This window comes from Gordonia sp. NPDC127522 (assembly GCF_042672305.1).
Classification (GTDB): Bacteria; Actinomycetota; Actinomycetes; order Mycobacteriales; family Mycobacteriaceae; genus Gordonia; species Gordonia hongkongensis.
Window position 1 is genome coordinate 1 of record NZ_JBHXVK010000003.1, and the last position, 57671, is coordinate 57671.

General features: G+C 69.1%; 46 protein-coding genes, 1 tRNA gene and 1 rRNA gene (1 of these 48 running past the window's edge). 27 read left to right on the forward strand and 21 right to left on the reverse strand.

The features are described from left to right. Window positions 1-192: 192 nt before the first annotated feature. Window positions 193-309, forward strand: a 5S ribosomal RNA gene (rrf, locus tag ACFVHY_RS07560). A 67-nt stretch (window positions 310-376) separates the two neighbouring features. Here the strand turns inward: rrf and ACFVHY_RS07565 are convergent. Next, window positions 377-1255, reverse strand: a complete 879-nt coding sequence (locus ACFVHY_RS07565; protein WP_390270408.1) for a universal stress protein — start codon at window positions 1253-1255, stop codon at window positions 377-379. A gap of 90 nt (window positions 1256-1345) precedes the next feature. Here ACFVHY_RS07565 and glsA point away from each other — a divergent pair, with 90 nt between their 5' ends. After that, window positions 1346-2779, forward strand: coding sequence for a glutaminase A (gene glsA / locus ACFVHY_RS07570; protein ID WP_390270411.1), 1434 nt, complete (start codon window positions 1346-1348; stop codon window positions 2777-2779). Window positions 2780-2825: 46 nt separating this feature from the next. Next, on the forward strand, window positions 2826-3509 hold the full coding sequence (gene nucS / locus ACFVHY_RS07575) for an endonuclease NucS (RefSeq protein ID WP_390270414.1): 684 nt from the start codon (window positions 2826-2828) through the stop codon (window positions 3507-3509). Between the two features lie 216 nt (window positions 3510-3725). Here the strand turns inward: nucS and ACFVHY_RS07580 are convergent, their stop codons facing one another. Both ACFVHY_RS07580 and mce read right to left on the reverse strand, forming a co-directional pair. Beyond that, window positions 3726-4694, reverse strand: coding sequence for a hypothetical protein (locus tag ACFVHY_RS07580; RefSeq protein ID WP_390270416.1), 969 nt, complete (start codon window positions 4692-4694; stop codon window positions 3726-3728). A gap of 152 nt (window positions 4695-4846) precedes the next feature. Next, window positions 4847-5317, reverse strand: coding sequence for a methylmalonyl-CoA epimerase (mce, locus tag ACFVHY_RS07585; RefSeq protein WP_390270419.1), 471 nt, complete (start codon window positions 5315-5317; stop codon window positions 4847-4849). 84 nt (window positions 5318-5401) lie between these two features. On the opposite strand from mce, the gene ACFVHY_RS07590 reads away from it, so the two are divergent. The 4 genes from ACFVHY_RS07590 to ACFVHY_RS07605 all read left to right on the forward strand — a co-directional run bounded on the left by ACFVHY_RS07590 (window position 5402) and on the right by ACFVHY_RS07605 (window position 9358). Further along, window positions 5402-6604: an acetyl-CoA C-acetyltransferase gene (locus ACFVHY_RS07590; protein ID WP_390270422.1), complete on the forward strand. Its 1203-nt coding sequence runs from the start codon at window positions 5402-5404 to the stop codon at window positions 6602-6604. A gap of 62 nt (window positions 6605-6666) precedes the next feature. Beyond that, the gene (locus ACFVHY_RS07595; RefSeq protein ID WP_311278288.1) at window positions 6667-7062 is read left to right on the forward strand and encodes a DUF3817 domain-containing protein; all 396 of its coding nucleotides are present in this window, start codon (window positions 6667-6669) and stop codon (window positions 7060-7062) included. Between the two features lie 92 nt (window positions 7063-7154). After that, window positions 7155-8306 (forward strand): MFS transporter, encoded by a 1152-nt coding sequence (locus ACFVHY_RS07600; protein ID WP_390270426.1) that lies wholly within the window; start codon window positions 7155-7157, stop codon window positions 8304-8306. 95 nt (window positions 8307-8401) lie between these two features. Continuing rightward, window positions 8402-9358, forward strand: a complete 957-nt coding sequence (locus ACFVHY_RS07605) for a tetratricopeptide repeat protein (RefSeq protein WP_390271472.1) — start codon at window positions 8402-8404, stop codon at window positions 9356-9358. Here the strand turns inward: ACFVHY_RS07605 and glgB are convergent. The 5 genes from glgB to ACFVHY_RS07630 all read right to left on the reverse strand — a co-directional run bounded on the left by glgB (window position 9352) and on the right by ACFVHY_RS07630 (window position 17971). Beyond that, window positions 9352-11613, reverse strand: a complete 2262-nt coding sequence (glgB, locus tag ACFVHY_RS07610; RefSeq protein WP_390270429.1) for a 1,4-alpha-glucan branching protein GlgB — start codon at window positions 11611-11613, stop codon at window positions 9352-9354. The genes ACFVHY_RS07605 and glgB overlap by 7 nt on opposite strands. A gap of 7 nt (window positions 11614-11620) precedes the next feature. After that, entirely contained in the window at window positions 11621-13621 is a 2001-nt protein-coding gene (locus ACFVHY_RS07615; protein WP_390270432.1) for a maltotransferase domain-containing protein, read from the reverse strand. A 163-nt stretch (window positions 13622-13784) separates the two neighbouring features. Then, window positions 13785-15881 carry an ATP-dependent DNA helicase gene (locus ACFVHY_RS07620; protein WP_390270435.1) on the reverse strand — a complete coding sequence of 699 codons (2097 nt, stop codon included), beginning with the start codon at window positions 15879-15881 and terminating at the stop codon, window positions 13785-13787. Window positions 15882-16005: 124 nt separating this feature from the next. After that, the gene (locus tag ACFVHY_RS07625; protein ID WP_078113560.1) at window positions 16006-16617 is read right to left on the reverse strand and encodes an isochorismatase family protein; all 612 of its coding nucleotides are present in this window, start codon (window positions 16615-16617) and stop codon (window positions 16006-16008) included. 49 nt (window positions 16618-16666) lie between these two features. After that, entirely contained in the window at window positions 16667-17971 is a 1305-nt protein-coding gene (locus tag ACFVHY_RS07630) for a nicotinate phosphoribosyltransferase (RefSeq protein ID WP_065629058.1), read from the reverse strand. Between the two features lie 19 nt (window positions 17972-17990). Here ACFVHY_RS07630 and clpS point away from each other — a divergent pair, with 19 nt between their 5' ends. The 11 genes from clpS to rdgB all read left to right on the forward strand — a co-directional run bounded on the left by clpS (window position 17991) and on the right by rdgB (window position 25599). Further along, entirely contained in the window at window positions 17991-18314 is a 324-nt protein-coding gene (gene clpS / locus ACFVHY_RS07635; protein ID WP_058249987.1) for an ATP-dependent Clp protease adapter ClpS, read from the forward strand. Between the two features lie 70 nt (window positions 18315-18384). Next, window positions 18385-18960 carry a DUF2017 domain-containing protein gene (locus tag ACFVHY_RS07640; RefSeq protein ID WP_390270439.1) on the forward strand — a complete coding sequence of 192 codons (576 nt, stop codon included), beginning with the start codon at window positions 18385-18387 and terminating at the stop codon, window positions 18958-18960. 48 nt (window positions 18961-19008) lie between these two features. After that, complete coding sequence (locus ACFVHY_RS07645) at window positions 19009-20109, forward strand: P1 family peptidase (RefSeq protein WP_390270442.1); 1101 nt, start codon at window positions 19009-19011, stop codon at window positions 20107-20109. 112 nt (window positions 20110-20221) lie between these two features. Then, entirely contained in the window at window positions 20222-20629 is a 408-nt protein-coding gene (locus ACFVHY_RS07650) for a Mov34/MPN/PAD-1 family protein (RefSeq protein ID WP_065629055.1), read from the forward strand. Window positions 20630-20631: 2 nt separating this feature from the next. Beyond that, window positions 20632-20919, forward strand: a complete 288-nt coding sequence (locus tag ACFVHY_RS07655; RefSeq protein WP_065629054.1) for a MoaD/ThiS family protein — start codon at window positions 20632-20634, stop codon at window positions 20917-20919. A gap of 2 nt (window positions 20920-20921) precedes the next feature. Continuing rightward, on the forward strand, window positions 20922-21893 hold the full coding sequence (locus tag ACFVHY_RS07660; RefSeq protein ID WP_390270447.1) for a PLP-dependent cysteine synthase family protein: 972 nt from the start codon (window positions 20922-20924) through the stop codon (window positions 21891-21893). A 25-nt stretch (window positions 21894-21918) separates the two neighbouring features. Beyond that, a complete protein-coding gene (locus ACFVHY_RS07665; protein WP_390270449.1) occupies window positions 21919-22548 on the forward strand; it encodes a rhomboid family intramembrane serine protease in 630 nt (209 codons plus the stop codon). Next, window positions 22545-23351, forward strand: a complete 807-nt coding sequence (gene murI, locus ACFVHY_RS07670; RefSeq protein WP_390271474.1) for a glutamate racemase — start codon at window positions 22545-22547, stop codon at window positions 23349-23351. The genes ACFVHY_RS07665 and murI overlap by 4 nt, the downstream gene beginning before the upstream one ends. Window positions 23352-23429: 78 nt before the next feature. Continuing rightward, a complete protein-coding gene (locus ACFVHY_RS07675) occupies window positions 23430-24194 on the forward strand; it encodes a cyclic nucleotide-degrading phosphodiesterase (protein WP_390270452.1) in 765 nt (254 codons plus the stop codon). A gap of 35 nt (window positions 24195-24229) precedes the next feature. Then, entirely contained in the window at window positions 24230-24985 is a 756-nt protein-coding gene (rph, locus tag ACFVHY_RS07680) for a ribonuclease PH (RefSeq protein ID WP_058249994.1), read from the forward strand. Beyond that, entirely contained in the window at window positions 24985-25599 is a 615-nt protein-coding gene (gene rdgB / locus ACFVHY_RS07685; RefSeq protein WP_390270455.1) for an RdgB/HAM1 family non-canonical purine NTP pyrophosphatase, read from the forward strand. Before rph ends, rdgB begins: the two co-directional genes overlap by 1 nt. 36 nt (window positions 25600-25635) lie before the next feature. On the opposite strand, the gene ACFVHY_RS07690 is transcribed toward rdgB, so the two are convergent. The 5 genes from ACFVHY_RS07690 to ACFVHY_RS07710 all read right to left on the reverse strand — a co-directional run bounded on the left by ACFVHY_RS07690 (window position 25636) and on the right by ACFVHY_RS07710 (window position 28941). Next, complete coding sequence (locus tag ACFVHY_RS07690; RefSeq protein ID WP_390270458.1) at window positions 25636-26274, reverse strand: GNAT family N-acetyltransferase; 639 nt, start codon at window positions 26272-26274, stop codon at window positions 25636-25638. Next, window positions 26271-26843: a TetR/AcrR family transcriptional regulator gene (locus ACFVHY_RS07695; protein ID WP_390270461.1), complete on the reverse strand. Its 573-nt coding sequence runs from the start codon at window positions 26841-26843 to the stop codon at window positions 26271-26273. Before ACFVHY_RS07695 ends, ACFVHY_RS07690 begins: the two co-directional genes overlap by 4 nt. 157 nt (window positions 26844-27000) lie before the next feature. Then, window positions 27001-28107, reverse strand: a complete 1107-nt coding sequence (locus tag ACFVHY_RS07700) for a glycosyltransferase (RefSeq protein WP_390270464.1) — start codon at window positions 28105-28107, stop codon at window positions 27001-27003. 49 nt (window positions 28108-28156) lie between these two features. Next, entirely contained in the window at window positions 28157-28507 is a 351-nt protein-coding gene (locus tag ACFVHY_RS07705) for a DUF3817 domain-containing protein (RefSeq protein ID WP_058249999.1), read from the reverse strand. Then, entirely contained in the window at window positions 28504-28941 is a 438-nt protein-coding gene (locus tag ACFVHY_RS07710; protein ID WP_058250000.1) for a hypothetical protein, read from the reverse strand. Before ACFVHY_RS07710 ends, ACFVHY_RS07705 begins: the two co-directional genes overlap by 4 nt. Before the next feature lie 96 nt (window positions 28942-29037). Between ACFVHY_RS07710 and ACFVHY_RS07715 the strand changes: the two genes are divergently transcribed. The 3 genes from ACFVHY_RS07715 (at window position 29038) to ACFVHY_RS07725 (ending at window position 31922) form a co-directional block, all read left to right on the forward strand. Further along, window positions 29038-29119: transfer RNA gene (locus tag ACFVHY_RS07715), tRNA-Leu, on the forward strand. Between the two features lie 64 nt (window positions 29120-29183). Beyond that, window positions 29184-30530: a hypothetical protein gene (locus tag ACFVHY_RS07720; RefSeq protein WP_390270468.1), complete on the forward strand. Its 1347-nt coding sequence runs from the start codon at window positions 29184-29186 to the stop codon at window positions 30528-30530. Between the two features lie 3 nt (window positions 30531-30533). Continuing rightward, the gene (locus ACFVHY_RS07725; RefSeq protein ID WP_390270471.1) at window positions 30534-31922 is read left to right on the forward strand and encodes a PQQ-binding-like beta-propeller repeat protein; all 1389 of its coding nucleotides are present in this window, start codon (window positions 30534-30536) and stop codon (window positions 31920-31922) included. A gap of 1 nt (window position 31923) precedes the next feature. On the opposite strand, the gene ACFVHY_RS07730 is transcribed toward ACFVHY_RS07725, so the two are convergent. From ACFVHY_RS07730 to ACFVHY_RS07740, 3 genes are all read right to left on the reverse strand, one after another. Continuing rightward, complete coding sequence (locus tag ACFVHY_RS07730) at window positions 31924-32208, reverse strand: hypothetical protein (RefSeq protein WP_390270474.1); 285 nt, start codon at window positions 32206-32208, stop codon at window positions 31924-31926. A 313-nt stretch (window positions 32209-32521) separates the two neighbouring features. Beyond that, window positions 32522-32881, reverse strand: a complete 360-nt coding sequence (locus ACFVHY_RS07735; protein ID WP_390270476.1) for an Lsr2 family protein — start codon at window positions 32879-32881, stop codon at window positions 32522-32524. A 112-nt stretch (window positions 32882-32993) separates the two neighbouring features. After that, window positions 32994-34679 carry a hypothetical protein gene (locus ACFVHY_RS07740; protein WP_390270479.1) on the reverse strand — a complete coding sequence of 562 codons (1686 nt, stop codon included), beginning with the start codon at window positions 34677-34679 and terminating at the stop codon, window positions 32994-32996. A 191-nt stretch (window positions 34680-34870) separates the two neighbouring features. Between ACFVHY_RS07740 and ACFVHY_RS07745 the strand changes: the two genes are divergently transcribed. Beyond that, window positions 34871-35629, forward strand: coding sequence for an HNH endonuclease family protein (locus ACFVHY_RS07745; RefSeq protein WP_390270481.1), 759 nt, complete (start codon window positions 34871-34873; stop codon window positions 35627-35629). A gap of 46 nt (window positions 35630-35675) precedes the next feature. Further along, window positions 35676-37229, forward strand: coding sequence for a methyltransferase (locus ACFVHY_RS07750; protein WP_390270484.1), 1554 nt, complete (start codon window positions 35676-35678; stop codon window positions 37227-37229). Between the two features lie 135 nt (window positions 37230-37364). Here the strand turns inward: ACFVHY_RS07750 and ACFVHY_RS07755 are convergent, their stop codons facing one another. The 3 genes from ACFVHY_RS07755 to ACFVHY_RS07765 all read right to left on the reverse strand — a co-directional run bounded on the left by ACFVHY_RS07755 (window position 37365) and on the right by ACFVHY_RS07765 (window position 41701). After that, entirely contained in the window at window positions 37365-38534 is a 1170-nt protein-coding gene (locus ACFVHY_RS07755) for a trans-sulfuration enzyme family protein (protein WP_390270487.1), read from the reverse strand. An 8-nt stretch (window positions 38535-38542) separates the two neighbouring features. Continuing rightward, window positions 38543-39844 (reverse strand): OpgC domain-containing protein, encoded by a 1302-nt coding sequence (gene opgC, locus ACFVHY_RS07760; protein WP_390270490.1) that lies wholly within the window; start codon window positions 39842-39844, stop codon window positions 38543-38545. A 69-nt stretch (window positions 39845-39913) separates the two neighbouring features. Continuing rightward, the gene (locus ACFVHY_RS07765; protein ID WP_390270493.1) at window positions 39914-41701 is read right to left on the reverse strand and encodes an AMP-dependent synthetase/ligase; all 1788 of its coding nucleotides are present in this window, start codon (window positions 41699-41701) and stop codon (window positions 39914-39916) included. Between the two features lie 236 nt (window positions 41702-41937). On the opposite strand from ACFVHY_RS07765, the gene ACFVHY_RS07770 reads away from it, so the two are divergent. From ACFVHY_RS07770 to ACFVHY_RS07780, 3 genes are all read left to right on the forward strand, one after another. Beyond that, complete coding sequence (locus ACFVHY_RS07770; protein ID WP_065629041.1) at window positions 41938-43710, forward strand: DEAD/DEAH box helicase; 1773 nt, start codon at window positions 41938-41940, stop codon at window positions 43708-43710. Window positions 43711-43911: 201 nt separating this feature from the next. Further along, window positions 43912-44244 (forward strand): rhodanese-like domain-containing protein, encoded by a 333-nt coding sequence (locus ACFVHY_RS07775; RefSeq protein WP_058250009.1) that lies wholly within the window; start codon window positions 43912-43914, stop codon window positions 44242-44244. 105 nt (window positions 44245-44349) lie between these two features. Next, a complete protein-coding gene (locus ACFVHY_RS07780; protein ID WP_390270496.1) occupies window positions 44350-48531 on the forward strand; it encodes an AAA domain-containing protein in 4182 nt (1393 codons plus the stop codon). Between the two features lie 12 nt (window positions 48532-48543). On the opposite strand, the gene ACFVHY_RS07785 is transcribed toward ACFVHY_RS07780, so the two are convergent. Both ACFVHY_RS07785 and ACFVHY_RS07790 read right to left on the reverse strand, forming a co-directional pair. Further along, the gene (locus ACFVHY_RS07785; RefSeq protein ID WP_390270499.1) at window positions 48544-49353 is read right to left on the reverse strand and encodes an NAD-dependent deacetylase; all 810 of its coding nucleotides are present in this window, start codon (window positions 49351-49353) and stop codon (window positions 48544-48546) included. Further along, entirely contained in the window at window positions 49350-49775 is a 426-nt protein-coding gene (locus ACFVHY_RS07790; protein WP_065629038.1) for an HIT family protein, read from the reverse strand. Before ACFVHY_RS07790 ends, ACFVHY_RS07785 begins: the two co-directional genes overlap by 4 nt. Before the next feature lie 585 nt (window positions 49776-50360). Between ACFVHY_RS07790 and ACFVHY_RS07795 the strand changes: the two genes are divergently transcribed. Further along, window positions 50361-57671, forward strand: the 5' portion of a protein-coding gene (locus ACFVHY_RS07795; RefSeq protein WP_390270503.1) for a fatty acid synthase subunit beta domain-containing protein. 1953 nt of this gene lie beyond the right edge of the window; the window shows 7311 of its 9264 coding nt (coding positions 1-7311); its start codon is at window positions 50361-50363; its stop codon lies beyond the right edge, outside the window.

The window sequence follows — 57671 nt, forward strand, 5'->3', positions numbered from 1 at the left end:
GGGGTTGATAGGCCAGAACTGTACGCACAGCAATGTGTTCAGGTGACTGGTACTAATCGGCCGAGGACTTACCAACAACACCCACAACATCACCACACACGGTTGTGGTTGGTGTTCGCATCCACTATGTACTTCTGAAACAACACACAACAAACAAATAAACACTGTTGTGTGACAGTTGTTTCACAAAGTTACGGCGGCTATAGCGGAGGGGAAACGCCCGGCCCCATTCCGAACCCGGAAGCTAAGCCCTCCAGCGCCAATGGTACTGCACCCTAATCAGTGTGGGAGAGTAGGACACCGCCGAACACAACATTCCATTGTGGCCCCTCGCGATTCGCGAGGGGCCACAATGCTTTTCCCGGTTGAGACCCGATCAGTCGGTGCCCTTCGGAACAACGATCATCGGAACCGACACCGCGCGAAGTATTTTCGCCGCGGTTGTGCCGAGGAACAGCGTGTTGGGCGCCGCCAGCCGGCTGGAGCCGACCATGACCACATCGCCGTCCTGCCAGTCCAGGGAGCCGACTGCCTCCTCGATGGTCGACCCCTGAGCGATCGCCGAGCTGACCGGAAAGTCCGGTGGCAGTTGTTCTCTGGCCGCCTCGAGACTGCGTCGCGCGTGTTCGCGAGCATGGTCGAGGGCCCGTTCTTCCGGCTCGGTGCGCCAGGGTTGGACGTCGTCGACGGCCACCAGCGAGATCAGCCGGATGGGCCGATGTGCACGCACACCGCTGCGCAACGCCGTCTGGAACAACAGCTGGGTGCCGGGCCGGCTGCCGATCGCGACCGAGATCTCTCGCACCTCGTCGGCGCCGAGGTGTGCGAACCCCGGTGGCGCCACCGCCACGGGGACCGGTGCGGAATGCAAGATGTCGTTGACGACGGTCCCGAGCGTATGCCGGCCACGAATGCCGCCGCCCGCGCCACCGATGACGAGCATGTCCGCCGACGTCCGCCGCGCCTGCACGATCAGGCCCTCCCCTGGGTTGGCGTGTTCGGCGATCGTCGTGGTGGTCTCGATGTCGTCGGGCAGTTTGGCGGCAGCGGCGTCGAGCCAGCGGCGGGCCGCGTTGTCCAGGGCGTCGGAGAGGCGTTCCACCGAGACCTGTTCGGACGGGTCGGCGCTGTCCGGCTCGGGTGGGATGACGATGCAGAGCTCGAGTTCGGCGTCGAAGGTCCGCGCGAGACACGCGCCGAGAGCGACCGCGTCGTCGCCTCCCGAGGTGGCGATGTATGCGACGAGCAGCTTCATCGGTACTCCCAGCGTCGGTGTCTCGGTCCCCGGTCATCGCCAGCCTAGTCATCTCCGACGGGGTGCCGGGGGACACGCTTAGATGGGGTCATGGACTCCCTCGTCGACGGTTACCTCAGCCACATCATGGACGAATGCCATTCGGACCGATCCGGTCATGTCGCCGACTACATCCCGGAACTGGCTGCCGTCGACCCCGAGGGTTACGGCCTGTCGATGTGCGTGCACGATGGCCACACCTACTCACATGGTGACTCCGCGACGGCGTTCACCATCCAGTCGGTCTCCAAGCCCCTCACCTATGCGATGGTCCTGAAGAAGCACGGCACGGCGGCGGTCGACGCGAAGATCGGCGTCGAGCCGTCCGGAGAGGCATTCAACGAGATCAGCGTGGACGAGCGCCGGCGCCCGAAGAATCCGATGATCAATGCGGGGGCCATCTTCGCCGCATCCATGCTGTTGCCGCCGACCCGGGACGTGGACGAGGCGGTGGTCGACGCCGCTTTCCGGGAGGTGCTCGAGTTCTACTCCGGATGTGCCGGACGGCGACTCACGATGGACGAGGAGGTCTATGCCTCCGAGGCCGCGACGGGTTCGCGCAACCGCGCGATCGCCTACATGCTCGACAGCTTCGGGGCTCTCGAGACCAGCCCGGACGCCGCTCTCGACCTCTACTACCGACAGTGCTCGATTCGGGTGACAACCGACGACCTGGCCGGGATCGGCGCGACGATCGCGAACGGCGGGATGAATCCCCGCACGGGTCGGACGGTCTTCTCCAACGAGACCGCGCAGCGATTGCTGAGTGTCATGACGACGTGCGGGATGTACGACGGCGCGGGGGACTGGGTCACCTCCGTCGGCCTGCCGGCCAAGAGCGGCGTCGGTGGCGGGATCCTCGCGGTGCTGCCGGGGCAACTCGGCATCGGCGTGTACTCGCCACGGCTCGACGGTCACGGCAACAGCGTCCGCGGCGTCGACGTGTGTCGGCATCTGTCCACCGACCTGGGTCTGCACATGTTCAACGTGACACGGGAGAGTCGGGTGACGATCCGGTCGGTCTACGACCTCGCCGACACCCCCGTCAGCGCGGAATGGGGCGAGCAGGAGCGCAGCTATCTGCGGACCTGTCGCGACCGGATCCGCGTGTACGAACTCCAGGGAGATCTGACCTTCGCCGGCGCCGAGAGCGTTCAGCGGCGACTGGAGGCCGACATCGACGCGTACTCCGTCGTCATCGTCGAGATCTCCCGCATCGGGGTGATCGACGCCGTCGCACGCACGATGGTGCTGAGCATCAAACGGCTGCTGGACGACAGCGGCCGGCGGGCCGCGCTCGTCGACCCGGACGGGGTCGTCCGCGCCAGCGTCGATCGGCACCGTGACGACGCGGCGGTGCCCGATCTCGATGCGCCGCCGGAACTCCGGGGATTCGACCCGGCGCTTCCCCACGTGCACTCGACGATGGACGACGCGGTCGTCGACGCCGAGACGTTTCTGCTGAAGCACTACTACGACGAGTGAGCGGGCCGCGCCGCCTGGTCCCGGGACACACCACTAGGGTGGGCACGTGCGTCTCGTCATCGCGGAGTGTCAGGTCGACTACGTCGGGCGGCTGACCGCCCATCTGCCCATGGCCCGGCGGTTGCTGCTGATCAAATCGGACGGATCGGTGAGCGTGCACGCCGACGACCGGGCCTACAAGCCGTTGAACTGGATGAGTCCGCCGTGCTGGCTCACCGAGGCGCAGGTTCCCGACGGTACGCAGGCGGAGGCGTACTGGGTCGTCACCAACAAGGCGGGCGAGGAACTCCGGATCACCATCGCGTCGATCGAGCACGACTCCCAGCACGACCTCGGCATCGACCCCGGCCTCGTCAAGGACGGCGTCGAGGCGCACCTGCAGGAGCTGCTCGCCGAGCATGTCGAGACGTTGGGTCCGGGTCACACGCTCATCCGCCGCGAGTACATGACCGCGATCGGGCCGGTGGACCTGCTGTGCCGGGACGCATCGGGTGCCACGGTGGCGGTCGAGATCAAACGGCGCGGGGAGATCGACGGCGTCGAGCAGCTCACCCGGTACCTCGAGCTGCTCAACCGCGACACCACACTCGCCCCGGTGGCGGGCGTCTTCGCCGCCCAGCAGATCAAGCCGCAGGCCCGCACCCTGGCCGAGAACCGCGGAATCCGTTGCGTGGTCCTCGATTACGACGAGCTTCGCGGCGCGGAGAGCACGGAGTTCCGGCTCTTCTAGGCCCACCCTGCGGAGCAAGCGGCGTGGCCCACCCCTGCTCCCTGAGGTGCGAGCGCAGCGAGCCACGAAAGGCCCTCGCAACTCCCTGAAAGCCAGGGTGTTGCGGGGATCGCTGGAACCCGCCTCGTCTTGCCAGGCCCTTCGTGGCTCGTCGCTTGCGCTCCTCGCACCTCAGGGAGCAGGGGCTGGGACCTGCGGTTGTGTGGTTCTTTCGGATCAGGCGTTGGAGCGGATCTCCGGCGACCGCGCCTCGGGCGAGAGCTTGCGGTTGAGGAGGTCGAGATCGTCGGCGTCGGACAGCACGGAGTACTCGGAGTCGTCGGGCTGGGCGAGCAGTTCCGGCAACTCGGCCAGCTCCTCGCGTAGCCGCCCGAGGTTGGCGGCGATGTCCTGACGCGTGCGATCAGCCGCCTGCGCGAGTTCGCGTGATCGATCGAGTCGTTCGGTCGCGATGTCGAGCGCGGTCTGACGGATGTGTGCCGCCTCGTCGAGTGCGCGTTCGCGCTGATCGGCGAGTTCGGCATCATGGCGTTCCCGCTCGGCCCGGCGTTCGGCGGCGCTGACCGCCTCGAGTTCGGCGACCTCGGCTTTCGCCTTCTCCACCACTCGGCGGGCCTCGTCCTTGGCGGCTTGCATGGTCTTGGTGTGTTCGGCCTCCATCGCGGCGGTGCGCTCGGCGATGAGGCGGGCGGACTCCGACTCGTTGGCGGCCGCGGTCTCCTTGACCTGCCGTGCCCGGGCGGCGGCCTCGTCGACCAGCTTCTTCGCGGCCGTGCGTGCCTCGCCCCGGACGCGCTCGGCGTCGGTCGCGGCCGACGACCGCATGTCGGCGGCCTCCTGGCGCGCGATGGACAGCGTCTCGGCGGCTTCGGCGGCCGCTTCGGCGCGCATCTCCGACGCTTCGTCGGACGCCAGCTGCAACATCCGCGACAGTCGCTCGCTCATCCCTTGCGCGGTGGTCGGCGGGACCGAGAGCTTGTCGACCTCCCGGCGCAGTTCGGCTATCTCGTCGCGCGCGTCCTCGAGATGCGCGGCGAGTTCGTGTGCGTTGGCGGTGGCGGCGTCACGATCGGCGGCGAGGACGCGCAGGTCGGCGTCGAGGCGCTGGAGGTGATCGGCGACCTGCTCACGGTCATAACCGCGCATCACGATCGCGAAGGGCAATTGCCGTGCGGGACCTGGCATGGCGGCCAGTGTATCGGAGAGAGTGCGGGATCTCCTCGACGTCGGCGACGCCGTGCGTGGAGGTGCCGAGTCGGCCGGTCCACGGATGGGAGCGGCCGGCTCGGCATGTCGAGTCAGCTTGCGGCGCAACGGTTTTCGGCCGTTGCGGCGGATCAGTGTGCGGTGGCGGCGGGTTCCACGAGTTCGAGCAGCACGCCGCCCGCGTCCTTGGGGTGGACGAAGTTGATGCGGGAGTCCGCGGTGCCCCGCTTCGCGGCGGGGTAGAGGACCCGGACGCCCGCTTCGGTGAGTCGTGCCGTGACCGCGTCGACGTCGGTCACCCGCACGGCGAGCTGCTGGAGCCCAGGACCGCTGCGGTCGATGAACTTGGCGATCGTCGACGACTCGTCGAGCGGGGCGAGCAACTGGATGACCGCACCGGTGCCGCCGGCCGGGCCGACCATGGCCTCCTCGACGCCCTGCTCGGAGTTCGTCTCCTGATGCAGCGTCTCGAACCCGAGGTGGGCGGCGTACCACTCCTTGGCGGCGTCGAGATCGGGGACGGCGATGCCGACGTGATCGATGGCGACGATCAGGTCGGAGATGAGTGCGGTGGCGCTGGGGTCCGTTGCTGAGGAAGACATGAGACAACGGTAGCGTTGAGGTGTTGAGCGCACAGAGCGGGCGCTCGGTTGGCCCCCATCCAGACACTTCCCGGAGGTTCCCCCATGACTTCGACTGCCGACACGACCACGGTCATCGTCGCCGGCGCACGCACCCCCTTCGGCCGCCTGCTGGGCTCGCTGAAGGACTTCAGCGGGGTCGATCTCGGCGCGGTCGCCATCAAGGGCGCACTCGAGCGGGCCGGCGTTCCGGCATCCGAGGTCGAGTACGTGATCATGGGCCAGGTGCTCACCGCGGGGGCCGGTCAGATGCCCGCCCGCCAGGCCGCGATCAAGGCCGGTATCGGCTGGGACGTCCCGACCCTGACCATCAACAAGATGTGCCTGTCGGGCATCGACGCGATCGCGCTGGCCGATCAGCTCATCCGGGCCGGCGAGTTCGACGTCGTCGTCGCCGGCGGCCAGGAGTCGATGACCCAGGCGCCGCATCTCCTGCCCAACAGCCGCGGCGGCTTCAAGTACGGCAACACCGAACTCGTCGACCACATGGCGTTCGACGGGCTCTTCGACGCCTTCACCGATCAGCCGATGGGGGCGCTGACCGAGCAGGGCAACGACGCCGACGGGTTCACCCGTGAGCAGCAGGACGAGTTCGCGGCACGCAGCCACCGGCTCGCCGCAGCCGCGTGGAAGAACGGCGTCTTCGACGACGAGGTCGTGCCGGTGTCCATCCCGCAGCGCAAGGGTGACCCGATCGAATTCGCCGAGGACGAGGGGATCCGCGCCAACACCACCGTGGAGTCCCTGTCCGGGCTGCGGCCGGCCTTCCGCAAGGACGGCACGATCACCGCGGGCAACTCGTCGCAGATCTCCGACGGCGCGGCAGCCGTCGTGGTGATGAGCAAGGCCAAGGCCGAGGAACTGGGCGTCACGTGGCTGGCCGAGATCGGCGCCCACGGCGTCGTCGCCGGCCCGGACTCCAGCCTGCAGGCGCAGCCGGCCAAGGCGATCGTCAAGGCCTGTGACCGCGAGGGCATCGCACCCGCGGACCTGGACCTCATCGAGATCAACGAGGCCTTCGCGGCGGTCGGGCTGTCCTCGACCAAGCAGCTCGGCGTCGATCCCGAGATCGTCAATGTCAATGGTGGTGCGATCGCCGTCGGACATCCGATCGGGACCTCCGGGGCGCGCGTCGCGCTGCATGTCGCGCTCGAGCTGAAGCGACGGGGCGGTGGCGTCGGTGCAGCCGCGCTCTGTGGAGCCGGCGGCCAGGGTGACGCGCTGATCATCCGGGTTCCGAAGTCCTGAACGAACGAGATGTCTACGACATCTTGTAGTAGTTTGCTGTCCGATTCGGCACAATGAGGGCCATGCTGTCATTCTTCGACCTGACCACTCCCGCCAAGCGCTTCCGGTTCGTCGCCGTCGCCGAGGCGATCACCTGGGCGGTCCTGCTGGTCGCCATGGTCGTCAAGCGGGTCAACGACGACGACGAGGCCATCGCCAAGCCGGGCATGATCCACGGGATCGTCTTCGTGATCTTCGTGGTCGTCGCCCTGATCACGGCGATCCAGCTCAAGTGGAACGCGGTGAAGTGGGAGCTGCCGGTGGGTTCGCGGCGGATCGGAATCCCGATCGTCACCCTGCTGGCGCTGGTCTCGAGCCTCCCGCCGTTCGGCACGATCGTGTTCGAGTGGTGGGCGCGCCGTAACGGCCATCTCGCCGAACTGTCCACCGACCGCGCGCCCAGGCAGGCCACGGCCTGACCGCCCCGATCCCGCCTTCGATCGCCCCGACGCTCCGGCGCTCCCGCCGCAGCGTCGGGGCGATCTTCGCGCTCAACGGGTTTCTCGCCGCGATGTGGGTGGCCCACATCCCGGTCATCAGTGCCCACACCGGAGTCGATCACGACCAACTCGGCGGACTGTTGCTGTTGCTCGGCGCGTCGGCGTTCGTCGGAATGCAGGTCTGCGGCCGTCTGATCGACCGTCGGGGGTCCCGCCCGGTGACGATCGGTGCCGCGCTGCTGCTGTCGGCGGTCATCGTCGCCCCGGTGCTCGCCGCCGACGCCCTGACGCTCGCCGCCGCGCTCGTCGCCTTCGGATTCGCCAACGGTTGCCTGGATGTGTCGATGAACGCGCAGGCGGTCGTGGTCGAACGGGCCTACGGCCGACCGATCATGTCGTCGTTCCACGGGTTCTTCTCGGCGGGCAGTCTCGTGGGTTCGGGAGTGGTCGCGGCAACCCTGTGGGCCGACGTCGGTGTCGTCCTCACCGTGGCCTGCGCCGCGGTGGCCGGCATCGGCGTCGTGGCGTGGAACGCGCGCGGTCTGGCCGGTCGCGAGGTGGGGGCCGACGATGCGAGTGCACGCGGTGCAGACGCCGACGGCCCCGCGTCCGGGAAGTGGTGGCACACCGTGGACCGGCGCCGCCTGGTGCTGCTGGCGGTGGTCGCGTTCGCACTCATGCTCGCCGAGGGCACCGCCTACGACTGGAGTGCACTGCATGTGGTCGAGACCTTCGGTTCCGCCGAAGCCGTCGGCGCCATCGCGTTCGGCGCATTCAGCGCGACGATGACCGTCGCGCGATTCGTCATCGATCCGGTCGTCGGGTCGGTGGGGCCGGTGGCGGTAGTCCGCTACGGCGGCCTGCTCGGCACCGCCGGAATCCTGATCGCGGTGCTCTCGCCCGTACCCGCGCTCGCCATCGTGGGATGGGGCGTGTTCGGACTGGGTCTGGCGGGGCTGATCCCGCAGATCTTCACCGCGGCGGGCAATCTGTCGGGGGAGTCGAGCGGCCGGACGATCTCCGCCGTCGTCGGATGCGGCTATCTCGGCATGCTCGCCGGTCCCGCGGTCGTCGGCTTCATCAGCAGCCGGACCTCGCTGAACACCGGGTTGCTCGCGGCCGTGGCGGCACTCGTCCTCGCCGTCGTGCTCGCGCCGGTCGTTCGCCCGGACCGCACGCGCACCGCCGCACCGGACGGAACGCGTTCGCCCGACGTCATCTGATTCCGCGTGGGCGGTCGTGACACACTGGAGGGGTGACGCGACCAACCAATCGTCAGCAGGCCGCCGCCGCGGCCCGACAGCAGGCGGCAGCAGCCATGGCCATGTCCGGCGCGGTGGATCTCGGCGGACTCAAGGAGCGGGCCGAAGCCGAACGCGCACAAGCGCAACGGGCCCAGTCGCAGGCCGCAGCACGACCTGCCGCGCCCGGTGAGCCGCCCGCCCAGGGCGGGCAGTCGCCGGCCGCCGGTGCGGGAACCGCGGCGGCCGCGGTCCTCGACGTCACCGAGGAGACGTTCGAGGCCGAGGTGCTCAACCGGTCGATGCAGCAACTCGTGGTCATCGACCTGTGGGCGGAATGGTGCGGGCCGTGTAAGCAGTTGTCGCCGGTCCTCGAACGCCTCGCCGCGCAGTCGGGCGGGCGCTGGGTGCTGGCGAAGGTCGACGTCGACGCCAATCCCCGTATCGCACAGGCGTTCCGGGTGCAGTCGATCCCCATGGTCGTCGCGATCGTGCAGGGACAGCCGGTGACCGCCTTCAACGGGGTGCGCTCCGAAGCCGAGATCACCCAGTGGATCGACGACATCTTCGCCCAGATCGGCGACATCCTCCCGGGCGTTCCCGACGGGCCCGCACCCGAGCCGGAGCCCGAGGACCCGAGGCTGGTCGCCGCCGAGACGAAGCTGAACGACGGCGACTTCGACGGTGCACTCGCCGACTACCGGGCGATCGCCGAGGCCGAGCCCGAGAACCTCGAAGCGGTGTCCGCCGCGCGGAACCTCGAGTTCATCCTGCGGGCGCAGGCGCACGATCCCGCCATCGTGGAGACGGCGTCCCCCCGTGACGTCGACGCGCAGCTCGCGGCCGCGGACGTCCTGCTGCTCAACCAGCAGCCCGAAGCCGCGTTCGACCGCATCATCGACGTCGTGCGCGTGACCGCGGGGGAGGAGCGCACCCGGGCGCGCACCCGGTTGCTCGAGCTGTTCGAACTCTTCGATCCGGCCGAGCAGTTCGTCGTGAGCGCCCGGCGCAAGCTCGCCAGCGCCCTCTACTGACGGGCGGAGGCCACTGCCGCGGGAGTCTGAGTGGTGTCCCGCGGCACCAGCCAGATCGCCGAGTTGGCGGGCAGCATCACGCGCGCGGAGACAGGACGTCCGTGGTACGACGGCCCGTCCGCCGAGACCGACCCCATGTTGCCCCGCCCGGCACCGCTGTAGGCGTCGGCATCGGTGTTGAGGATCTCGTCCCAGACACCGGCCGAGGGCAACCCGACCTGATAGTCGGCGCGGTCGGAGCCGCTCAGGTTGAACAGGCACGCGACGACCGATCCGTCGGTGCCGTACCGGAGGAAACTGATCACGTTGTTGGCGGTGTCGTTGGCGTCGATCCACTCGTAACCCAGTGGATCGATGTCCTGGGTGTACAGCGCCGGTCGGGACCGATAGATCCGGTTCAGGTCCGTGACGAGCGCCGAGATGCCGGAGTGCAGTTCGCCCTCCCAGCCCTCCAGCTGATGCCAGTCCAGGCTCCGGTTGTCGGCCCATTCGCCGGTCTGCCCGAACTCCTGTCCCATGAACAGCAGCTGCTTGCCGGGGTGGGACCACATGTAGGCGAGGTAGACGCGTACTCCAGCGGCCTTGGCGAACGAATCGCCCGGCATCCGCGTCCACAGGGTGCCCTTGCCGTGCACGACCTCGTCGTGGGAGAGCGGCAGCACGAAGTTCTCGCTCCACGCGTACACCAGCGAGAAGGTGATCTCGTGGTGGTGGAAGCTGCGGTGGATCTGATCGCGCGACAGATAGTCGAGGGTGTCGTGCATCCAGCCCATGTTCCACTTGAAGCTGAACCCCAGCCCGCCGAGATCGGTCATGCGGGTCACGCCCGGCCACGCGGTCGACTCCTCGGCGACCGTGATCACACCCGGAAAATGTTTGTGCACAGTGGCATTGGTCTCCTGGAGGAACTGGACCGCCTCCAGGTTCTCGCGCCCGCCGTGCACATTGGGGCGCCATTGCCCGGCCGGTCGTGAGTAGTCCAGGTAGAGCATCGAGGCCACCGCGTCGACGCGGAGACCGTCGATGTGGAACTCACTGAACCAGAACAGGGCGTTCGCGACGAGGAAGTTGCGGACCTCGTGCCGGCCGAAGTCGAAGACGTAGGTGCCCCAGTCGAGTTGCTCGCCGCGCATCGGATCGGCGTGCTCGTACAGCGGGGTGCCGTCGAATCGGGCCAGCGCCCAGTCGTCCTTGGGGAAGTGGGCCGGCACCCAGTCGACGATCACGGCGATGTCCCGGGAGTGGAGGTGGTCGACGAGGTAGCGGAAGTCGTCGGGCGTTCCGAAGCGTGCCGTCGGCGCGTAGTACGACGTGACCTGGTAACCCCAGGAGCCGCCGAACGGGTGCTCGGCGACGGGCAGGAACTCTACGTGGGTGAAGCCCTTCTCGACGGCGTAATCGGCCAGCTCGTGCGCGAGTTCGCGGTAGCCGAGGCCTTGACGCCAGGAGGCGAGGTGGACCTCGTAGACGCTCATCGGCTCACGTTCGGGCGCGGACCGTTCCCGGCGCGCGATCCACGCGTCGTCGGTCCAGACGTGTTCGGACACGGTGACCCGGGACGCGGTTGCCGGGGGCGTGCTGGTGCGGAAGGCCATGGGGTCGGCCTTGTCGCGGATGATGCCGTCGGCGCCATGGACGCGGAACTTGTAGTGGGTCCCGTCGCCGACGTCGGGGATGAAGACCTCCCATACGCCGCTGACCCCGACCTTGCGCATCGGCGCAACGCGCCCGGTCCAGTCGTCGAAGTCGCCGATCACGGTGACACCGTGGGCATTCGGCGCCCACACGGAGAAGGCGGTGCCGTACACGTCGCCATCGGTGGTCGTGTACGACGTCACCCGCGCACCGAGGGCGTTCCACAGTTCCTCGTGGCGGCCCTCGCTGAACAGATGGATGTCGACGTCGCCGAGGCTCGGCAGGAACCGGTAACCGTCGGCCACGACGAATTCCGACGTGCCGCCGGTGGAATCGGGGTAGACGACGCGGTACCGGTAGTCCATCAGGTCGGCCATCGGCACGGTGACCACCCACAGGTCGTCGGTCTGGCGGGTCATCGGATGATCGACTCCGCCGATGACCGCCGACACCGAGATCGCGTTCGGGCGCAGGGTGCGCAGGATCGTCGCGCCGCCGGGCGCGTCGTGGGCGCCGAGGAAGGCGTGTGGATCGGGATGGGTCTGCGCCGCGAGCCGACGCAGGTCGTGGTCGGTCGCGTAGGGGTCGGGCAGGTCTGGCGGATCGGTGCGATCGGTCACTGATACCTCACTGGATCCGATAGGCGAGCTGTTGTGCGGCAACAGGTTCGAGGGGCGGCAAGGCGAGGATGTGCGCCACCGCCCGCCATGGCTCGAGCCGGACGTAGTTGTCCTGGCCCCACCAGTACTCCTCGCCGGAGACCTCGTCGCGGACGGGGAAGCGGTCGTACCACTCGAAGCCGAGCTTCGGCAGGTCGAGCCAGACCGTGGAGTCCTCGGCGCCGAACGGGTTCAGGTTGATCACCACGATGACGCGGTCACCCGACACCGGGTCGATCTTCGAGTAGGCGATCAGCGATGGGTTGTCGACATGGTGGAAATGGATGTTGCGCAGCTGCTGCAGTGCGGGGTGCCGGCGCCGGATCTCGTTCAGCGAGGTGATCCACGGCTCGAGCGACTCGCCGCGGCTCGCCGCCGCCTTGTAGTCACGGGGCCGCAGCTCGTACTTCTCCGAGTTGAGGTACTCCTCGCTGCCCTCGGTCACGGCGACGTGCTCGTACAGCTCGTACCCGCTGTAGACACCCCATGTCGGGGCCAGGGTCGCGGCGAGCGCGGCGCGCAGTGCGAACATGCCCGGACCGCCGTGTTGAAGACTCTCGTGCAGGATGTCGGGGGTGTTGACGAAGAGGTTGGGGCGGGCCTCGTCGGCGTGGTCGGCGATCTCCCGGCCGAACTGCTCGAGTTCCCACTTCAGCGTCTTCCAGGTGAAGTAGGTGTAGCTCTGGCTGAAGCCGAGCCGGGCGAGGCCGTAGAGCCGCGCCGGCCGGGTGAAGGACTCGGAGAGGAAGAGCACGTCGGGGTGCCGCTTCTTCACCTCACTGATCAGCCACTCCCAGAAATTCGGCGGCTTGGTGTGCGGATTGTCGACGCGGAAGATGTCGACTCCGAGCCCGACCCAGTGCAGGACGACCTTGAGGACCGCACGGTAGATGCCGTTGCGGTCGTTGTCGAAGTTCAGCGGGTAGATGTCCTGGTACTTCTTCGGCGGGTTCTCCGCGAAGGCGATGGTGCCGTCGGGCTGGGTGGTGAACCACTCCGGATGCTCGAGCGCCCACGGATGATCCGGTGCGCACTGCAAGGCCAGATCGAGCGCGACCTCGAGGCCGAGTTCGCGAGCCCGGCCGACGAAGTACTCGAAGTCCTCCTCGGTGCCGAGGAGGGGATGGATGGCGTCGTGCCCGCCGTCGGATGATCCGATGGCCCACGGCGAACCGACATCCTCGGGTCCCGCGACGAGGGTGTTGTTGGGGCCCTTGCGGTTGATCTCGCCGATCGGGTGGATCGGCGGCAGGTAGACGACGTCGAAGCCCATGTCCGCGACGCGCGGCAGATCCTGGGCGGCGGTGAGGAACGTGCCGTGGACGGGATTGCCCTCACCGTCCCAGCCGCCGGTCGAGCGCGGGAACAGTTCGTACCACGAGCCGAACAGTGCGCGCTTGCGATCGACCCACACCCGGTAGGTACGACTCTTGGTGACGAGCTCCCGGACGGGATGGGCGGTCAGCAGTTCGACGACCTCGTCGGAGATCGCGAGACCCACCCGGTTCTCGACACGGCGACGACGTGCGCGGAGCTGGCGCGCGGCGTCGAGCAGGAGTTCTCGGTCGTCACCGGCGACCAGGTCGGCTGCGGTGTCCAGTACCCGCGCGCCGGTCTCGATGTCGTTGGCGAGGTCGGCGGCGCCCTGCCCGGCGTCGAGCTTCTTCAGAACGGCCGAACGCCACGTGGCGTAGGGGTCGCTCCATGCCTCGATCCGGTACGACCAGAATCCGACGGCGTCGGGGACGAAGGCTGCGTTGAAGGTGTCCGGTTCCGGCGCGGGAACCATCCGGACGTCGAACGGCCCGCGTCGCGGAGCCTCGACGTGCAGTGTGACGCCGAGCGCGTCGTGTCCTTCGCGCCAGGCCGTGGTACTGACCGGGAAGTATTCTCCCACAACGGCTTTGGCAGGTTGCTGGCCCGCTGACACAAGGGGTGCGATGTCGTCGATACCCATGCGCCCGATCACGTGGAGCCTCCTGTCGTCAGCTCCCGTGAGTAGCCGGGGTGCGCTGTCGGTCTCGCCTTCGTTGGTATCACCGGTACCCAACCTAGTGCCCCGCGGACGGGATTGTCTTGTCATGGATCGCCCGCCGTGTCGGGCGGGCCGGGCGCGGCGGGGTCGGTCGAGGTCAGCCCACCGAACGGGCGGGATCGGTCAATCGCGTCAGTGCCGAACGGACGACCGCGGGGTCGGTGGTACGCCACATCGGGGGCAGCGACGCGAGCAGATAGCCGCCGTACCCCGCCGTGGCCAGTCGGGAGTCGAGGACCGCGACGACCCCGCGGTCGTCGACCGAACGCAGCAGGCGGCCGGCGCCCTGGGCGAGCAGCAGCGCGGCGTGGTTGGCCGCCACCGACAGGAATCCGTTGCCGCCGCGCGCATCGACCGCACGCTGCCGGGCGGTCAGCAGCGGATCGTCGGGACGAGGGAAGGGGATGCGGTCGATGAGCACGAGGCTCAACGACGGGCCGGGCACGTCGACCCCCTGCCACAGGGACAAGGTGCCGAACAGACAGGTCGCCGGGTCGTCGGCGAACCGCCGGACCAGGGTGGACGTCGTGTCGTCGCCCTGACACAGCACCGGGTGGTCGGTGCGGTCGCGGATCGCGTCGGCGGCTTCGCGCGCCGCGCGCATCGAGGAGAACAGACCGAGCGTGCGTCCGCCGGCGGAGTTCACGAGCTCGGCGATCTCGTCCATCGTCCGCGACGAGATGCCCGAGCGGTCGGGTCGGGGGAGGTGACGTGCGACGTAGAGGATCGCCGACCGCGGGTAGTCGAAGGGCGAGCCGGCATCGAGGCCGGTCCAGCGGGCCGAACCCGAATCGGACGGGACCGCCTTCCCGCTGGCGGTGACGTCGGCGGTGCTCGACCCCTCTGCTGGGCTCGTCTCGTCCGTCACCGGACGGTCGGTCCCGCGCCCCGACGCCGGGAGTCCCCAGGTCGCGGCGAGGGCGTCGAAGGAGCCGCCGATCGTGAGGGTCGCCGAGGTCAGGATGACCGTGGCGTCGGCGAACAGGGAGGCCCGCAGCAGGCCGCCGACCGACAGGGGTGCGATGTGCAGGATGGGCCGGGGCTCGGCCCCGCGGCGTGAGGTGTCCAGTGACGCCCACACGACGTCGCGCCGCTTCGCCTCGTCGGGTTCGTCGAACGCACCGAGTACGCGGACGACGGTGTCGTGCATGTCCTCGAGCGAGGTCAGGGCCGCCGAGCGGGCGGCCGCCGCGCCGTCGTCGGCGCCGGCCATCCGTACCGGTCCGATCGCGGTGCGCGCCTGCCACAGCCGGTCCCGCAGCATCACGAGGACAGCGGTGGCGTCGGACGGCAGGCCGGTCCACTGGCGCATCGGCGCGTTGTCGAGCAATTCGCCCAGCTGTTCACCGGCCCCCAGGAGGGCGTCGGCGGTCTCCTCGTCGACGAGCTTCCCGCACCGGCGTGCGACGAGCGCCACCGAGGCCGCCGACAGTTCGTCGGTGGCCACCGACGTCATCCGGTCGACGAGCTCGTGGGCCTCGTCGATGACGACGACGTCGTGCTCGGGCAAGACGTTGGCCGGGCTCGTGGCGTTGATGGCCAGCAGCGCGTGGTTGGTCACCACCACGTCGACCTTCCCGGATCGGCGGCGGGACTGCTCGGCGAAGCAGTCCTCGCCGTAGGAGCAGTTGGCCGCGCCCAGGCACTCGCGGGCGGTGACGCTGACCTGTCGCCACGACCGGTCGGAGACGCCGGGGACGAGGTCGTCCCGGTCGCCGGTCTCGGTCTCGCTGCTCCACTCCCGCAGGCGCGTGACCTCCCGGCCGGTGCGCGACAGCTCGAACGGGTCGAACAGCTCGGTGTCCGGCTCGTCGGCGGTACCGGAGTGGATCTTGTTCAGGCACAGATAGTTTCCGCGCCCTTTGAGAATCGCGAAGGTGGGCTCGCGGCCGATCGGCTTCTTCAGCGCCTTGGCCAGGCGGGGGAGATCGCGCTCGATGAGCTGGCGCTGCAACGCGATCGTCGCGGTGGACACCACGACGGTGCGGCCGCTCTCGACGGCGTGCCGGATGGCCGGCACGAGGTAGGCCAGCGACTTGCCGGTGCCGGTGCCGGCCTGGACCGCGAGATGCTCGCCGGTGTCGATGGCATGCGCCACCGCGGAGGCCATCGCGACCTGACCGTCGCGGCGGCGACCGCCGAGTGCGGTGACCGCCGCGTCGAGAAGGTCGGTCACCGGGGGTGTGTTGGGCATGAGGTGTGTTCCGGTTGTCCTTGCTGGGTTCGCCGTGCGCGGGAACGGTGTTCTTTCAGACGTATCGCGGGCCCGGTCGGTTCCCGCTGTCGAGATCGGGATCGTGGTCGGGACCGCGGCGCTGCTACCCGGTCCGACTCGACCCGTCGTAGAGCAGGTCGCCCACGAGTTCGACACCCGCCTGCCGCAGCGCCGAGAGAGCCTTCGACGTCGTCTCGGGCGCGACACCGGCGGTGAAGTTGAGGAGGACCCGGGTGGTGAAGCCGGCCTCCACCGCGTCGAGCGCGGTCGCCCGCACGCAGTGGTCGGTGGCGATGCCGACGATGTCGACCGACTTCACTTTCCGCTCCCGCAACCACACGGCGAGGGTGGAGCCGTCGGCGGCCGCGCCCTCGAAGCCGGAGTACGCGGCGCTGTACTCGCCCTTCGAGAAGACCTCGTGCGCCGCCGCGGCGTCGAATTCGCGGTGGAACGCGACACCGTCGGTGCCGACGCGGCAGTGCGGTGGCCAGGTGTCGACGTAATCGGGGTCGTCGGAGAAGTGCGCACCGGGGTCGATGTGGTAGTCGCGGGTCGCGACGACGGTCCGGTATTCGTCGAGGATCGACGTGACCGCCCGCGCGACCGCGGCGCCGCCGTTCACCCCGAGGGCGCCGCCCTCGCAGAAGTCGTTCTGCACGTCGACGACGATCAGCGCGTCGGCGGGACGGGTGCCGTCGCTGCGTTCGGCGCTCATCCATTTCTCCTGTCGTCGGGGGACATCGGTTCCGGGCGTCGGGGTGCGGTCAGCCGAGCTCGTAGCGGGTCGGCACCGCGGGATCTCCATGGGACAGTCCCAGACCCTCCCAGGGCAAGCTCACCAGGCCGGCCGCGAGGTGCGCGCGGGCATCGGTGAGAGTGGGCAGCGACGCCACGGGCGTCCCACCGCGGACGAGCGGGATCTGCAGGTCGCGGATGCCGAGCCCGTCCGGCGCGGGGCGGGTGCCGTCGGCGCGATACACGATCTCCTCGACGATCGTGCCGCTGGACCGGGCCGCCCGCACGGCCGACTTGGCGCCGCCGCGCGACTCCTTGTGACTCGCCCGTTTGGCGACCGGCAGGCCGTCGACCTCGACGAGTTTGTAGACCATCCCCGCCGTCGGCGCCCCGCTGCCGGTGACCAGGGACGTCCCGACCCCGTAGGTGTCGACCGGCTCGGCGCGCAGCGAGGCGATCGCGTACTCGTCGAGATCACCGGAGACGACGATCTTCGTCTCCGTCGCGCCCAGGTCGTCGAGTTGCGCGCGGACCTGGCGCGCCAGCACCCCGAGGTCGCCGGAGTCGATGCGCACGGCACCGAGTCCGGGGCCGGCCACCTCGATGGCGTTGCGCACGCCCTGGGTGATGTCGTAGGTGTCGACCAGCAGCGTGGTACCGATCCCGAGGGCCTCGATCTGCGCGGCGAACGCGGCCTTCTCGTCGGGCCCGTCCGGGCCGGTGAAACCGAGGGTGAAGGCGTGGGCGGCGGTGCCTGCGCTGGGTACGCCGAAGCTCCGGGCAGCCTCGAGGTTCGAGGTGGCGGCGACGCCGGCGATGTAGGCGGCGCGCGCACTGGCGACCGCGGCGCGCTCATGGGTGCGCCGCGAGCCCATCTCGATGATCGGGCGCGACCCGGCCGCGCTGACCATGCGGGCCGCGGCCGACGCGATCGCGCTGTCGTGGTTGAGAATCGAGAGGATCAGGGTCTCGAGGAGGACCCCCTCCGCGAAGGGCGCGCGGACGGTGAGGATCGGCGAACCGGGGAAGTAGAGTTCGCCCTCCCGGTAACCGTCGATGTCACCGGAGAACCGATAGTCCCGCAGCCAGGCCACCGTGTCCGCGTCGAGGAATCGCTCGACCACGGCGATCTCCTCGTCGCCGAACCGGAACGCCGCGAGCTCGTCCAGAACGCGGCCGGTTCCGGCCACCACGCCATAGCGCCGGCCGTCGGGGAGGCGGCGCGCGAAGACCTCGAATGCGCACTGGCGGTGCGCAACCGGGTGGCGAAGTGCCGCTGCGACCATCGTCAGTTCGTACTGATCGGTCAGCAGCGCGGTGTTGTCGTTGCTCACAATCGCCTACCCTGTCCTCATGGCGCCTGACGAAACTCGTGCGCACGAGGCTACCCCCGGCGGTACGGCGGTTGCCGAACCAGAGGTCGCCGACGGCGCGGCGGGACTCGACAAGCCCTGGATGACGATCGTGTGGGACGACCCGGTCAATCTGATGCGGTACGTCACCTTCGTCTTCCAGAAGATCTTCGGCTACTCCGAGTCCCGCGCCAACGAACTGATGATGCAGGTCCACACCGAGGGCCGGGCGGTGGTGTCCTCCGGGGACCGGGAAAAGGTCGAGGCCGACGTCGCGAAGCTGCACGCCGCGGGGCTGTGGGCGACGATGCAGCGGGATTCGTGACCCGGACCGGCCGCGGACGACTCCGAACCGGCCGGGCGGCCTTCGCGGCGCGGCAGGCACACTGAGACGCGTGCGCACCTGGAAACGCAAGGGGCGCGGCGAGACGATGCGCATCGCATCGCAACTCGACGCGCACGAAGCAGAGCTGCTCGCGTCGATGGTCACGTCGATGTGCGAATTGCTCACCGAACGAGCCGATTCCGCACCTCGCGACGACCTCGCGAAGCTGACCGGTATCGACGTCGGGCACTCGCAGGCACCCGACGATGTCACCCTGGGCCGTCTCCTCCCGGATTTCCACCGGCCCGACCAGGACGACGAACTCTCCGCCGAGGTCGTCAACGGCGAACTGAACTCGGCGCTGCGGAGCGTTCACGAACCACAGATCATCGACGTCAAGCTGGGCGCCGCCCGGGTGTTGCTCGACACCCTGCCGGCCGGCGGCGGGGACTTCGCCCTGACTCCCGACGAGGCCGCGGCGTGGCTCACCTCGCTCAACGACGTGCGACTGGCACTCGGCGCGATGCTCGGGATCTCCGAGGACACGCCCGAGCAGTTGCCACCCGACCACCCGCATGCGGCGCATCTCGACGTCTACCACTGGCTCACGGTGATGCAGGACCTCCTCGTCGAAGCCCTGATGTGATCTAGGGTTCCGTTCGGGAACTTCGTCCGCTTCGACGTCAGGGGTCTCGTGAGCACACTCGGCCGACCGGCCCCGGCCGGCAATCGCATCACCGACATCGCCGGCCTCGCCGTCGGGCACGCGCACCGCGTCGACCCCGACGCCCGGGTCGCCGGTGCACCGGAGGCCCCCGACGGTCACGGGTGGGCCACCGGGACCACCGTCGTACGGGTGTCGGCGCCGGGCGCCATCGCCGCCGTCGACGTCCGCGGTGGCGGTCCGGGTACCCGCGAAACCGATCTCCTCGACCCGTCGAACACGGTCCAGACCGCGCACGCCATCGTGCTCAGCGGAGGTAGTGCCTACGGACTGGCCACCGCCGACGGGGTCATGCGCGCGCTCGAGGCCGACGGGATCGGACTCCCGCTCGACGACCGCGGGCACGTGGTGCCGATCGTTCCCGCCGCGGTGATCTTCGACCTCCCCGTCGGCGCCTGGGACCACCGACCCGACGCGGACTTCGGAATGGACGCGGTCCGCGCGGCGGACACGGAATTCGCCGTCGGGTGTGTGGGTGCGGGTGTCGGCGCCCGGGCCGGCGCGCTCAAGGGCGGGGTCGGGACGGCGTCGATGACGTTCGACGCCGGTCCCGCGGCCGGCATCACCGTCGGCGCAGTGATGGTCGCCAACCCGGTCGGGGCGGTCATCGACCCGCAGACCGGGCTGCCGTGGGACCTCGGCGAGACCGAACTGGGCCGCCTGGGGTTGCGCCGGCCGTCGGCCGCCGACATCGACTCGCTCGCCGACCTCGCGGCGAAGCACACCGTGCTCAACACGACGATCGGTGTCGTGGCCACCGATGCCGCGCTCGACGCGCCGATGACCAAGCGGCTGGCGATGGCCGGACACGACGGTCTCGGGCGGGCGATCAGGCCCGCGCACTCGCCGCTCGACGGGGACACGATCTTCGGCGTCGCCACGCGCGCGGTCCGGCCGTCGACACCGACACCGGCGCCGGCGGGCATGCATGCCGACGTCGCCGTGGTCGCCGAGGTGTGCCGGGCCGCGGCCGACGTCGTCCAGCAGGCCATCGTGAACGCGGTCCTCGCGGCGGAACCGGTCGCATCGATCCCCACCTACGCACAGGCGGCGCCGTCGGCGTTCCGCTGACCGGGGTCGTTGCGAACGCCGAACGGAATAGGTGCCGCGGCGACGATGTTGCGCCTCGGAGAACCCGGGGTGCCCGGGTGCGTACACGTCTGGACAGGAGAATGCGACACCGATGCTGAAGATCGGGCAGGAGCTGGTCGACGCCATGGTCGCGCACGCGCGCGCCGACCATCCCGACGAGGCCTGCGGGGTGATCGCCGGGCCGGAGGGTTCCGACGATCCGCAGCGTTTCATCGCGATGATCAACGCCGAGCGGTCGCCGACCTTCTACCGTTTCGACTCGGCAGAGCAGCTCGCGGTGTGGCGGGAGATGGACCGCCGGGACGAGGAACCCGTGGTGATCTACCACTCGCACACCGCCACCGAGGCGTACCCGAGCCGCACCGACATCTCCTACGCCGGCGAGCCCGGCGCGCACTACGTGCTGGTGTCCACGCGCGACCCCGAGACCGCCGAGATCCGTAGCTATCGCATCGTCGACGGTGCGGTCACCGAAGAAGAGATCGAGATCAGGAGCTGAGAATGTCTGTCACCGTGTCCATCCCGACGATCCTGCGTACCCACACCGGCGGGGAGAAGCGCGTCGAGGGGTCGGGTTCGACGCTGGCCGCCCTGATCGACGACCTCGAGACGGGCAACGCCGGGCTGAAGGAACGACTCGTCGCGCCCGACGAGAACGGCACCGCCAAACTGCACCGGTTCGTCAACATCTACGTCAACGACGAGGACGTGAGGTTCTCCGGCGGCCTCGACACCCCGATCGACGACGGCGACGAGGTGACCATCCTGCCCGCGGTCGCCGGCGGCTGAGCGTGGCCCGCTACGACTCCCTGATCGACTCGGTCGGCAACACCCCGCTCATCGGTCTGCAACGGCTCTCGCCGCGCTGGCACGACTCCGACGAGGGCCCGCATGTCCGCCTGTGGGCCAAGCTCGAGGACCGGAACCCGACCGGATCCATCAAGGACCGCCCCGCGCTGCGGATGATCGAACAGGCCGAACGCGACGGGTTGCTGCGGCCGGGCTCGACGATCCTCGAACCCACGAGCGGCAACACCGGCATCTCGCTCGCGATGGCGGCGAAACTCAAGGGCTACCAACTGATCTGCGTGATGCCCGAGAACACCTCGGAAGAACGTAGGTCGCTGTTGCGCATGTTCGGCGCGCAGGTCATCTCCTCACCCGCGGCGGGCGGTTCCAACACCGCGGTCGCGGTGGCCAAGGGCCTCGCCGCGGACAATCCCGAGTGGGTGATGCTCTACCAGTACGGCAATGCGGCGAACGTCGCGGCACACTACGAGGGCACCGGCCCCGAGTTGTACGCCGACCTGCCCGAGATCACCCACTTCGTCGCCGGGCTCGGCACGACCGGAACGCTGATGGGCGTCGGGCGATTCCTGCGTGAGCGCAATCCCGAGATCGAAATAGTCGCCGCCGAACCGCGGTACGGCGACGAGGTCTACGGCCTGCGCAACATCGACGAGGGTTTCATCCCCGAGCTGTACGACGATTCGGTGCTGACCCGCCGCTTCTCGGTGACCGGCGTGGACGCGGTCGCGCGAGTGCGGGAGCTGATCGACCTCGAGGGCATCTTCGCGGGCATCTCCACCGGCGCGATCCTGCAGGCCGCGCGCGGTATCGGCCGACGGGCACTGAAGGCCGGGACGCGCGCCGACATCGGCTTCGTCGTGCCCGACGCGGGATGGAAGTATCTGTCGACCGGGGCGTACGAAGGTAGTCTCGACGACGCGGAGCAGGCACTCGAAGGCCAGCTCTGGGCCTGACCCCGCTACCGAGGACTTTCCCGCCATGAGCTCGTACACCCCGCCGGTCGGGCAGCAACCCGCGCGACGCGCGCGTCCGCTGTGGCTGCGTTCGGCGATCATCACCGCGTGCATCGTCGCGGTGCTGTTCGTCATCGAGGCCATCGATGTGGCGACCCACTACGACCTCGACCAGAACGGCATCGTGGCACGTCAGGTGGACGGGCTGGACGGCATCCTGTGGGCGCCGCTGCTGCACGGCGACTGGCAGCATCTGCTCGCGAATCTGATGCCCGGCGCGGTGCTGTGTTTCCTCGTGCTGATGACGCGGCAATTCCTCATCGTCACCGGCATCACCTGGGTGGTGTCGGGGGTCGGTGTCTGGCTGTTCGCAGCGCCGTACTCGCCGACCGTCGGGGCGTCGGGCATCGTGTTCGGCTGGCTCACCTTCCTCATCGTCCGCGGCCTGTTCAATCGTGATCTGTGGCAAATCCTCGGTGGCCTCGTGCTCTTCCTGGTCTACGGCTCGATTCTCTGGGGCGTCCTGCCTTCGGAGCCCCTCGTCTCCTGGCAGGCCCACCTGTTCGGCGCGATCGCCGGCGTGTTCGCGGCATGGGCACTCGCGGCACGGGATCGACGTAAGCCGGCGGTCACCGGACCGGGGGTGGCGCCATAATCGCGGGCGGTCAGGACGCACCCATCGGGATCTTCGACTCGGGTGTCGGGGGACTGACGGTCGCGCGCGCCATCATCGATCTGCTGCCGGACGAGGACATCGTCTACATCGGCGACACGGCCAACGGGCCGTACGGTCCGCTGACGATCCCGGAGATCCGACGCCATGCCCTCGCGATCGGCGACGACCTGGCCGAACGAGGGGTCAAGGCCATCGTCATCGCCTGCAACACCGCCTCGGCGGCCTGCCTCCGCGACGCGCGTGAGCGTTACGCCCCCATCCCGGTCATCGAAGTCGTGCTGCCGGCGGTGCGCCGCGCGGTGGTCGCCACCAAGACGGGCCGGATCGGCGTGCTGGGCACCGAGGCGACGATTTCCTCACGGGCATATCAGGATTCGTTCGCGGCCGCACGCGACGCGGTGATCACCGCAGTGCCCTGTCCGCGGTTCGTCGACTTCGTCGAACGCGGTATCACCAGCGGCCGGCAGATCCTCGGACTCGCGCAGGGCTACCTCGAACCGCTGCAGCAGGCCGGCGTGGACACCGTGGTCCTCGGCTGCACCCACTACCCGCTGCTGTCCGGGGTCATCCAGCTGGCGATGGGCGACGAGGTCACCCTGGTGTCGAGCGCGGAGGAAACCGCGAAGGACCTCTTCCGGGTCCTGACCGAAGCCGACCTGCTGCATCCACACACGGGTCGTGAGGCCACCCGCGTCTTCCAGGCGACCGGGGATCCCGACTTCTTCGCGCGACTCTCGAACCGATTCCTGGGACCGGTGATCGGCGCCGTGCAGCACGTCTGAGGTGCCCGGCGCGCTTCGCCGCGCAGTTGTGACCCGTATACCGACGCCCGGGCGCGGAATCGTGGCACAGTGGGTCGTATGCGTCTCACGGTCCTCGGGTGCTCGGGCAGTGTGGGCGGACCGGGGGCCGCGTGCTCCGGTTATCTGCTCTCCGTCCCCGGTAAACAACCGGTCCTGGTGGACTGCGGCCCGGGTGTCTTCGGCGAGCTGCAGCGCGTCACCGACCCCTGCGACGTCGCCGTCGTACTCAGCCACCTCCACGCCGACCACTGTCTCGATCTGCCCGCGATGCTCGTCTGGCGTCGTTACGCGCCCGAGCCCGCCAGGCGCCGGGCACCGCTGTACGGCCCGCACGGCACCGCGCTGCGGATCGGCTACGGCTCATCGGAATACCCCGGACAGCTCGACGACATCACGGACACCTTCGACGTCCACGAGTGGAGCGACGACCAGGAGATCACCCTGGGCGGGATGCGCATCCGGGCGATGAACGTCAATCATCCGCCCGACACCTTCGGTCTGCGGATCACCGGCCCCGACGGACAGGTCATCGCCTACAGCGGGGACACGGCACCGTGTGACGAGCTGATCGACCTCGCGGCCGATGCGGATCTGTTCCTGTGCGAGGCGTCGTGGACGCACGCCCCTTCCGAACGCCCGCCGGATCTGCACATGTCGGGCATCGAGGCGGGGGAGGCCGCGACCAAGGCCAATGTCCGTGCCCTGGCGATCACCCACGTCGCCCCGTGGTCGGATGCGGCGGAGATTCTCGCCGAGGCCCGCAGCACGTTCTCCGGTCCGACCGAGCTCGTCAGCCAGGGACAGGTCTTCGACCTCACCTAGCTGTCGTGTCCGCGCCGGTCGTTACAGTGAGACCCGTGACCACACGAGCTGACGGCAGAGCCGACGACGAACTCCGTCCCATCACGTTCACCCGCGGTTTCACCAGTCATCCGGCGGGTTCGGTCCTGGTGGAATTCGGCAAGACGCGGGTGATGTGCACCGCGAGTGTCACCGAGGGTGTCCCGCCGTGGCGTCGTGGTTCGGGGTTGGGCTGGCTGACCGCGGAGTACGCCATGTTGCCCGCCGCCACCCACGACCGGTCGTCGCGTGAATCGGTCAAGGGCCGGGTGGGTGGTCGCACCCACGAGATCAGTCGACTCATCGGCCGGTCGCTGCGTGCGTGCGTCGATCTCGGTGCGCTGGGCGAGAACACCATCGCCCTCGACTGCGACGTGCTGCAGGCCGACGGCGGTACCCGCACCGCAGCCATCACCGGTGCCTATGTCGCGCTGGCGGACGCGATCACCTACCTGCGTGCCGCGGGCAAACTGTCCGACCCGCAACCGCTTTCGTGCGCGATCGCCGCGGTCAGCGTGGGGGTCGTCGACGGCCGCGTCCGGCTCGACCTTCCCTACGAAGAGGATTCGCGCGCCGAGGTGGACATGAACGTCGTGGCCACCGACGCCGGCACGCTCGTCGAGGTGCAGGGCACCGGCGAGGGTGCGACGTTCCCGCGCTCGACGCTCGACGCGCTGCTCGACGTGGCCGCGATCGGTACCGAGAAGCTGTTCGAGGCGCAGCGAGCCGTGCTCGCGGAACCGTATCCCGGCGAATTGCCCGGGCGGGCCTGATGTCCTCGGTGCTGCTGGCCAGCCGTAATCGCAAGAAGCTCGCCGAATTGCAGCGCGTCGTCGACGCTGCGGGCATCACCGGGGTGGAGGTCATCGGTCTCGACGCCGTGGCCGAGTACCCGGAGGAACCCGAGACCGGGGCCACCTTCGAAGACAATGCGCTGATCAAGGCCCGCGCGGGTGCGAAGGCCATCGGAATCCCATGTCTCGCCGATGATTCCGGCATCGCTGTGGATGCCCTGAACGGCATGCCGGGCGTGCTGTCGGCGCGCTGGTCCGGCCGGCACGGGGACGACCCGGCCAACAACGCGCTGCTGCTCGCCCAGCTGTCGGACACCCCGGACGAACGACGCGGCGCCGCGTTCGTCTCGGCCTGCGCGCTCGTGCTGCCGGACGGGACGGAGACGGTGGTGCGCGGCGAGTGGCGTGGGCGGGTCCTGCGGGAGGAGCGCGGGCCGCACGGTTTCGGGTACGACCCGTTGTTCGCCCCGGACGACGAGATCGCCGACGGCCGGTCCGCGGCGGAGCTGTCGCCGGCGGAGAAGGACGGGCTCAGTCACCGCGGAAAAGCGTTGGCGCAATTGGTTCCGGCGCTGCGGGCGCTCGCGGGCTGACCCCCCTTTGCGTCGGCGTCGGCGTCGGGACGAGCGTCAGCTCGCGGTTCCGGTGTACATGTAGACCCCCAGCGTGTGCGGCTCGCCGTCGAGCAGGATGTCCATGTCGTCGGCGCCGGCACGCGACATCCCCTGTCGCTCGTAGAATCCGAAGGTGCACAACGAGTCCGTGTACAGATGGAAGTCCGAACGGCCGCGGTCGCGGAGATGGTCCAGGAACGCCTGATAGAGGGTCGCCCCGACGCCGTGTCCTCGTGTCGTGGAGGCGACGGCGAACAGGGTGAGTTCGTCGTCGAGCGGCCTGCCGGTCCGGGCGCCGAGCCGGTGGGCCACCGATTCGTACGCGAAGAAGCCGCGTAGCGCCTTCAGTTGGGGCAGTCCGAGAATCGCGGCTCGAGCGGTGTGCGCCCAGAGCAGCGCCCGATTCTTCGTCCGTTCGCGCAGATGCGGCTCGCCGTTGACCCGTCCGAGGATGATCCCCACCACGTGGCCGTCCTTCACCGCGACGCGGCTCCAGGTGCTCGCCACCAGTTGCTCGCGGAGGTAGACCTCGAGCGCGCTGTCGAGAACGCGGTGCCCGTGGACGTATCGGTGGATGTAGAACGCCTCGTCGATGATCTTCTTCACATCGTCGGCGTCGGTGGATTGGTATGGGCGATAGGTGATGTCGGTCATGATCCCTTCTTTGCGTGTGTGTGGGTGAGAGCGATGAGGTCTGCTTCGAGGGCGGCCCGGTCGGTGTCGTCGAGGACGGCTCCCCACAGGGGAGCGGTGTTCGAGCCGTCGGCGGCCGCGATGATCAGTCGCGTGACCGCCGGGTCGAGACCGTCGTCGGACAGCGCGGCGCGCCAGTGATCAGCGTCCTGCTGGGCGAGCGCGGCCGGGCCCGGCTCGTACATCAGGCTGGCGGCCAGCGCGATCTGGTCGCGCAGGCCGGCGGAGTCTCGCGCGTCGGCGAAACTCACCCGGATGTAGGCCCTGGTCAGCCGTCCCGGCGCGTCGTCCTCCTCGTCGGCGGTCCGTTCGACGTTCGACCGGAACTGGGCCATCAGGTCCGCCGCGAGTTCTTCGAGCAGGCCGTCCTTGGCGGGGAAGTGGTAGAGCAGTCCGCCCTTCGACACCCCGGCCGCGGCGGCGATCTCGGACACGGACACGGCGGCGCCGTGTCGCGCGACCAGACGGGCCGCGGCGTCGAGGATCAGCCGTCGGGTGTCGGCGGCACTCCGTCCGGTCGTGCGTGCCATCGGACCCTCCGTGCTCGATGTCCCGGGGATTTCCCGGATCACTAATTACTATACCGTCCAGACGGTACAGTTTCAATGGCCTGTTGACTGTGCGCGCGATCCCGTCGACCGGGCGTCGAAATGCATCGACTGTGCACGGGGCGAAGCAGAGGGGCGCTCAGCAGCCCGCGTGGACTCCCAACATCCGCGCGACCGACTCGGGCCAGGGGTACTGGGTCGCTCGGTGCCGCGCCGCCCGCTCGCGCTCCGCGCGAGGGAGGCTGAGGACCTGCCGGATCGCGCTCGCGAAGCCCGGGCCGGAGTCCTCGGCAGCCGCGCCACACGTGTCGTCGACCAGGGTTGCGACCGCCGACGACTGCGACCCGATGACCGGTGTGCCGGCGGCCAGTGATTCCAGCGCGGAGAGGCAGAAGGTCTCGTGCGGACCGGGGGAGAGGGAGATGTCGGCGCTGGCGAGGAGTGCGGCGACCTGACTGCGCTCGGAGAGATGGCCCAGGAAGGTCACGAGCAATCCGCGGGCCAGATGCTGCAGCGGGGCTCGCATCGGCCCGTCGCCCGCGATCACCAGGTGCGCCGGCGTTCCCGACCGATGGAGTCTGCCGAGCGCGGCGATGCTGCGGTCGGCGCGCTTCTCCACCGAGAGGCGTCCGCAGTGGGCGATGAGCGCTCCGGTGCCGCCGGACCACCGTGCGCCCAGGTTCGGGTCGAGGTGTCGTGGGTCGAAGACATCGAGGTCGACGCCGAGCGGGGCGCGGACGACGTTGGTCGCCCTCACGCGATCGAACTCCGCGGCGGCGAAGTCGGTGGTGCACACGACGGTGTCGTAATCACGGGCGGTGGCCGCGTTCGCGCGGTCGGCCAGTGCACGTGCGGAGCGGCCGGGCATGACCTGGCCGAGCAGACGGTCGAGGCGTTCATGGGACACCATCGTCGAATGAATGTCTCGCCTGCGAGCCCACCGGCCGAAGCCGCGCAGGGTGAGGCGGTCGGACACCTCGAGGGCGTCGGGACGGAGATGGGCGAGGACGTCGGCGACGCGGCGGGCCGACGCCAGGCGGTAGCCGCCCGAGGCGGGAATCCGCGGTGCGGCCACGGTGATCCGCGTGACCCCAGAGTTCAGCGTCTCCTCGCCGGGATCGGCGCCGGGAACGATCAGGACGACGTCGTGACCGGCCCCGACATAGCCGGCGCCCCAGCGGTCCACCGCGGTGCGCAGACCGCCGGAGCGGCCGCCGTAGAAGTTCGCGAGCTGGACGATCCGCACGGGGTCCAGTCAGCCGGACCCGGGTGAACGGCCGCCCAGCGCAAGGAGATCAGAGGTTGAACTGCGCCTTCACTTCCTTGGTGCGCTTGTGCTCGAACCAGAAGGACAGGAAGGGGATGGTGCCCGCGATCGCGGTGATGATGGTCTTGCCGACGCTCCAGCGGACCTTGATCGCCAGGTCGATGGCCATGATCAGGTAGACGAAGTAGACCCAGCCGTGCACGAACGGTACGAAGTCCAGAGCGTGATTGTCGTAGCCGTAGGTCAGGACGAGTTCGACGACGAGCAGCAGCAACCACACGCCGGTGATCCAGGCGAGGACGCGATACCGCAACAGCGCGCCGCGGACCTTCTCCACCGGGGCGGCGAGGGCGGGGGCGGTGGGGTCGGTCTCGGTCACTGCGGGCCTTTCGATGAGGGGGTGGGTCGGGCGTCGGTGGTGTGCGCGTCGGCGTCGCGGAGCTCGGCGAGATAGCGGTTGTACTCGACCAGCGCGACATCGTTGGCGGGGTCCGGCGATGCCAACGACGACGCGCTGGGCGTGGTGGGTCGCTCAGGCAGGATGCCCTCCGGGATCTCGGCAACGGAGTTCTTCGCCGCGACCTTGCGGGCTTCCTCGGGATCGCTCTCCAGGATGACGAAACGTCGATAGGCATAGATCACGGCCGCGGCGAACGCCGGCCACTGCAGGGCGTAGCCGAGATTGAGTCCGGAACCGGATGCGGACTCATAGCGTGACCACTGCCACCACGCGAGCACCAGGCACACCACCGCGGCGGATACGGCGAGCACCGTGAGCGCGGGCCGGTGGGTGCGGCGGCGGGTGGGGGACATGGCTACGACGGTACCTGGCCTGCGATGATCAGAACGCGGCCGGTAGGGTGGTCGCCGTTACACTGCGTGACTCACACTCCGGCGAGTCGCGCCCACGCGCGAGTGGCGGAATTGGCAGACGCGCTGGATTTAGGTTCCAGTGTCTCAGGACGTGGGGGTTCAAGTCCCCCCTCGCGCACTCTGTGCTTGTTCGGCGCCGGCCGGCCTGACGGCGTCTGTCGAGGAGAAGCGGAGCGGCATCGATGGTCGACGACACGGGCTCGTCGGCATCGAAGCGGGCGTGGACCTACGCACTGGCACTGGTATCTGTTGTCGCTCTCGCCGTCGTGGTGGTCGGGCTGGTGCTGCCGCCACCCGATCCCGAACTGACGACGACACCGCCGCCGGCGTCGTCCGACGCCGAGAGTTCCGACCCCACTGCCACCGAGACGCCGACTGTGGTCGACGAGCCGGTCGACCCGAATGCCCCGATCCCCGGATGTGATGTCGTCGAGGCTCCCGACCAGTCGGGCTACACCGCGTACACGGGGATGGGGCAACCGACATACGACAACCCTCAGTTCCCGTGGTTCAACGGGCCGAAGGCGACCGCGATGTCGACGGCGCTGGTGAACGCGCTGCCGGTCGAAGCCGAGATCGAATTCGCGAGTCCGGAGCAGTCACTTGTCTTCCAGCCGATCATCGCCTTCGGCGAGCCGGATCCGGAGCCTCGCGGATTCACTTCGGCCCGAGGCGTATTGATCAATGGTGAGGGCAGAGGTGCTGTTTCGGTCGATGTCCGGCGCGCGTCAGCGCCTGTTCCGTCATGTGTGGCCGGGCAACTCGACGAGCGTCGTACGCTGCCCGACGGCGTGGTGGTCGACGTCCACGACGCCTGGCAGGAAGTGGACGGTGTCCGCACGCTGAGCAGGACGGCACGTGCTTACGTACCCGACGGATCGTGGATCATCGCGCGCGCCGATGACGCGATCGGCGGCAGCAGGCAGGACCACAGTGGGTCGATCCCGCTGACTGTCGACGAGCTGGTGCGTATCGTCGTCGACCCGGGGCTCCGCGTCAGCACTCCGGTCGCCCCGGATACACCGGCGCCGATGGAGGCTTGCGCCAACCCGTTCGAGTCGTACAAGGGCCCGTCGGTGACGCGTGAGAAGGCTCGCGCTCTCGATTCCGTTCTCGCAGCGGTCGATCTGGGCGGCGCCCGGTTGCCGCCGACGGTGCCGGTCGGTTCGAACGCGGAGGGCATGCTGTGCACCGGTGTCGCGAACCTCGGAGATGGTGTGGCACTCGAGATCACGATCGTCGGCGGTCAGCCGAGGCCGTCTGGGGAACGCCCGGTTCCGGGTCGGGGTAGCCAAAGGACGCTGCGCACGCTTTCCGACGGAACCGTGGTCCAGACCGACGTCGTCTGGCAGTCGAGACCTTCGACGACCGACCGACGGGAACAGGTCAGGGAGACGACACATTGCGCGGTGGTGACCCGCCCGACGGGCACGCGCGTGTCGGTGAGTTCGACGGCGGCCTCGCCGACCGAGCCGCTGTCGATACAAGAGCTGGAAAAGATCGCCCTGACACCAGGATTGGAGCTCTGACCGATGCCGGCCCGAAGCACGTGGACACTGATTGTCGCCGCGGTGGCCGCGGTCGTGACGGTCTCCGCGGCAACCGTGGTGTGGGTGGACCGGGTTCCGACGACAGTGCAGAAGATCACCGGAACCACCGCGGCGGCACCGGGTTTGGCGTGGTCGCTCGACCCTGCCGACCGGCTGGGTCGACCCTTCGCGGCTTTCGGCGACCCGCGCGCGGGCACTGCGTACGGGGTCGGCGAACCCGGAATGATCCGGTCCGGCGACACGCTTCTCACCGTCGTCGGTACCCCGAACGAGGGAATGACCCTCGGTGACCCCGTGATGATCGGCATCGACGCGACAAACGGACAGGTTCGCTGGCAGGCTCCGGCACATGACCTCGTCAGCTGCAGTGACGTTCCCCTCCATGGCAAGATCTACTGCCACGCCCTGCGCAAGAACCACGAACTCATCACCTATGACATCGACTCGGGTGAGTCCGTAAGACGCAGAGTGTCCGAGAACATCTTCGCCATCACGACCACGTCGGACGCCCTGTACGTCGCCGAGGGCAACGTCGAGGAGGACGACGTGCGAGTCCACTCGGGCACCTTCGACGACGTGTCCGCCCACTGGACCCGCCGATTCGACATGGGCGCCTCCTATGAGGAGGTGTACCCCAGTGAGGCTCTCACCGTGATCGATGGTGTGGGCCTGGTGCGCACCGGCGGCGACGTCGCACAATTCGATGCCCGATCGGGCGTCGAATTGTGGAGCAACGGCTCCCAATGCGTCGGGACGTCGACACTGCTGCCGGGCGGGTTCCTCGTCCACGCTGACACCGGTTGCCAGACGGCCGGTCACGCGACCGAGCAACTTCTCCGGGATACGGACGGGAAGGTGATCGCGTCGAGCTCTGACCCCACCGTGCAACGACCGGGGTACGAGTCCACGACCGACGCCGACCCCGTCCTGCTCGGCGACTCGGCCTACGACCGCGCCACCGGCGACAGGCTGTGGACCAACAGCGACCTCATTTCGCGCGACACCAACGCGACAGGAACCGTCACAGCGGTCGTCGACAGAGTTGTGTACCTGCTCGACACCAACAGCGGGGTCCGCAGCGAGAGTGGCATCGACCTCCACACAGGAAAACGCCTGTGGCACCACACGTGGGACGCGGATGCGAACGCCACGGTGAGTCCAGATGCTTACCGTGATGGTCTGCTGGCCGGCAGTGATGGCATCGCCCTGACCGCTGTCGACGTCACCACCGGCGAGGTCGCGTGGACGGCGCCGTTCCTCGCGATCGATTCCGACCCGGAGGCGTTCGCAACCGGCAGGGCACTCGAGCCCTACGGCGACGGCTGGATCTTCTCGTCCGACCGTCGAATGATCGGGCTCGCGCCGCTCTGAGTCACAGCTCGGCCGAGATGACCTCGACCGCGTCGTCGTCGGCGAAGACGATCTGATGATCGTCGGTCGAGATCGCCCAGCGGCGCAGCCGGGCGGTGTGCTCGTCGTCGATGCGGGTCTCGACGGTGGTGTCGCCGGTCAGGTCCGCGAAGTCGTCGACGACCTCGCCCTCTCTGGTCGAACCGTCGTCGAGCGTGACCCTGACCCGAACCGCCACGGCGACCTCCCCTGAGGCCTCGCCGTCAGCGTGGTCGGCGTCGACCGACTCGTTCTCCGTTGTGCTCATCCGGTTGTCCTGTCCCCCTCGGGTGGCCTCCGACGGTGACTGCATTGCACGTCGGTGAAACACCATGCGTTGAACGTCAGGTTATCAAAGATGTCCGTTTACAGAGTGAATACGGGGAGTTGCTGATCGGTGAGGCAAAATCCGCACGGCATCTCGATTCTGCGCCGCCGCAGGGTTTTTCCGCCAAGCCGACGAAACTCTTTAGGGCAGAACGTAATCGGCGGGGGATCGACAATCAGCCCCGCGGAAGAACAATCGCCAGAGTCCGAAGAATCGGGCTCTGGCGATCAATGTGACAACACGGTGGGCTACATCAGTGTGCGGAGTTGTATGCCTCGACGATGTCGTTCGGAATGCGGCCGCGTGCGGATACCTCATATCCGTTCTCCGCTGCCCATTCTCGAATCGAGGCATTCACCGACGCGCCACTCCCAGCGGAATTGGTCTTCGTCCGTGCGGATGGCGACCGTCGTCGGCCACCGACCCGGGTCGATGCCTTGAGTAGTTTCGCGACTGTCACCTTGCCCTGCTCGATCTTGTCGAGATTGGCCGCGGACACGTCGAGCTCGTAGTCGACGCCGAGCCACGACCACGAAACGGTCTGTGCGTCTTGGGGATCGAGTTCGCGACCGTCCAGGTCGTCGACAAAGGTCACCGTCTGAATTTTCGACACGCCCCCAACGGTAGTCGATAGACGCGTGGGAAGCATGGACCTGCGCTTTCCCGGTGTCGGGATTCTCGGGCGAATTGTCCGACATCGTGATCACCGAATGCGCATCACCGAGTCAATTGAGCCCGGGAATGGCGAATCGGGGCGGTTCGGGATGGCGAATGGATTCTTCCGGACGTGACGGTTCCGATGTTCTCGACGCCGATGACCGGGAGGCCTCCGGCTTTCGCGTCGGCTTGATGCGGGGAGTCGAGTCGGTTGTCGTCCGCCGATTGGCCTCCGCGCCGAGTCCGCTGCCCGTGGTGTCGTCGACGCGTAGGCACATCGACCGGATCACGTGGTGCGCGGTCACCAGCCCGTAGGTCATCGGCAGGCCCAGGACCGTGACGAGCAGTCTGGTGGGTCGTAGCGGGCTGTCACCGAGGATCGACGGCTCGATGACGTTGCCGACTTCCCGGATCAAATGCAGCGCCAGCTTGTATGCATAATGCGCCGCGGTGATCGGCTTGCTGACGGTGAGCTCGTCGAGCGACACGGTCTCCCACGGATCCGCGCCGTGGCCGACGTTGTGTCCGATGCCGAGGAGGATGTCGAGCGGGGCGCCACCGAAGATCGGAATCAGCGAACCGAACAGCGACGCGCCCATCTCGCCGATGGAACGGTCCTCCGCCGGGTCGAGCGGAATGAGGTTGTGGTGAATGCGGATTCCGCGCATGGCGCCGAGAATCCTGGTGGTCTCGGCCCGGATGCGGGGTGCGTCGGCGGGAGTGTTCTCCTGCGCCTGCGCAGACACATACCGCACCAGCCGGCCGAGTGTGAGCGACCCGATCGGCGTACACGTCTCGACATCGGCCAGTGCGAGGTGGTCGGCGATCTCGGCCACCATCGGCGGGATGGGGATGTCGAAATGCACGGTGTCGCTCGCGCGTCCGGCGAGGGCGCGCTGTTCATCGGTGACGCGTGCGAGGCACTGCTCGAGGACCGTTCTCGCGGTGGCCCGCAACAGGGCCTTCACCGCGAACTCCGACGAGAAGACGAACGCCGTGATGAGCCAGTTGTAGGTGACGAACTGGGCGAGGCCGTCGGCCTCGGTCCCGGCGAACGGGCTGCCGAGGTCGGGTGCCGAGCCGATGAGGAGCCGTGCCGGGACCAGGACAGTGGTGAACATGTAGAGCCACACCGTCTCCACTGCCTGGATGACGGTGATGTTCCCGAGCGGAATAGCCTCGGTGTGGCGGCCGTCGCGGATCTTGAGAAGGTTCGAGACCAGCAGTTGGGAGATCGGGTCGCGGTAGTCGAGTGCGGGATCGTCGTCGTCCGCCCCGAGGGTCAGCGGATGTTCGGTGACGGCGAGGGTCGAGATGTGCAGGCGCCGCATGTCGCGGTGCGCCGCTATCCGACTCGCCCGGGCCGACACGTGCATAGATGGCGGCAGGATGTCGTACACCGCATCGAAGATCGAGTCGTACACCACTGCGAGGGTTGTGAAATCGCCGCTCGCGCATCGCGTCTCGACGCCCTCGAGCGACTTCGGCGTCGGCAGTAGCGGGCTCGTCAGGGTCTCGATGCGCTCGAGTCGCTCCGGGTAGGTCTCGGTCTCCGGGTCGACGGTCGGAGTCAGTTCGTGGACCGGCGTCGCACGCAGGGGTGACGTGGAGAAGGGTGCCGGGCTGCCGAGCACCGCGGCGGTGCCCGACCCGCCGGCAAGTGTGGGCAACGACATCGCCAGTGTGAACACGGCGATCATCCGCAGAACCCATGGCGGTACACCCCGCGCCGCATTGCCCCGACCTGAACTCATGCACCCACTACCCGAATAGTCGTCCGATGACCCGGCGACACCGCCGGCGATCGTGCGCCGCGGCGGCGTCGTGCGTGACCACAGCAGTCCGCGAAGGGAAAGTTAGTCGAACGAAGCTTAAGGTGCGCGGCGAGAACCCGCGCACCGGGTCGGCGAACGGGGATGTCGGTGCGCCGTGCAACGATTCCGGGGTGAGGCGTCGAGCGGCATGGTTGTCGGGAGTACTCGCCGCGGTGCCGGTCGCCGTGGCGCTCGTGTCGTGCGTCGACGTCGAACCCGCCCCGGGCCTCGAGCGCCCCTCATCCGAGCGCACCCAGTCCATGCCCTCGACGACGGGGCCATCGTCACCGCCGGCTGGTGTGTCACCTGATATGCCACCACCGGCGGCCGGCCGTGAACAGGCCGATCTCGCGTCGCTGCAGGTGAAGGGTCGCGCGCCCAAGACCGGATATGAACGGTCGCGATTCGGTAGGGCATGGGACGACGCGGTCGACGTGCAGTACGGCCGCAACGGTTGCCGGACCCGGGAGGACATCCTGCGGCGAGACCTCACCGGCATCATCTTCCATGCCGACGGGTGCCGCGTGCTCGCCGGCACACTGGCCGACCCGTACACCGGTACGGAGATGCCGTTCACCCGAGGCGAGGACACCTCGGCGCTGGTCCAGATCGACCACGTCGTCGCGTTGTCGGACGCCTGGCAGAAGGGCGCGGCCGGGTGGACCGCCGGCAAGCGCGTCGAGTTCGCGAACGACCCGCGAAACCTCCAGGCCGTGTCGGGAGCCGTGAACCAGCAGAAGGGAGACGGCGACGCGGCGACCTGGCTTCCCCCGAACAAGTCGTACCGGTGCACCTACGTGAGCCGGCAGATCGAGGTCAAGAAGTCCTACGGGCTGTGGGTGACGCGTGCCGAACGCGACGCGATGAGTCGGGTCCTCGCGTCGTGCTGAACCCGTCGAGCCGCGGGCGCGCCGGTCGTCGGTAGCCTTGGGGACCGTGACCGCGGACCAGGGACGACTCCAGCCACTCGCCGACCGCGCGGATCGTCATCCTCTGTCCGAGCCCGCCGCCGTGGCGGCCCTCGGTGCCGATCTGCGGTCGGCGGGATACACGAACGACGGTGTCACCGAACTGCTCGGCGAAGGCGCTCACGATGCCCTCGTCCGCGGTGTCTGGTGGCCGGCCCTCGCCGCGACGGGTGATGTCGCTGGAGACCACCGTCGGCTGGCGACCCTCATACGGCTGTTCCTGCTGGGCTCGGACGAACCCGAAGCCGCTGTCGCGGAGGCATTTCCGACGGCGGGCGTCGACGTACTGGTCACGCAGGGCGTGCTGGCCCGGGTCGATGAATCGCTTCTACGGGCCCGCCTCGACATCCGTCCGCACGCCGACGACACCCGCGACTACCTCGTGATCGCCGACCAGGATGCCGCGATGCGACCCGGACCCGTTGCCCGCGACCACGTCCTGGGGATCGGCGGCGCGTCGATCTCGCTGGCCCGGGCCGTCATCCGCGAACCCGTCCGCCGAGCTCTCGACATCGGAACCGGATGTGGCATCCAGGCGCTGCATCTCGATGCGCACTGCGAGCAGATCGTGGCCACCGACACGAACGACCGGGCGCTGGCGTTGGCCGCCGCGACGGCCCGCCTCAACGGGATGTCGTGGGATCTGCGGGCGGGGAGCATGTTCGAACCCGTCGCGGGGGAGCGGTTCGACCTCATCGTGTCCAACCCTCCGTTCGTCGTCGGCGCGGGTGGGCAGGACTACATCTACCGCGACTCGGGCGTCGTCGGGGACGGGTTGTGCGAGCAACTCGTCCGGGAGTTGCCCACCCATCTGAATCCTGGTGGCACCGCCCAGATCCTGGCCAACTGGGTCATCCGCGAGGGCGAGGACTGGCCAGAACGGGTCCGCTCCTGGCTCGCCGGCACCGGACTCGACGCCTGGGTCGTCCAGCGGGAGGTCGCCGACCCCATCAGCTATGTGTCGCTGTGGTTGTCCGATGCCGGTGAGGACGAGGCGGCCGCCGCGCGGCGAGGTGCGGAGTGGCTCGAATGGTTCGAGGCCAACGGCATCGTCGCCATCGGGATGGGCTCGATCACCGCCCGCGCCCCGCTCGACGGTGAGCACCGCGAGCCCGACGTCGTGATCGAGGAGATCACCGGCGCCGGCGAAGAGGTGACCGGTCCCGAGGCGCAGGCGTTCCTCGCCCGACGGCGCTACCTGCGGGAGACCTCCGACGAACAGCTGCTCGCGCGGCGGCTGTCGGTGGCCCCGGTCATGCTCGAGGAGCACTCGCTCCCCGGGGACGAGGGCTGGCAACAGGTGTCGGCCGCCGTCCGCCGGCCCGGGGGTCCCGGCGCCGTTCTCGGCGTCGACGAGGTCTCGCGCGCACTGCTCGCCGGCAGTCGGGGGCAGGTCCCGCTGGGCGTACTGCTCGAACTCCTCGCCGACTTCCACGGCGTCGACGCCGACGCACTCGCCGAGGCGGCGCTGCCCGTGGTGCGCGAGGCGATCGGCCGGGGGATTCTGTACGAGGCGACCTGAGGGTGGTTGCGGGGAGTGGTTTCGACACGGCTCCTCGCTCCGCTCGGTGCCGGCTCAACCAGCGGGGGTCGGCTCCTCGACCTCGACGCGCTCCTTCGTCGCTTGCTCGGCCCGGCGGCTTCGCTCGGTGCCGGCTCAACCAGCGGGGGTGGCCGGGAAGGTCGCGTCCAGCGCCGCGGCGAGGTCCGCGATGAGATCGTCGGCGTCTTCCAGCCCGACCGAGAACCGCAGATGTCCCCACTCGCGGAACGGTTCGGGGTAGGCGGCGACCCGTGGGCCGTCGGTGCCGACATGGACGATGAGTGACTCGTCGTGTCCCAGCGACACCGCCGAGGTGATCGTTGTCAGCGCCGAGACGAAACGGTTCTGGGTGGCCGGGTCGCCACGCACCGCGAACGCGATCATGGCCCCGAAGCCGCGGCCGCCGAACTGGCGGGCGGCGAGGTCGTGTTCGGGATGCGACGCCAGACCCGGGTACCGCACGTAGGCGATGCGCGGGTCGTCGTCGAGGAAGGCCGCGACCCGCTCGGCGTTGCGTTGATGCTGGGCGAACCGGAGCGGCAGGGTGATCGCGCCGCGGGCGATCAGCCACGCGTTGAACGGAGAGATGACGCCGCCGACGTCGACCATCGCCTGTTCCCGGATCTGCGACATCAGCTCCGACCGGCCGAGCACGGCACCGCCCATGGCATCGCCGTGACCGTTGATGTACTTGGTCAGCGAATGGACGACGAGGTCCGCGCCGTCGGCGAGCGGACGGTACAGAGTGGGCGGCGTGAAGGTGGCGTCGACGAGCAGCAGGGCGTCGGCGTCGGCGGCGATCTGCGCCAGCGCGCCGATGTCGGCGACCTTCGTCGTCGGATTGGCGATCGTCTCGGCGATCAGCATGCGGGTGCCGGGGCGCAGGGCGGCACGCGTCGCGTCGAGATCGCCGACATCGACGAAGGTCGCCTCGATCCCGTACTTCGTCGGCAGCAGTTCCGACCAGAGCTTCCAGGTGGCCTCGTAGGTCGTGTCGGACACCACCACGTGGTCCCCGGCGGACAGGAACGTGAAGAACACTGCATGCAGCGCGGCCACGCCCGAGGCCAGGACGACGGCGTCGTCGGCCTCTTCCAGTGCGGCCAGCTTGTCCTGCAGCGCAACCTGATTGGCGCCGGTGTTGCGCGTGTAGAACAGTTGCTCGGTGCCCGACCAGCTCATCGCCTCGGGTTCGGGCGGGAGGTGATACGAGTTCGCCATCGTGATGGGCGTCCGCACCGACGGGCCCGACGAGTCGTTCCCGGCGTGCACGCTGCGTGTCATCTCACCCGTCACGGATGAACTCCCATCGGCTCGGTCGCACGTGTCCCGGCCGGTGCTGCTCCGGCCCGGACTGGCCCGTCTCGTTCTGGCCCGTCTCCGGCTGTCCCGGTCCGGTCGACGCCGGGCAGGTCGTCGACGACCGGTCGGGGTTCCCGGGTGATGTCCGAGCTCTCCGGGGTGGGGACGCCGGGCTCGGGGCCGGGGACGATGTCGGGTCGATGCGGACGCACGAGCCTGACCATCCGCAGCGGTAGTTTGTGCAGTTTGTCGACGTGCGCGAAGTACCGGAACTCGGCCCACCCCCAGCAGGAGGCGAACACCAGTAGCGCGACGGCGTCCATCGTGACGGTGTTCCAGGGGCGGTGGGCGATGTGGATCGGCACCACGACGAGGGCGATCGCCTGGATGACGTAGGAGTCGAGACTGCGGGTGCCGGTCATGACGAGTGGACGCAGCCAGTCGTGATGCCACCACCTGAGCAACAGTCGGAAGATCCCGTAGACGGCCGGGATGGCCAGATAGGCGCCGATCGCGCGGGCCGGGCGGAAGTCGAGTTTGTCGGCGACCGCCGGTTCGAGATGGGCCCACGGCCCGTAGTCGATGCCGAAGTGGAAGAACAGTGCCACCGCGAGCGCGACGGCGACGATCGCGACGATCCAGCGGTCGACGAACTCCGGCACACGCCACTGCGACCAGTTCCAGCCGATCACCAGTGCCGGGACGAACATGATCTGCCAGCCGGCGACGTTCTGGATGTGCGGTGCCGCCTGGTAGGCGCTCAGATAGAACCAGTCGGGGGAATGGACCAGCGAGATGAGGTACAGGGCGATCGAACCGGCGAGCACCCAGCGCCACCAGCCCTGACGCAGGAGGGGGAACAGCCCGAACGCGGAGATGAGCAAGACCATGTACAGCAGCAGGATGTTGCCCCCGCTGGGCAGATAGTCCATGGTCAGCGCCAGGCGCAGGCCGTCACCCCACCCGTCGACCGGCAGCAGGAGCGTCAGCCATCGGTGACCGGCCAGGGCGGCCGCGACCGCGACGAGGGCGATCGCCAGCTGGCACAGATAGAGGACGACGACCCGCTTGGCAAGACGCTTGTAGGCGAAAGCCAGGCCGTGGCGTGCGACCCACCGTTGATAGACCAGACCCAGCACGACGCCCGAGAGCATCACGAACGCGGACATGCCGTCGACGTACGGAAAGGCGTGGGTCGGGGTGGCCAGCACGGACTCATGCGCGAAGTGCGCGGTGATCATGCTCCAGATGGCCACCCCACGGGTGGCATCGATGGCCAGGTCTCGTTTCATTGACTTGCACGATAGACAGCGCCGCGGCCCGGGGGCATCCCGGGCCGCGGCGAGTCGTGAGAGATCCGCTCAGGTGTAGAGGTCGGCGATCGCTTCCTTGTGCGCGTCGTGGATGACGTTGCGCTTGAGCTTCATCGTCGGGGTGAGCTCACCGGTGTCGATGGTGAAATCGGTGTCCAGAATCGAGAACTTCTTGATCGCCTCGGCGTTGGAGACCTTGGTGTTCGCCTCCTTGACCGCGGCGTCGATCTCGGCCTTCAGGTCGGCGTTCTCGACCAGGTCCGAGATCGGGGTGTCGGCGGGCAGGCCGTGACGGTCCAGCCAGCCGGGCACGGCCTCCGGGTCGATCGTGACCAGTGCGGCGATGAACGGCTTGTTGTCGCCGACGACGAGGCATTGGCTCACCATCGGGTGCGCCCGGATGGTGTCCTCGAGCTGCGCCGGGGAGACGTTCTTGCCGCCCGCGGTGACGATCAGTTCCTTTTTGCGGCCGGTGATGAAGAGGTAGCCGTCGTCGAGGGTGCCGATGTCACCGGTGTGGAACCACCCGTCGCGGATCGCGTCGTCGGTGGCGGCCTGGTTCTTCCAGTACCCACCGAACACGACCGGCCCCTTGAGCAGGACCTCGCCGTCCTCGGCGATGGCGACGGTGACGCCGGGGATCGGGCGTCCGACCGACCCGACCTTCTGGTTCTCCTCGTTGTTGGCCGTCACCGCGGCCGTGGTCTCCGACAGTCCGTAGCCCTCGTACACCGGGATGCCGACGCCGCGGAAGAAGTGGCCGAGGCGCGCACCGAGCGGAGCGCCACCGGAGATCGCTCCCTCGCACTGGCCGCCGAGGGCGTCGCGCAGCTTTCCGTACACGAGCTTGTCAAAGACGGCGTGCCGGAGCTTCAGGCCGAGGCCGACCTTGCCGGCCTCCGTCGCCTTGCTGTATTCGATCGCCGTGTCGGTGGCCTTGTCGAAGATCGACCCCTTGCCGCCGTCGTAGGCCTTCTGCTTGGCCGAGTTGTACACCTTCTCGAACACGCGCGGCACCGACAGCACGTAGTTCGGCTTGAACACGCCCAGGTCCGCGACGAGGTTCGTCAGGTCGTTGGTGTGGCCGAGGATCACGCCGTTCTCGACGCAGCCGACGGTGACGACGCGGGCGAAGATGTGCGCCAGCGGCAGGAAGAGCAGCGTCGACTTGCCCTCCCGCATTCCGGCGCCGACCGCGTCGCGGGTCGCGGCCGTCTCGGCGAGGAAATTCGCGTGCGTCAGGACGACGCCCTTCGGCCGTCCGGTGGTGCCCGAGGTGTAGATCAGCGTGGCGGCATCCGACGACAACGCATTCGCCTGACGCTGGTCGAGGTCCGCGTCGGCGGTCTTCGCGCCGCGCTTGGTGACCGTGGGGAGCGCGTGGTCGTCGATGACCAGGGTCTCCTTGAGGGTGGGCGTCTCGTCGATGACCCGGAGATGGCGGGTGTAGTGCTCATGGTTCTCGACGAACAGGAGCTTGGCGCCGGAGTCCTCGAGAATCCACTGGACCTGGTCGGGGGCGGACGTCTCGTAGATCGCGACGGTGCACGCCCCGGCGCGCCAGATCGCGTAGTCCAGCACGGTCCACTCGTAGCGCGTCGACGACAGGATCGCGACGCGGTCGCCGGCCTGCACACCCGAGGCGATCAGACCCTTCGCGACCGCGTCCACCTCGTCGGTGAAGTGCTTGGCGGTGACGTTGACCCACTGGCTGTGCGAGCGCTTGCGGAAGAGCGGCATCGTGGGGCGCTCCGCGCGGTAGCGCAGGATCGTGTCGACGGTCGTCGCCTTGTCGTCGATCGTCAGATCGGACGGGGTGGCGTACTGCTGCTGCATGGCACTCCTGAGACGGGAGAACAAATGGACATTCCGGACATCGGTGTGCGTGTGACCGGGACCGATGGCCGGATGAGTGGCACTGACAGTACCAGTATTCGTTAGATGCATCACACCGGTGACCGAACGTGGCTCGTGCCCTGCTCAGGGGGCTGATGCGACCCCGCCCGGGCGTGATGCCGACTTTCTGGTGCACGGCCATTACAGTTGAGGGCGATGAATGAGACTTCCGCCGCATGAGTACTTCGAATCACGGCGAGCACGACGCCCCCGCCGACCCGCAGGTCGGCTCGTTCGACGACCTCGAGATCGACCCGCGGGTACGCGCGGCCATCACCGACGTCGGATATGAAACCCCGTCGCCCATCCAGGCGGCGACCATCCCGCCGCTCATGGACGGACGCGATGTCGTCGGCCTCGCGCAGACCGGTACCGGCAAGACCGCCGCGTTCGCCATCCCGATCCTGTCCCGCCTCGACACCTCCGCGCGTACCCCGCAGGCGCTGATCCTCGCGCCGACGCGAGAGCTGGCACTGCAGGTCTCCGAGGCCTTCGGCAAGTATTCGGCGCACATGCCCGAGGTGAAGGTGCTGCCGATCTACGGCGGGCAGTCCTACGGCGTCCAGCTCGCGGGTCTGCGTCGCGGCGCGCAGGTCATCGTCGGCACACCCGGTCGGGTCATCGACCACCTCGATCGCAAGACCCTCGACATCTCCGGTCTGGAGTTCCTGGTCCTCGACGAAGCCGACGAGATGCTGACGATGGGCTTCGCCGAGGACGTCGAGCGCATCCTCGCCGAGACCCCGGACACCAAGCAGGTCGCGCTGTTCTCGGCGACCATGCCCAGTGCCATCCGGCGTCTCGCGCAGAAGTACCTGAACTCGCCGCAGGAGATCACGGTCAAGTCCAAGACCGCGACCGCGCAGAACATCACGCAGCGCTATCTCCAGGTGTCCCACCAGCGCAAGCTGGACGCGCTGACACGCTTCCTCGAGGTCGAGACCTTCGACGCGATGATCGTGTTCGTCCGCACCAAGCAGGCGACGGAAGAACTCGCCGAAAAGCTGCGCTCGCGGGGGTTCTCCGCGGTCGCCATCAATGGCGACCTTGCGCAGGCGCAGCGGGAACGGACCATCAACCAGCTGAAGAACGGTTCGATCGACATCCTCGTCGCGACCGATGTCGCGGCCCGCGGGCTCGACGTCGACCGCATTTCGCATGTCGTGAACTACGACATCCCGCACGACACCGAGTCCTACGTGCACCGCATCGGCCGTACCGGGCGCGCCGGCCGCTCGGGCAACGCGCTGCTGTTCGTCTCGCCGCGCGAACGCCACCTGCTGCGTGCGATCGAGCGCGCCACGCGGCAGACGCTGACCGAGATCGGCCTGCCCAGCGTGGACGATGTCAACGCGCAGCGGGTTGCGAAGTTCGCCGACTCGATCACCCAGAACCTGTCGTCGGACAATCTGGATCTGTTCCGCGGGCTGATCGAGAACTACGCGCGGGACAACGACGTCGCGATGGCCGACATCGCAGCCGCGCTGGCGCTCGAGACACGTGACGGCGGCTTCCTGATGACCCCGGACCCGCCGCAGTCGGAGAAGCGGCCCGAACGTGAGCGTGCTCCGCGCCGCCCGGGCGCGAGCTTCGCGACGTACCGCATCGCCGTCGGCCGCAAGCACAAGGTGTCGCCCGGTGCGATCGTCGGTGCCATCGCCAACGAGGGCGGCCTGACCCGTGCCGACTTCGGCAACATCAGCATCCGCGACGATTTCAGCCTCGTCGAGCTTCCCGATGATCTCGACAACGAGACCCTCTCGTCGCTGCGGCACACGAAGATCGGGAAGAACCCGATCGACATCCGCAAGGACATGGGCGCACCGCGCACGCGCGGGGGCGCCAAGCGCGGAGCCGGCGGGCACGGCGGCGGTCGGGACGGTCGTCGTGGCGACAACTGGGGTAAGCGTCCGTCCCCGCGTGTCGCGGGGCGCGGCCGCCATTCCTGACCCTGACGGTTCCGCTGCGGGTCGCCTACCAGAAGGAGCGCATGACTGCGCCCTTCTGAGAGCTGTGTGAGAAAACTTGTCAATTCGAGATCGTTCCGTAACCTGGTCGACGGGGGTCATTCACGCCATGGCCGTCACCCGATGGCCGTCGCGAACGCATGAACACGGACAAATTCGAGCAACAGGATTGGTGAGTCACCGGTGTCAGTGGTGAATTCGATTTCGGCAGTCGAGGCAATGAATCACAGCCGCGAGGGGAACGCGGTCGTCGTCGACGCACGTCCCCAGGTGGTCCGGCATCAGGGGAGTCTGCCCGGTGCCCTCGTGGTCGACCCGACCGAGGTGCCGAAGCGGTTCACCCCGACTCCGTCGGGCACCTTCCCGGTGATCCGCGACCGCGACACCGAGATCGCCGTGGTGTCGGTCCGTTCGGAGGCCCCGCGGATCGCCGAACAGATCGCCGAGTGCGGATACACCAACGTGCGCTATGTCGACGGCGGATACCGCGCGCTGCGTTCGAGCTCCGTCGGCTGACCGGCTCGGTGTCGGGAATCCGGCCGACCCGCGCGGAGGCACGGAGTTCCTCTGACCAGCGTCTTGTAGCGTAGGAGTCGCCGGCGACGAGAGGAACACATCGGTATGCAGGATGACACGCGCGAGACGTTGCGCGATCAGGTCACCCGGCTGATGACGTTTCTGGCCGATCTCGTCCGGTCTCGCTCCGGAGACGTCCACGACATCTCCGACCACCCCGGCCATGTCTGGGTCGGTCCGTCCACCGCCGTCGCCGTCCGGTCGAACGCGGTGCCGGGCCAGGTGGTGGTCGAGGTCGGACCGGACGACCCCGACGCCGCTCGGGCCGGGGCGGTCCATGCCGAATTCGCCGCGTTGGTCGACGCGCTCGGCGCGGAGCCCGAAGAACTCGAACTCGTCATCGCGTCCGCACTGGTCACGGTGCGGGACGCAACAGACGCTGACGCCGACCCGTTGGTCCGCGAACATCTCCTCAGTCAGGTTCTGGTCGCCGACCGCGACGCGGACGACACGATCCGGTTCTCGCTCGGGGCGGGCTCGTCTCCCGCGGTTCGCGATACCCATCTGCTCGCTGCTCTCGACGGTCTCGATCTCGCGGGCGCGGTCGGGATCCGCGGCAAGCTGTCGGCGCTGACCTCGGTGCTGTCGCCGAAGACCGCCGAGCTGATGGCCGAGTGGCGCGAGGCGATCGAGGTCGACGCCGAGCGTGTGTCGTTGACGGTCGAGAGCCGGCCCGCGGTGGTCCTCCGCCGTCGCGGGGTGGAGAGTTCCCTCGCGTTCTACGACGCCATCATCGACGACCTGCGGGACGAGGAGTCGGAGGTACCGGTCGCACTGACCCAGCTCGTCCGCCCGATCGAGGCGCCCGACCGACTCGCCGCCCTCCGCGCCCCCGGCGTCCTCGATCCAGCGGACCTGGTCGCCGATGCGCTGTTCCCGCTGCCGTCCAATGCCGAACAGCGCGATGTGCTCGCCCGGCTCGGGTCCGACACCGGTGTGGTGGTCGAGGGTCCGCCCGGAACCGGCAAGACCCACACCATCGCCAACGTGACCTCGGCCTTGCTGGCGAAAGGACAGCGCGTCCTGGTCGTCAGCGAGAAAGCCCATGCGCTCCACGTGCTCCGGGACATGCTGCCGCCCGCTCTGCGGGCGCTCACGGTGTCGATCGCCGACGTGTCCCAGGACAGTTCCGAGGGCATCGTCGATGCGGTGACCGAGCTCGCCGAACGCAAGGCGTCGTTCACGCCCGGGGTCGCCGACGCGGAGATCGCCGACCTGGCCGCGCGCCGCGATCACGCTCTGCGACAACGGGATCAGCTGCTCCGCGAACTCTGGGACCTGCGTGCGGAAGAGACCGAGGTCCACGAATGGGTCGCTGGGGACTATCGGGGATCCCCGGCGGAGATCGTCCGCCGGGTGCGGGCAGACGCCGCCGCGTTCGACTGGCTGCCCGGGCCGGTCCACGGCGCGGTGCCCCCGCTGGACTCGGCCGAGTTCGTCCGGCTGGCAGACCTGCTCGCGAGCACCGGTGGCTCCGGATCGCGTCTCGCGCAACGGTTCGTCGACCTCGACCACCACCTGCCCGAGCCGGCGGAGATGGACGCCATCTGCACCCGGATCGCCGCGCGGCCCCGCGAGCCGATGGCCGGCGCCGGGACGCTGCTGTCGGTGCTCGACGGGGTCGACAGTGACCGGTTGGTCCGGATCAAGGACATCTGCGACGAACTCGCCGTCGCCTCCGGCGAGGTGGCGTCGTACCCGGAGCCGATCGTCGACATGGCGGACCGGCTGCTCGCCGGACGCGCCGCGCACCTCTGGTCGCGGGTGACGACGCTGTCACCGGTCATCGCCGAGGCCGCTCGTCGGGACCGTGACCTGGGCGCGCACGCGGTCGTCGTCGACGGGGCGCGGCCCGGCGACGCCGCGTTGTTCGACGCCGCCGCCGACTTCCTGCGAAACGGCGGTCAGTGGCGGGGACGGTTGCGGCGTTCGCCCGAGCAGCGCGCAATCGAGGAGTCGCCGGTGCGGGCCACCGTGGACGGTCGGCCTCCTCGCGACGAGGCATCGTTGCGCCGGGTCGCCGATCACCTCACCGTCATCGACGCGGTACATCAGGTGCATCGCATCCTGGCGGACCTGCACGTCCCGGTGGACGCGTCGGGGTCGCGGTCGGCGCAGCTCGACCACCTCGTCCGCCTCGACAACCAACTGGCGTGGATCTCGAGGCTGCTCACCGGCCGGGAGCATCTCGTCCGTGAACTCGAGGCGATCAGCCCCGGCGGCCCGAGACCACGCACCGTCGCCGAGGCAGCCGAGGTGGCCCATCAGGCGCGATCGGTGGCGGCCGCCAACGACGCGGTCCTCGCCGAACAGGAACTCGCCGACCGCGTGTACGGCCTGACGACCGAACTCGAACAGGGGCCGTCGCCGGAGGGTGACGCGCTGCTCTCGGCACTCGCCACGGCCGACCCGGTCGCGATCCGAGACGCGCGGCGCGCGTTCGCGGCCGCCGCAGCCGAGGCCGACGAGCAGAATGCCCTGGAGCTTCTCGGGCTCCGATTGCGCAGCCGGGCACCCGAACTCGCGAAAACGATGTGGGCGAGCGCGCAGGACCCGATCTGGACCGAACGCGCCCGGGACATGGGCGCGGCGTGGGCGTGGCGGTTCGCCCACACCTGGGCGGAGGAACGCAGCGATCCGTTCGCCGAGGACCGGCTGCAGTCCGACCTCGACGCCGTCGAGGTCGACATCGCGGCCCTCACCACCCGGCTCGCCTCTGCGCGCGCCGTCCGCGAGGTGCTGGCGCGCACCACGGCCGGCGAGTTGCAGGCCGTCCAGTCCTACCGCGACCACATGATCAACCTGGGCAAGGGATCGGGCAAGCACGCCAATCGTTTCCGACGCGCGGCGCGCGAGGCCATGGCCGAGGCGCGCAACGCCGTGCCCGCCTGGATCATGTCGATCAGCCAGGTGGCCGAGACCCTCCCACCGCGCCGCAACTCCTTCGACGTCGTCATCGTCGACGAGGCGTCCCAGGCCGACATCACCAGTGCGTTCCTTCTCTGGCTGGCCCCGCGCGTGATCGTCGTCGGTGACGACAAGCAGTGCGCGCCCGTCGGTCTCAGCGGCACCAACCTCGATTCCGCGTTCGCCGAACTCGATGCGGCGCTGCCCGACCTCCCGACGTACCTACGCGACGGGTTGACGCCGCGGTCCAGTCTGTTCTCGTTGTTGCGCAGCCGTTTCGGCAACGTCGTAGGGCTGCGGGAACACTTCCGGTCCATGCCCGAGATCATCGAGTTCTCGTCGCGCCAGTTCTACGGGTCCGCGCCGCTGATCCCGGTGCGCCAGTATGGTGCCGACCGGCTCGAACCATTGCGGACGGTCGCGGTCGACGGAACGGCCACCGGGACCGGCAACGGCATCAGCAACGAGGCCGAGGCGGCCGCCATCGTCGATGCCCTCCGGGGGTGTCTGGCCGATCCGGCATACGACGATCTGGACTTCGGTGTGATCGCGTTGCAGGGCGTCAAGCAGGTGGAGACGATCGAGAAGGCGCTGCGCGCCGCGATCGACACCGAGACCTGGCGCTCGCGTCGTATCCGCGTCGGCTCACCCCCGGACTTCCAGGGAGACGAGCGGCGCGTGGTCTTCCTGTCGATGGTCGTCTCGGACGCCGGTGCGATCTCCGCGCTGACCCGCGCGGAGTCCCAACGCCGGGTCAACGTGGCGGCCACCCGGGCCATGGACCAGTTGTGGCTGTTCCATTCGATCGGACTCGACGAGTTGCGCCCCAACGACCTTCGTGCCTCGCTGCTGTCCTATGTGTCCGCCAACGAGGGTCCGTCGATCGGGGCCATGCCGTCCGACGTGCCCGACGATCGACGCGTGAGCCCGTTCGACAACCTCCTCGAACAGCGCGTGTTCAACCGTCTCGCGGCGCTCGGCTATCACGTGACTCCGAAGGTCACGGTCAACAACCGGATCGTCGACCTGGTCGTGTTGGGGGCCGATGCGCGCATGGCCGTCGAGTGTGATGCCGACGAGTTCGCCGGGACCGGGCAGCAGGCGCGGTCGGATCTGGAGCGCGAGCGTGAATTGCGCCGTTGCGGTTGGGAATTCGTCCGCGTGCGCGAGTCGGAGTTCGAACTCGATCCCGACCGCGTGCTCGATCATGTCGCCGCCGTGCTCGACGAGCGCGGGTGCAAGCCGGGGTCGCTCGTCGCGGTTCAGACGACGGATGACGCCGGGAGATGGCAGCCGATCGATCTCACCGCGGGGGAGTGACGCCGCACCACGTCAGCCGAGCGACGCGAGCAACGCCGGCAGACCGACCGCGGCGGGCATCCGCAGACTGTGGGTCACGATGTCGGACAGCGCGGACGGCGACGGATTGAACTCGATGACCGGGATGCCCGCGCGCACCGCGCGTTCGGGTAGCGCGGCTGCCGGGTAGACGATCCCGCTGGTGCCCACGACGAGCACCACCTCGGCCGCACGGAACGCCTGATCCGCTCGCTGCCAATCCGATTCGGGCAGTGCTTCGCCGAACCACACGATGCCGGGCCGCACCCTCCCACCGCAGCGCGGACACGTGGGCGGGTCGACGCGCGGGTCGTCCGGTGCGGTACCGATGTCGCCGGGATCGGGGAATGCGCCGGGGCCGTCGTACGGGGTCCCACAGACCGAACACCGGGGGGCGAACAGGCTGCCGTGCAGGTGGCTGACGACGTCGCTGCCGGCCCTCTCGTGGAGATCGTCGACATTCTGCGTCACGATCATGACGGTGCGGCTCGTGGCGAGTTCGGCGAGCGCGCGGTGGCCCGCATTGGGTTGCGCGGCAAGCACTTCGCGGGCGCGCCAGCGGTACCACCCCCAGACCAGTGCGGGGTCGCGCGCCCACGCTTCCGGGGTGGCGAGTTCGGCGGGATCGAATTTCTCCCACAAACCGGTCTGGGCGTCCCGGAAGGTGGCGATGCCGCTCTCGGCCGACATACCCGCGCCGCTGAACACCGTGATCCACTCCGCGCGGCGCACGAGGTCGGCCACCGCGTCCGGAATCCGGGTCTCGGCCCCGGTGTCCGGGTCGGGCTCGCCGGCGAAGGTCATCCGACGGACTCGATCCCGGCGCGCACCGCAGCGGCGGTCTCGTCGGGGTCGGGGTCGCGGCGGACGAGGAAGCCCTTGGCGAAACTCAGCTTGTCCCCGTCGTGTCTGGGGACGACGTGCAGGTGGGTGTGGAAGACGGTCTGGAAGGCCGCGCGGCCGTCGTTCAGTGCCAGGTTGACCCCGTCGGCGGACACCGGTCCGGTCTTCATCGCGGTGGCGACTCGTTGGCCGGCGCGGAAGAGAGCGGCGCCGAGGGTGGGGTCGAGGTCGTCGAGCCCGGAGGAGTGGACCCGGGGCACGAGGAGGGTGTGCCCGCGGGTCACGGGCCGGATGTCGAGGAACCCGAGGACGTCGTCGTCGGAGTAGACGATGCGACCCGGGGAGGTGCCCGCGATGATGGCGCAGAAGATGCAACTGCTCATGCGGCCGACTCTAGTGGGGTGTCTCGATGGCACTCGGCCTGCGGCACGGCTGGACCGCGACGCGCAATGGTGCCCCACATCACATAACGGTTTGATAACGGTTGACCGAGCGAGAGTTCGGGCGCACGTGTACCCCTGGGTATGTTGCCTGGCCTGGCGGTTTTCCGACGCTTCCCATGGCGGTTGACACGGTGCCGGAAGTTACCCGCGCGGTTACTGGTCGGTATACCGACAGGTCACCGACAAACATGAGGGTTCCCTCACTTTCGTGTGTCATCATTGGTGTCACGTTCACGCCGACGCCGGCTCCGGACAAAACCGGTGCGCGCCAATGTTGTTGTGCGGCAGGCGTGTTCCTTTGTTGTACCAGCTAGTTCGACCCGGCGGTGTCGCCACCGCGGCCGGTCGTGCGCGACGGCGGCGAAACCGATCACTGTCAGCGCACGGAAAGGCCGCTGCCGACAGCGTTTCTCGCGCCGCCGCGAGTCGCAGACCAACCGCACAACACCCACAGACATCTACTGCACCGCACCTACGCACTCCGCAAATCCACACTCTGAGACCGACCACCACAGAGGAGTATCCGTGACCGTCGACCAGTTCCGCTCCGGCTCGCAGGGCGCCGCCAACGCAGAACGGCCCACCACCACGCTCATCGAGCGGCTCACGCAGGGCGAGCCCTACGCGATCAGCTTCGGCGGGCAGGGCGGCGCATGGCTGCCCACGCTGACCGAGCTGGTCGTCGACGCCGACCTGGAACACCGGGTCGCCACCATCGTCGATTCCGCCGAACGGCTCGTCGAGCCGGTTGCCGACGAACTCGTCGTGGCACGGGTGTCCGGGTTCCACCCGCTCACCTGGGTGCACGCGCACGACGCAGGTGAAGATGTGCCCGCCGAGGCCACTCTCGCCGATTTCACCCTCTCGGGTCCGGGTGTGCTGCTCACCCAGCTCGCCGCCGTGGAGGCACTCCGCAAGCAGGGCCTGGACACCGCCGTGCTCCCGCCGAAGGCCGTGGTCGGGCATTCCCAGGGCTCGCTGGCCACCGATGCGGTGGGCGCCGACGGCCGGATCGCCGAGTCCGGTCAGGGCCTGCTGCTGGCCGTCGCGCACCTCATCGGCGCCGCCGGTTCGTTGACCGCGCGTCGCCGCGGGCTGGGCGTCACCACCGACGGCACACCGATGCTCGCACTGACCAACGTCAGCCCGGCTCGCGTCGACGAGATCCTGGCGCAGTACCGCGCCGGCCTGTCCGACAACGATCTGACGACCGCCCCGGTGGTCGCCATCAAGAACAGCCGCACCGCCGTCGTGCTGTCCGGGGCACCGCGGCACCTCGCCGCGTTCGCCGCCCTCTGTGAGCGGGTCGCCGCGACCGAGGCCGACGAGCGCAAGCGCAAGCTCACCGGCGGGGCGCCGTTCGCGCCGAAGTTCGACCACCTGCAGGTGTCGGTGGCCTTCCACCACCCGGCGATGGCCGAGGCCGTCGAGCTGGTCGGCCAGTGGGCCGACCGCTGCGGCATCGACCGTGACCTCGCCACCCGCCACGCCCACGACATCCTCGTCGGGCACGTCGACTGGGTCGCCTCGGTCGACTCGATCGTCACCGGCGGCGCCAAGTGGGTCCTGGACTTCGGTCCCGGGGACATCGCGACCCGTCTCACCGCATCACTGGTCCGCGGGCAGGGCGTCGGCCTGGTGCCCGCCGCGCTGCGCGTCGGACAGCGCAACCTGTTCAGCCCCGGCGGCGTGCCCGAGGTCGCGACCCCGTGGTCGCAGTTCGCGCCCACCCTTGTCGAGCTGCCCGACGGCCGTACCGTCGTCGAGACCTCCTTCACCCGCCTCACGGGACGTTCGCCGATGCTGCTGGCCGGCATGACGCCGACGACCGTCGACCCGGCCATCGTCGCCGCCGCGGCCAACGCCGGACACTGGGCCGAGCTGGCCGGTGGCGGTCAGGTCACCGAGGAGATCTTCGCGCGCAACATCGCCACGCTCACCGATCTGCTCGAGCCGGGCCGCGAGGCGCAGTTCAACGCGTTGTTCCTCGACCCCTACCTGTGGAAGCTGCAGCTCGGCGGCAAGCGCATCGTGCAGAAGGCCCGCGCGCAGGGAGCCCCGCTCGACGGCGTCATCGTCTCGGCGGGCATCCCCGAACTCGAGGACGCGGTCGCGCTCGTCGACGAGTTCGTCGAGGCCGGACTCCGGTTCGTCGCCTTCAAACCCGGCACCGTGGAGCAGATCCGGTCCGTCGTGCGCATCGCGGCCGAGGTTCCGCATCACCCGATCATCGTGCAGATCGAGGGTGGCCGCGCCGGCGGTCACCACTCGTGGGAAGACCTCGACGACCTGCTGCTCGCGACCTACGGCGAGCTCCGCGCCCGCCCGAACGTCGTGATCTGCGTCGGCGGCGGCATCGGCACGCCCGAGCGCGCCAGTGAGTACCTCACCGGCAGCTGGTCGGCCGGCTACGGCTACCCGACGATGCCGCTCGACGGCATCCTCATCGGCACCGCCGCCATGGCGGCCGAGGAAGCGACGACCACTCCCGAGGTCAAGCAGCTCCTCGTCGACACCGCCGGCATCGACGAGTGGATCGGTGCCGGTCACGCCACCGCCGGAATGGCCTCTGGCCGTTCGCAGCTCGGCGCCGACATCCACGAGGTCGACAACACCGCGTCGCGCTGCGGCCGGTTGCTCGACGAGGTCGCCGGTGACGCCGACGCCGTGGCCGCCCGCCGCGACGAGATCATCGCCGCGATGGCCGACACCGCGAAGCCGTACTTCGGCGACGTCGCCACCATGACCTACCACGAGTGGCTCGACCGGTACGCCGCGCTGGCCGTCGGTGACGCCCGCGGCGAGCAGGTCCCGTGGGCCGACATCACCTGGCAGCAGCGGTTCGTGGAGATGCTGCAGCGCACCGAGGCACGCATGCACCCCCAGGACTCCGGGCCCATCCCGACGATGTTCGCCGAGGTCACCGCCGCCGCCGATGCGTATGCCGCGATCGACGCGCTCGGCAGCGTGTACCCCGAGATCGACACCGACATCCTGCATCCCGCGGACGTCGCGTTCTTCCTGGAGCTGTGCCGCACCCCCGGCAAGCCCGTCAACTTCGTGCCGGTGATCGACAAGGACGTGCGCCGCTGGTGGCGCAGTGACTCCCTGTGGCAGGCCCACGACCCGCGCTACGGCGCCGACGCCGTCTGCGTCATCCCGGGGCCGGTCGCCGTCGCGGGCATCACCCGCGTCGACGAGCCCGTGGGTGAACTGCTCGATCGGTTCGAGGCCCGGGTCGCGTCCGATCTGCAGGCCACCGGGGAGCGCCCGGTCGCCGTCGCCTCCCGGCGCCGTGCCGGGCTGGCCGAGGAGGCCGGCGTGCTGACCTCGGTGCTGGAGTCCGACGACGTCAGCTGGGCGGGTCGGATCGTGGCGAGCCCGATCGCGTTGCTCGGCGATCGCGACGCCTGGACCGTGGTCGGACCCGAGCGGGCCGAACACGCCGTCAGCGGCGCCGTCCTGGAGCAGGTCTCCGCCGACTCCGACGCCACCCGTTTCGACCTCGTCGTCCCCATCTCGGGCGCCTCCGTGCGTATCCCGCTGCTGGCCGGCGAGAGCCTGCGCGACGGTGGTTCGCCGCTGGTGGGCCTCGACGACGCGTCGACCGCGATGCGCGAGATCCTCACCGTGGCCGCCGGCGGCAGCCTGGCCGAGGTGACCGACGGCGTGTCGGTCACGACCGTCTCCTGGCAGCCGGATTCGGTCGCCGATCACGCTGCGGTGACCGGGTTCTCCCTGCCGCCGCACCTGCGCCCGACCACCCCGACCGACCCGTTCGGTTTCGCCGTGCCCGACACCCTGGTCGGCGCGTGCTGGCCGAGCGTGTTCAGCGTCATCGGCGCCGCCCGCACCGATTCCGGTGACCCGGTCGTCGAGGGTCTGCTCGACCTGGTCCACCTCGATCACGCGATCGCGCTGACCGGTCAGATCCCCGCCACCGCAGCCGAACTGACCGTCACCGCACGGACCGGCGCGGTCCGGGATGCGGACGTCGGTCGTGTCGTCGAGGTCACGGTGGAGATCGCCGGACCGGCCGGCCCGATCGCGACGCTCGAGGAGCGTTTCGCGATCCGTGGGCGTCTGGGCGCCGCCGAGCTCACCGACCCGGCCCGGGCCGGCGGTGCACCCGCCGCCGAACAGTCGGCCACCCGCAAGCTGCTCCGGACGGCCACCATCACCGCGCCGAACCGGATGACCGGTTTCGCGGTCGTGTCCGGTGACCGCAACCCCATCCACACCGACGCCGCAGCCGCCAAGCTGGCCGGTCTCGGCGACCCGATCGTCCACGGGATGTGGCTGTCGGCCGCTGCGCAGCAGGTCGTCACCGCGACCGACGCGAAGAATCCGACGCCGTCGCCTCGCCCGCTGATCGGCTGGACCGCACGCTATCTCGGCATGGTCCGGCTCGGTGACCGCATCTCGGTGCGCGTCGACCGCGTGGGTCTCGACAACGGCCGCGAGGTCGTCGAGGTCAGCGCCAAGGTCGGCGACAACCTGGTGATGAGCGCGACGGGCCTGCTCGCCGCGCCGCGGACCGTCTACGCGTTCCCCGGCCAGGGCATCCAGAGCAAGGGCATGGGACTCGACGCCCGTTCGCGGTCGAAGGCCGCCCGCAAGATCTGGGATCGTGCCGACAAGCACACCCGTGCGGCGCTGGGCTTCTCGATCCTCGCCGTCGTCCGCGACAACCCGACGACGCTCGTCGCCAACGGGACCACCTACAACCACCCCGACGGCGTGCTGTATCTGACGCAGTTCACCCAGGTCGCCATGGCGACGCTCGGTGTCGCGCAGATCGCCGAGCTCAAGGAGTCCGGTGGCTTCGTCGAGGGTGCCATCACGTGTGGCCACTCGGTCGGTGAGTACAACGCGCTCGCTGCATGTGCCGGCGTCCTCCCGCTCGAGGCCGTCCTCGAAGTCGTGTTCCAGCGCGGCGAGGCCATGCATCACCTCGTCCCGCGAGATGAGCAGGGGCGCAGTGACTATCGGATGGCCGCCATCCGGCCGAGCCAGTTCGGTCTGGCCGACGCCGAGGTCACCGACTTCGTGTCCGGCGTGGGCGCCGCGGGCGGCGAGTTCCTCGAGGTCGTCAACCTCAACCTCCTCGGCTCGCAGTACGCGATCGCCGGCACGGTTCGCGGTCTCGAACTGCTCGAGGCCGAGATCGACCGGCGGCGTGCGGAGTTCGGGGGCAAGCGCGCATTCATCCTGATCCCGGGCATCGACGTCCCGTTCCACTCGAGCGTGCTGCGCGCCGGGGTCCCGGAATTCCGCGGCAAGCTCGCCGAGCTGCTGCCCGCCGACATCGACATCGACATCCTGATCGGCCGCTACATCCCCAACCTGGTGCCGCGCCTGTTCAACCTCGGACGCGACTTCGTCGAGGAGATCGCGGCGCTGGTGCCGTCGGACCCGCTGAACGAGGTCCTCGCCGACTGGGACGCCTGGGAGGCGACCCCGAACGAACTGGCCCGGGTGATCCTGATCGAGCTGCTCGCCTGGCAGTTCGCCAGCCCGGTGCGGTGGATCGAGACCCAGGAACTGCTGTTCAGCGGTCCCGAGCGGAACGGGCTGGGAGTCCAGCGCTTCGTCGAGATCGGTCTGAAGGGCGCCCCGACACTGTCGGGTCTGGCCACCAACACCCTCAAGCTCGACGACTACGCCGCGGCCACCACCGAGGTGCTCAACGTCGAGCGCGACACCGACACGATCCTGGCCAAGGACGCCGGGCACGAGCCCGACGAGGACGAGCTCGACGTTCCCGCAGCGGCCGAGACGTCGGCGGCGGACGCGGCTCCGGCCGCCGCGGCGGCGCCCGCGCCTGCTGCTCCCGCGGCACCGGCGGCACCCGCCGGCGGCCCGCGTCCCGACGACATCGCGTTCACGCCGTCGGATGCGGTGAAGTCCGTGATCGCGCTGTGGACCAAGATGCGCGTCGACCAGATCGGGTCCGCGGACACGATCGAGGCGCTCTGCGACGGTGTGTCGTCGCGTCGTAACCAGCTGCTCCTCGACATCGGCGGCGAGCTCGGACTCGGCGCCATCGACGGTGCCGCCGAAGCCGACATGACCGCGCTGTCGTCGACCGTGGAGACCCTCGCCCGTGGCTACCGGCCGCTGGGTGCGGTGCTCACCGATGCGGTCAGCGACCAGGTCCGCAAGGTGCTCGGCCCGCTGGGCAAGCGCCAGAACTACATCACCGACCGCGTGTCGGGTGTCTGGCAGCTGGGTCCGGGGTGGGGTCTGCACACCACCGTCGCGCTGGCGTTGGGCACCAGGGACGGCGCGTCCGTCCGCGGCGAGGCGCTGGGCAATCTGCTCGACGGCCCGCTGACGAACACCGATTCACTCGACACCCTCATCGACAAGGCCGTGTCCGCGGTGGGCGCGGTCAAGGGCATCCCGGTCGGCAAGCCGGCCGCCGAATCCGGTGGTGGCGCAACGGTCGACGCCGCGGCGCTGGGAGAGTTCACCGAGCAGATCACCGGCCGGTCCGGTGCGCTGGCCTCGGCCGCGTACACCCTGCTGGACAAGCTCGGACTCGCCGAGGTCGCCGATCTCGCCGAGGCCGCGGCCGACCCGAACGCCGAGCTCGCCGAGCTGGTCAGCGCCGAACTCGGGTCGGACTGGGCCCGTACGGTGGCGCCGGCCTTCGACGCGGCCAAGGTCGTCCTCATCGACGACCGGTGGGCAACCGCCCGTGAGGATCTCGTCCGACTCTGGCTGACCGACGAGCAGGACCTCGACGCCGACTTCGACACCATCGTCGGCGGGTTCGCCGGAGCCGGTGACACCGTCGCCGACCACGCCACCTGGTGGCAGGGCAAGGCCCTCGCGAACGGAAACGCCGTGCACGGCCGCGTCTTCGGCGCGATCGCGCACGCTGCGGAGAATCCCGAGAAGGGTGCCTACAGCCGCGAGATCGCCGTGGTGACCGGTGCCAGCAAGGGTTCGATCGCGGCCGGCGTGGTCGCCGGGCTGCTGGCCGGCGGCGCGACCGTGATCGCCACGACGTCTCGCCTGAACTCCGACCGTCTCGCCTTCTACAAGAAGCTGTACCGCGAGAACGCCCGGGCCGGTGCCGCGCTGTGGATCGCCCCGGCGAACATGGCGTCGTACGCCGATGTCGACGACCTCGTCGGCTGGATCGCGGGGGAGCAGACGGAGAACCTCGGTGGCACAACGGCAGTGGTGAAGCCGGCGATGAAGCCGACGCTGCTGTTCCCGTTCGCCGCACCTCGGGTCGCCGGTGATCTCACCGACGCCGGCGGTCGCGCCGAGCTGGAGATGAAGGTGCTCCTCTGGTCGGTGGAGCGGCTCATCGGCGGTCTCGCCGATGTCCATTCCGATCACGACATCGCCGCCCGCGTGCACGTCGTGTTGCCCGGTTCGCCGAACCGCGGCATGTTCGGCGGCGACGGTGCCTACGGCGAGAGCAAAGCCTCGCTCGACGCGCTCGTACAGCGCTGGTCGGCCGAGGAGTCCTGGGGTTCCAAGACGACGCTCGCCCACGCACTGATCGGCTGGGTGCGCGGCACCGGGCTGATGGGTCACAACGACGGGATGGTCGACGCGGTCGAGGCGGCGGGTGTGCGCACCTGGAGCACCGACGAGATGGCGGCGAACCTGCTGACCCTGTGCAGCCCCGAGCAGCGGTCGGCCGCGGTCAGTGCGCCGATCCTGGCCGACTTCACCGGCGGCCTGGACAGCTCGACCGACCTCAAGGCGCTCGCGGCCACCGCGGCGGCGGCTGCGGAGGAGTCCGCGGACACCGACGAGGAGTCGGCGACGACCGTCGCGGCGCTGCCGGCACCGGCGCGCGCCCCGAAGGCG

Excerpts from the sequence above, each read along its gene's own strand:
- ACFVHY_RS07565 (WP_390270408.1), bottom strand. The coding sequence starts at position 1,255 with ATGAAGCTGCTCGTCGCATACATCGCCACCTCGGGAGGCGACGACGCG.
- glsA (WP_390270411.1), top strand. The coding sequence starts at position 1,346 with ATGGACTCCCTCGTCGACGGTTACCTCAGCCACATCATGGACGAATGC.
- ACFVHY_RS07580 (WP_390270416.1), bottom strand. The coding sequence starts at position 4,694 with ATGCCAGGTCCCGCACGGCAATTGCCCTTCGCGATCGTGATGCGCGGT.
- mce (WP_390270419.1), bottom strand. The coding sequence starts at position 5,317 with ATGTCTTCCTCAGCAACGGACCCCAGCGCCACCGCACTCATCTCCGAC.
- ACFVHY_RS07590 (WP_390270422.1), top strand. The coding sequence starts at position 5,402 with ATGACTTCGACTGCCGACACGACCACGGTCATCGTCGCCGGCGCACGC.
- ACFVHY_RS07595 (WP_311278288.1), top strand. The coding sequence starts at position 6,667 with ATGCTGTCATTCTTCGACCTGACCACTCCCGCCAAGCGCTTCCGGTTC.
- ACFVHY_RS07600 (WP_390270426.1), top strand. The coding sequence starts at position 7,155 with ATGTGGGTGGCCCACATCCCGGTCATCAGTGCCCACACCGGAGTCGAT.
- ACFVHY_RS07605 (WP_390271472.1), top strand. The coding sequence starts at position 8,402 with ATGGCCATGTCCGGCGCGGTGGATCTCGGCGGACTCAAGGAGCGGGCC.
- ACFVHY_RS07620 (WP_390270435.1), bottom strand. The coding sequence starts at position 15,881 with ATGCCCAACACACCCCCGGTGACCGACCTTCTCGACGCGGCGGTCACC.
- ACFVHY_RS07625 (WP_078113560.1), bottom strand. The coding sequence starts at position 16,617 with ATGAGCGCCGAACGCAGCGACGGCACCCGTCCCGCCGACGCGCTGATC.
- clpS (WP_058249987.1), top strand. The coding sequence starts at position 17,991 with ATGGCGCCTGACGAAACTCGTGCGCACGAGGCTACCCCCGGCGGTACG.
- ACFVHY_RS07650 (WP_065629055.1), top strand. The coding sequence starts at position 20,222 with ATGCTGAAGATCGGGCAGGAGCTGGTCGACGCCATGGTCGCGCACGCG.
- ACFVHY_RS07655 (WP_065629054.1), top strand. The coding sequence starts at position 20,632 with ATGTCTGTCACCGTGTCCATCCCGACGATCCTGCGTACCCACACCGGC.
- ACFVHY_RS07665 (WP_390270449.1), top strand. The coding sequence starts at position 21,919 with ATGAGCTCGTACACCCCGCCGGTCGGGCAGCAACCCGCGCGACGCGCG.
- ACFVHY_RS07675 (WP_390270452.1), top strand. The coding sequence starts at position 23,430 with ATGCGTCTCACGGTCCTCGGGTGCTCGGGCAGTGTGGGCGGACCGGGG.
- rdgB (WP_390270455.1), top strand. The coding sequence starts at position 24,985 with ATGTCCTCGGTGCTGCTGGCCAGCCGTAATCGCAAGAAGCTCGCCGAA.
- ACFVHY_RS07690 (WP_390270458.1), bottom strand. The coding sequence starts at position 26,274 with ATGACCGACATCACCTATCGCCCATACCAATCCACCGACGCCGACGAT.
- ACFVHY_RS07695 (WP_390270461.1), bottom strand. The coding sequence starts at position 26,843 with ATGGCACGCACGACCGGACGGAGTGCCGCCGACACCCGACGGCTGATC.
- ACFVHY_RS07710 (WP_058250000.1), bottom strand. The coding sequence starts at position 28,941 with ATGTCCCCCACCCGCCGCCGCACCCACCGGCCCGCGCTCACGGTGCTC.
- ACFVHY_RS07720 (WP_390270468.1), top strand. The coding sequence starts at position 29,184 with ATGGTCGACGACACGGGCTCGTCGGCATCGAAGCGGGCGTGGACCTAC.
- ACFVHY_RS07725 (WP_390270471.1), top strand. The coding sequence starts at position 30,534 with ATGCCGGCCCGAAGCACGTGGACACTGATTGTCGCCGCGGTGGCCGCG.
- ACFVHY_RS07730 (WP_390270474.1), bottom strand. The coding sequence starts at position 32,208 with ATGAGCACAACGGAGAACGAGTCGGTCGACGCCGACCACGCTGACGGC.
- ACFVHY_RS07740 (WP_390270479.1), bottom strand. The coding sequence starts at position 34,679 with ATGAGTTCAGGTCGGGGCAATGCGGCGCGGGGTGTACCGCCATGGGTT.
- ACFVHY_RS07755 (WP_390270487.1), bottom strand. The coding sequence starts at position 38,534 with ATGACACGCAGCGTGCACGCCGGGAACGACTCGTCGGGCCCGTCGGTG.
- opgC (WP_390270490.1), bottom strand. The coding sequence starts at position 39,844 with ATGAAACGAGACCTGGCCATCGATGCCACCCGTGGGGTGGCCATCTGG.
- ACFVHY_RS07765 (WP_390270493.1), bottom strand. The coding sequence starts at position 41,701 with ATGCAGCAGCAGTACGCCACCCCGTCCGATCTGACGATCGACGACAAG.
- ACFVHY_RS07770 (WP_065629041.1), top strand. The coding sequence starts at position 41,938 with ATGAGTACTTCGAATCACGGCGAGCACGACGCCCCCGCCGACCCGCAG.
- ACFVHY_RS07780 (WP_390270496.1), top strand. The coding sequence starts at position 44,350 with ATGCAGGATGACACGCGCGAGACGTTGCGCGATCAGGTCACCCGGCTG.
- ACFVHY_RS07785 (WP_390270499.1), bottom strand. The coding sequence starts at position 49,353 with ATGACCTTCGCCGGCGAGCCCGACCCGGACACCGGGGCCGAGACCCGG.
- ACFVHY_RS07790 (WP_065629038.1), bottom strand. The coding sequence starts at position 49,775 with ATGAGCAGTTGCATCTTCTGCGCCATCATCGCGGGCACCTCCCCGGGT.